Genomic DNA, 54,926 nt, shown 5'->3' on the forward strand with positions numbered 1-54,926 from the left:
TGGGCCGACTGGGCGGGCCATTCGCAGAACTTCGGCGGCCTCGCCAAGCTGGCGCGCGGGCCCTGGCGGGTGAGCGCGGGGCTGTTCTCCTCGCGCTTCACCATCGACCGCTTCGGCGCGAACTTTTTCGCGAACACCCGGCCCGATGGGACCGCCGAGCGGCAGGTGCTGCTGGGCCGCGACCAGCGCACGCAGTCGTACTCGGGAGAGCTGCTGGTCGAGCGCGAATTCACCGAGGGCCCGCGCCGCCACCGCCTGCTGGCCTCGGCGCGGTTCCGGCGGGTCGACGACGACCTCGGCGGCTTCGTGTTCCGCAGCCTCGGGCCGGGCACCATCGACGTCGCCGACCCGCTGCCCGAACCCGACGTCACCTTCGGCGCGCTCACCCGCGACGCAATCCGCCAGCACACCGGCGCGCTGGGCTACGGGATGCAATGGCAGGGGCTGGGCGAGCTCAACCTCGGGGTGCAGAAGACCCGCTACCGCAAGGAGGTGCGCGCGCCCGGGCGTGCGTCCACCGCCAATACCGACAGCCCGGTGCTGTGGAACGCCTCGGCGGCGATCACCGCGATTAACGGCATCGCGATCTACGCCGCCACCACCCGCGGGCTCGAGGAAAGCGGCACCGCGCCCTCCTTTGCCGCCAACGCCAACCTCACGCTTCCCGCGCTGCGCACCCGCCAGATCGAGGCCGGGCTGCGCTGGACGCTGGCGAAGGACGTGAAGCTGATCGCCGGCCTGTTCGACGTGCGCCGCCCCTATTTCGAACTCGACAGCGACAATGTCTTCCGCGTGCTCGGCGACGTGAAGCACCAGGGCGCGGAGATCTCGCTGACGGCGCGGCCCGTGCCGGGGCTCAACGTGGTCGCAGGCGCAGTGCTGATGCGCCCGCGCGTGACGGGCGAGGCGGTCGAGCAGGGGCGGCTCGGCGAGCGGCCGCTGGGGCGGGTGGGGACGACGCTCGACCTCAGGCTCGACTACCAGCCCCCCGCCTTCGATGCGCTGTCGGTCGATCTCGGGATCAACTACACGGGCGCGCGCGCGGCGCGGATCGACAATGCGCTGTTCATCCCCGAGCGCGCGATCGTCGATCTCGGCGGGCGCTACCGCTTCAAGCTCGGGCGCACGCCGACGGTGCTGCGCGCGCAGATCGCCAACCTCACCAACACCTTCGGCTGGAACGTCACCGGCGGCGGCGGCTTCCAGTTCATCCCCTCGCGCCGGTTCAACCTGTCGCTGTCAGCCGATTTCTAGGGCGCGATGGCGTATTCGGGCGTGCAGGGCTCGGTGGGTTTCTCGCTGAAAGCCGCATAATCGTGTCCCTGCCAAGCCCGGAAGCGGTCGATGCCAAATGTCCACACCGCCCGCTCGGCACCCCAGGGCGGCTCCGGCCCACCGTCTGCCACCTGCAGCGCCAGATTGGCTGTCCGGCCAGGGCAGCCATCGCCGAACCGCCGATCCCAAGCCAGTTGGCGGGTCGCCTCGATATCCCAGGCGTCGAGATCCTTGACCAGCACCAGCCGCGCCCGGCCCTTGTCGCAGGTCACGCGGTAGAGGCACACCTTCTGCCCGGGTGCCCGCTCGCGGACATACCACTGCGCCGCCGCGACCACCTTCGGCTTGTCCAGCCCGGCCCACGAGGCATAGCGCGAACCGTAGTCATAGGCGGTGCAGCTGCCGACCAGAAGCAGCACCAGCATCAGACAGCCCATCCCCAGCCGCCCGGGCGTGACACGCGCCGGCTGCTTGTTTCTCTCCGCGAAGGACACGCGCCAGCCCCCTCAGTCCACCGGCGGCACGCCGGGCGGGTAATAGGAAATCTCGACCCTGAGCCCGTCGGGGTCTGGGACGAACAGCGCGGTGATGCCGGGCTCGAAATGCTGGAGCCGCGCCTCGATCCCCGCCGCTTCAAGCTCCGCCGCCAGCGTCTCGACCGCCTCGGCGCTGGGGGCGGCAAAGCCGAAATGGTTGAGCCCGGGGGCATAGCGGCCATAGTCGCCCGTGCCCTCCTTCGCCTTGGCGAACTGGATGTGGAGCCCGCCCGCATTGGCCCAGATCCCGCGCTTCTTCTGCGCGAACCCGATGCGCGGCAGCAGGAAGCCGTAGAAGCTGGCTGCCGCCTCGGGATCGCGCGAGAGGATGGTGAGGTGGTCGAGCGGGTAGGTCATGGGCCGGTCCTTCGCGGCAGCTGGAGGTCAGGCCTGCGAGATATGCAATGTAGCGACCATTACAATGTCTCGCGCGCAAGGCCCCGCGTCGGCGTCACTCCTCCGCCTTGGGCGCAGGCTTCGGTCGCAGCCGCCCGGCTTCGAGGATCGGCAGGCCGCCCTCGGTCGGGACATAGATGATCTGCCCCTGCGACTGCGCGAGGTGCTCGATATAGAGGTAGCGCAGATAGCCCTCCGGCCCGCCCAGCCCGTCGGCGACGATGCGGTTGGCTTCGGCCACGCCCTTGGCGCGCTCGACCTCGGCCTGGGCGAGCAGCTTGGCGCTCTCGAGCTTGGCCTCGGCCTCCAGGGTGGCGATCTGGCGGTTCTGCCGCGCCTGCGCGAGCTCGGCCTCACCCGCGGTCTCGGCGTTCCAGACGCGCACCGAATTATAGGCCGCGCACGATCCCAGCCCCCCGCCGACCAGCACGACCAGCAGAAACAGGAGGCCCAACGCGAGCGACCAGACGGAGTTGTTGGCATTCATTGTCGAAGGGCTCCCCTCTAGGTTCTTGCGGAATTGCCGGAGGTTAGGTTCGCAAGCAGGGATTGCCAAGCCTAGGCACGCGAAGGGTTTCGCGCCGCGCTGCGTTGAGGCTTCAGGCACGGCGCAAGCGAAGGCAGGGAGCACAGGCTGGAATGACACGCATATCGACACGCGCGCTGGCCGCGGCGCTCGCCCTGACGCTGGCCGCCTGCGGGGGCGAGGACAGCGGCGCCCCGCCCACCGGCGGCACCCCGACGCCGAGCCCGACGCCCACTCCCACGCCGACCCCGCCCCCCACCGGCATCCTCCGCACGCCCAACATCACCTATGGTACCGGCGCGGTCGCCGGGGGGAGCGAGACCTTGCAGCTCGACATCTATCGCCCCGACACGCCCTGCACCGCCCCGCGCCCGACGGTGATGTTCGTCCACGGCGGGGCCTTCCTCGTCGGCAGCCGCAGCGGGGCGAATGTCGATGCGATGGCGCAGGCCGTGACCGCGCGGGGCATGAACCTCATCTCGATCTCCTACCGGTTGCAGGGCGACAATCCGGTGATCGGCAGCGAGTTCGCGCAGTTCCATGCCGACTTCCAGGCGCTCAACCAGACCGAGCCGCCCGCCCGCGTCACCGCCTTCACCGCCGCGGTCGAGGACGCCACCCGCGCACTGCGCTGGGCCGAGAGCAATGCCGCGACGTATTGCATCGATCCGCAGCGCTTTGCCGTGTGGGGCGGATCGGCGGGGGCCTATACCGTGATGCATGTCGCCTACACGCTCGACGAATATGCGATTCCCCGCCCGCCGGTGCGCGTCGCGGTCGATTACTGGGGCGGGCATTTCCGCGAGAGCGATATCGAGGCCGGAGAGGCGCCGCTGTTCGTGCTCCACGGCACCACCGATCCGACCGTGCCCTACCGCTCGGCGGTGCAGCTCACTGATCAGGCGACCCGGGTGGGGATCCCCTTCACCTTCTATTCGGTGATCGGTGGCGGCCACGGCTTCGAGGACAGCGGCTTCTTCGACGTGAAGGTCGACGGGCAATCGATCGCCGACAAGACCGCGATCTTCATCGACGCGCATATGCGCGCAGGCGGCGTGCCGGTCTACGAGCGGCGCGATATTCCGCGTTAGAGCCCGCGCCAGATCTTGGCGGGCGCGCCGTCCTTCGCGCCGCGCCGGGAGGCGGTGCAGGGGGCGGGGCGGAAGCGCTTGGAGTAGCACAGGCGGATTTCCTCGAGCCACCCGCGCGCATTGAGGTGGACGCCGACCGCGCTCTCGCTCCAGCCGGGATTGGCATCCACGAAAGCTGCGCGGATGCGGCCGGCGGTCAGCCCCTCCTCGCGCGCGATGCGGTCGTAATCGGGCAGGCGCAGGCCCTCGAACAGGATGCGCGTGACCTTCAGGTAAGCGCCCGGGTCGGGCACCATGCAGCTGCCGTGCTTGGCCCATTGGCGCGCGACGAGACGCTCCGAGGGCATCAGGCACATCGCCCCGCGCACCTGCGCCGGGGTGAGCGCCTTCCGCGCCCCGCACCACTGCGGGTAGCCCTTGGCACCCTCGGGCCAGAGGCCGTGGACGACGAGGCCGAAGCTGCCGCTCCTGCCGCCGCATTGGTGGGCCTGCGAGCGGTCGTCCTCGCGGGTGCGGCAGAACTCGGGGCTCCAGCTGAGCGCGAGGGTGTAGCCGGTGACCGGCATCGCGCGCGGCGGGCCGTCGGGGGAGACGCGGGGGACTGCGGCGACCTCGGGCACGTGGCACTGATAGGCCTGTGCGCTCGCCGCTGCGGGAAGCACGAAAGCGAGGGCAGCGAGGAGGCTATTCGAACACCGCAGGATCGACCTCCCCCTTATGCTTGAACCAGTGGTTGCTGGCGGGGGTGAACAGCATCGCCACCGCGAACAGGCCCAGCGGCAGCGCGGCCAGCCAAAGCGGCTGCATCCTCACAAGCAAGCCAAGGGCGGGCAGCATCATCAGAAACCCCGCCAGTTTGAACAGCGCCATGATGCTGACCATCCAGCGCGCAAACCGGATCGCAGATAGCCACACCATCGCCACCGGGATCAGCGCGATCGAAAGCCATGCGCTGTGCCACACGATCAGCCCGTCGCGCCCCAGCCCGAGGAAGGAACTCTCCGATTTGAGTGCCACGGGAATCCGCACCAAGGCTTCGATATAAGTGAGCAGGGCAGCAGCCAGAAAGGCGACCGCGAAGATCGTGATGCTTGTCGGACGACGCCGCGACAACGCGATCATAAAGGCTTGAAATCCAGCCCGATGTCAGCGGCGGGCGCGCTTTGCGTCAGCCGCCCGACCGAGATGAAGTCCACCCCGCTCGCCGCCTTGGCGGCGATGGTCTGGAGGTTGACGCCGCCGCTCGCCTCGGTGGGCACGCGGCCTGCGACCAGCCGCACCGCCTCGGCGAGGGTGGCGGGGTCCATGTTGTCGAGCAGCAGGTGATGCGCGCCTGCCTGCAATGCGGGTTCGATCTGGTCGAGGCGGTCGACCTCACAGATGATCTTTTCCACCCCCGCCTCGCGCGCCCGGCGCACCGCCTCGCCGACGCTGCCGGCCACGGCCACATGGTTGTCCTTGATCATCGCCGCGTCCCACAGCCCCATGCGGTGGTTCTGCGCGCCCCCTTGGCGGGTAGCGTATTTCTCGAGGAAGCGCAGGCCCGGGATGGTCTTGCGGGTGTCGAGCAGGGTGCAGGTGGCGCTGCCCTCGCGCATCGCGTCGACATAGGCGCGGGTCAGCGTGGCGATGCCGGAGAGGTGCTGGACGATGTTGAGCGCGCTGCGCTCCGCCGTCAGCAGCGCCCGCGCGCGGCCCTCGATGCGCATGAGATCGGTGCCTGCGGGGACTTGGTCGCCGTCCGCAACCAGCGCTTCGATGCGGCAATCGGGGTCGAGGTGCCGGAAGATGGCCTCGGCGACCGGCAACCCCGCGACCACGATGGCATCGCGGCTGTCCATCACCCCGGTAAAGCGCGCTTCGGCGGGGATGACGCTTTCCGAAGTCACATCCCGCCCGCCACCGGGGAGGCCTTCACCAAGGTCCTCTGCCAGCGTTTCGCGGATGAAGGTGGCGAGGTCGAAGCCGGGGAGGGTGAAGTCGGGCACCAATCAATCCTTCGTCATCGAGAGGGCCGAAGGCCCGCGGCGACCCATGGCCCGCCCTCCGATCCGGACGGTCAGGTCATGGGTTGCTTCGTCGCTACGCTCCTCGCAATGACGAGGGGCTTGGTCAATGGATGAAGAAAGCGCCGGCCCGGAGCCGCAGGCTCCGCAAGGCCAAACGGCCGCCCGCAGGTGCCCGGACCCCGGACTTGATCCGGGGGAAGGAACAGCACCGAGGACGGGGGCGCGGAGGCGCCCCCGCACACATTAATGCACGAAGCGCGCGACCACATCCCGGTAGCTGCGGCTCACCTTCACCTCCGCGCCCGAGTCCAGCACCAGGAAGCATTCGCCGTTGGTGTGGGGTTTCACCTGCCGGACGAGATCAAGGTTGACGATGGTGCTCCGGTGAACGCGCTGGAACTTCCTCGGGTCGAGGCGGCGTTCGAGGTCCTTCATCGTCTCGCGCAGCACCAGCGAATTGTCGCCGGTCGAGATGATCATGTAGTCGCCCGCGGCCTCGATGTGCTCGATGGTGTCGACCTCCACGCGGAAGATCTGGCCGCGGTCCTTGACGTTGATGAGCTTCTCGAAGCGGTCGGCGCTTTCGGTCGCCGGGGTAGTGGTCTCGACGAAATCCGCCGCACGCTCGGGCGCGATCTCGCTGAGCACCTCGAGCAACTGCCCGGCATCCTCGGACGACTTCTTCTCGGCCAGCCGCTGGCGCACGCGCTCGATGGTGTCGGCGAGCTTCTGTTCGTCCACCGGCTTCATCAGGTAGTTGACGGCGTTGGCTTCAAACGCGCGGATCGCGTGTTCTTCGTAGGCGGTGACGAAGACGAACAGCGGAGGCTCGATCTCCATCACGCCCTTGACCACGCTGAAGCCGTCGAAGCCGGGCATCTGGATGTCGAGGAAGACCAGATCGGGCTTCTCGGTCTTGATCTTGCGGATCGCCTCGCGGCCGTTGGCGCAGGTGTCGATGATCTCGACGTCCTCGAACGGCTGGAGTCGCAGCTGGAGGCCCTGGATCGCGAGTTTCTCGTCGTCGACGAGGATGGTTCTGATGGTCATGCGGTTTTTCCGATGGTTTTGGGGGGGTTGAGCGGAACGATATTGTCGCTCCCGCCCGCGGGGTTCCCGATTTCCGGCCCGACACCTTGCGGGGCGGGCGCTGCCGCTTCCCCGGCTCTGTCGGCGCGGGTGAAGGGAATCTCGATCAGCACGGTGAAGCCGCCCCCAGCTTCGGATCGCGTTTCGAACAGGTGGTTGTCGCCATAGGCCTGCGCAAGGCGATTGCGGATGTTGGCGAGGCCGACGCCGGTCGAGACCGGGCGGCCGGGCACCGGCGGCGCGGACGGGTCTCGCGGGGTGTCGTCCATCCCCGGGCCGGTGTCCTCGACCGTCAGCCGCAGCCGGTCACCGATCACGCGCGCGGTGAGCGCGATCTGCGCGCCTTCCTCCTGCGAGCTGACGGCATATTTGATCGCGTTCTCGACCAGCGGTTGCAGCAGCATGGCGGGCAGCTGTGCGGGCAGCGCGGCGTCCTCGATCTCGAACCGGGTGCGCAGGCGTTCCTCGAAGCGCATCCGCTCGATGTCGAGATAGAGCTGGAGCGTCTCGATCTCCTGCGCGAGGCTGACCTGGCTGCCCGGCTCGGCGATCAGTGTGTGCCTGAGGAAGCCCGAGAGGCGCGTCAGCATCGCATTGGCGGGCTCGGTCTGCTTGAGCAGCACCAGTGTCGAGATCGAGTTCAGCGTGTTGAACAGGAAGTGCGGATTGAGCTGGTAGCGCAGCATCGCAAGCTGCGCGGCGGTGGCCTGCGCCTCCAGCCGCTCGAGCCGGTCGGCCTGCTGTTCCACTGTCAGGAAGAAGTTGATCGCGTAATAGAGCGCGCTCCACCCGCCCAGCAGCGTCAGCGGCAGGTAGAGCAGGCCGATCAGGCGCTGCGCAAAGGTCGTGTCGCGGGTGGCGGCATAATATATGCCCTGCACCCAGGCGTCGATCGAGGCGTGCAGCAGCACGGCGAAGAACAGGACGACAGCGGTCAGCCCCCAGGTCACCAGCGGCTGCTGCTGGATCAGCTGGCGGTAGATCACCGAGAGGATCAGGCTGATCGAGAAGCCGGTTATGGTTGTCACCAGGATCAGCGCGAGGATGTCGAACGGCTGCTGGTTGGCGAGCGCCGAGACCGCGCGCAGCAGGAACGCCGCACCCCAGCCCGCCAGCTGGAGGTTCCAGAACGCCCGGTTCTTGCTCGCGAAGAACGGCGCTGCCTGGATCTGGAGCACTGCCATAGTCAGCGTGGTCTAACTCAATTCGTCGCAAACCACACGGGGTTTCGCCCGCGCCGCCTCGGGAGGGCAACGCTTCAACGCTTCGCGCGGGGGAGGAGCCCGCCCTCGGGGCTGATTTCGCGGCGGAACAGACGGGCCCAATCGGCGCGGCCCTCGGCGGCCATAGCTGCGCGGACCAGCGGGACCTCGGCGGCCATGTTCTCGGCGCGCTCGTCCCAGCCGTCGTGGGTGCGGCGCAGCTTGAGCCCGGCGTCGTGCTCCTTGCCCCAGCGGGTCATGAAGTCCGCCCCCGCCGCCGGATCATAGCCCGCGTTCGCCAGCAGCCACGGCACCAGCCGGTCGGCCTCGCGCTCGATCCGGCGCACGTTTTTGGGCTTGCGCCCGTTGCGATCGAGCCATGCGTCGTGGCCGAGCACGTTGTGCGCGAGCTCATGCGCGACCAGCGCGGCGAAGACCGGCTCGTCATAGGCATAGGCGGGCGAGCCCATGCCGAAGATCACCCGCGTGCCGTTGGCAAAGGCGCGGCTTTCGGCGGCGTAGAGATCGAAGCGGGTGGCGCAGACCTCAAGCGGGGTGACGCGCGCCTCGCCGCCATCGGCAAAGGCGATGGTGATGCCGCCGTGTTCGGCGAGCATCGCGTCGATGTGGTCGTGGGCGCGGGTGGTGCGCTCCCACGCCATGGGAGGCGTGGCGGGCCAGTCGTTGGGATCGAAACGCTCGAGCCGCACGATCTCGCGGTTGCGGGTGAATTCGCCCGAAAGCGCGGCGGGAGAGCCTGCGGCGACGGCGTTGACGGCGAAGTCGCGGGTCAGGCCCAGCGCCGCGCGGGCGACGTCGGGGCCGCCATAGCTCGCCATGTCCTGCACTTGCAGGCCGATGCTCGGGATCACCTTGGTGCAGAAGGCGGCATTGGCGCGGGCGAGGCGCCACCCGGCATCCTGTAGCCGCTGGTTGGCGTCCTGATAGCGCGCGATCGCCGCGCGCTCGGCGGCGTAGTCGATAACGGGCGGCGCATCGGCGGCGGCAGGCGGGGCCGCGAGCATCGCGGCAAGCACAATCGCGCGCATTGCCCCCCGTGCTCCCTCAGCCCGCCTTGTCGGCGGCGGCGAGCGCTTCCTTGAGCTTCTCGTAGCCCACCGCCCCGCCCATCGGCTTCTTGCCCGCGATCCATGCCGGGGTGCCAGTGAAGCCCAGCGCACGGGCCTGCTCGAGGTTCCTGGCGATCTCGTTCGTCACCGATTCCGACGCCGCATCGCGCTCCGCCTGAGCCACGTCGAGCCCCGCGGCCTTGGCCGCCGCCGCGATGTCGTTCGTCTTGAACATGGCATCGTGGAAGGCGCGATACTTGCCCTGAAGGCCCGCAGCCAGCGCCATGCGCGAGGCCGCGTCGCTGCCCTCGAAGATCGGCCATTCGCGGATCACGACCTTGAGGTTGGGGTCCTCGGCGATCAGGCGGTTCACGTCCTTGAGGCTCGCCTCGCAATAGGGGCACTGGTAATCGGTGAACTCGACCAGCACGCGGCTGCCCTTGGGGTTGCCGAGCACGACGCCGGGGAATTCCTCGAACACCTCGCCGCCCATCTTGGCGAGGCGCTTGGCCGCTTCCTGCTCCTCATAGGCCGCCGCCATCTCGGGCAGCAGCTCGGGGTGCGACAGGAGATAGTTGCGCGTGCGGTTGTCGGCGAGGCCCGCGCCCGACCATGCCGCCGCGCCCAGAAAGCCGAAGGTCAGCGCCAGCAGCGCGGTCAGCAGCGTGTTGCGCAGGGAAGAGGGTGCGTCGTCGGACATGGCGGCCTTGATAGCGAAGGGGTCGGCAGCAGCCTAGCGCCGCTTCTTGAAGCGTTCCAGTTCGGCGCGCGCTTCGAGGGCGACATCCTGCGCGCGGATCCAGTCGGGCGAGCCATAGGGCAGGTAGGCCTCGGCCGCCTGCGCATTGGCGATCGCCTGCGGATATTGGCGGTTCATCACCTGCACCTCCGCGCTCGCGAGCCGCGCGCGCGGGATATCGCCGCGCGCCTCGTAGACCACGCCGAGCTGATACCAGGCGAAGGGATTGTAGCGGTCCTTCTGCACCGAGGCGCGCAACACCGCCTCGGCCTCGGCGAAATTGGCCTTGTCCTCGGTCGCGATCAGCGCGTGGCCGAGGAGGCCTGCGATGAGCGGGTGGGCACGCGTCAGCTCGGTCGCGCGGCGCAGCGGTTCGAGCGCGTCCTTCGGCCGGCCGCTTTCGAGCAGCACCTGCCCCTTCAGCTCGAGGAACCACGGATTGTCGGGCTCGGCGGCAAGCAGCGCGTCGGTCTCGGCGATCGCCATGTCGATGCGCGCGTCCTTGTGATAGGCATAGGCGCGGGCATAGCGCGCAGGCACGCTGGTGTCGGAGGGCGGATAGGCGGCGAGCGTGCGCGGCGGCTCCGACAGGAAGCCGAACAGCTTGGCCTTGGCGCGCACGAAGCGCTCCTGCAATTCGGGATCGGGCGGGGTGTCCCACGCCGGGTCCTTGTCGAGCAGCCCGCGCAGCACCTGGATGCGGTCGCCGGTGAGCGGGTGGGTGCGCGAATAGGCGGCCTCGTCGGCCTGGCTGTAGCCGCTGCGGATTTCGTTGCCGCGCAGCTTCTCGAAAAAGGTGATCATGCCCTTGCCGCTGATCCCCGCGCCCGAAAGGTAGCGCACCCCGGCAAGGTCGGTCGCGGCTTCCTGGTCGCGGTTGAACGAGAGGAAGCTGCCCATCGCGGCCTGCTGCCCGGCGGCGAGGATGCCCATGCCCGCATCCCCCGCCCCCGCCAGCACCGCGCCCACGCCCAGCAGCAGCGAGAGGATCGAGATGCCGTTCGCCGCCTTGGTGCGCTCCTCGAAGCGGACCGCGTGGCCGGCGGTGATGTGGCCCAATTCGTGGGCGAGCACGCCCTGCACCTCGTTGGCGGTATCGGCCGCGCCGAGCAGCCCCGAATGGACATAGACTGCCTGCCCGCCCGCGACGAAGGCGTTGATCGAGGGGTCGTTGATCAGAACGACCTCGACATTGCCCGGCTCGAGCTCGCTCGCCTCCACCAGGGGCGCGAGCATGTCCTTGAGGAGCTGTTCGGTCTCGGCATCGCGCAGGATCGATTGCGCCGCAGCCGGGTGCGCGGCGAAGATCAGGCTCGCGATGAGGGCGAGGCAATAGGCCAGAAGATTGGGGCGACCGCGCATCGCCGCCACCCTACCGGAGTCCCGGCTGAACGCAATCTGAAGGTGGGTGCCGGGGCGCCCGCCTTTATCCCACCAGCTTGCGCGCCGCGCGTTCGATCAGTGCGATGTCCTCGGGGATTTCGCCGAGGATTTCCGCGCAGCCGATCTCGTCGCGGCGGATCAGCGCGAGCGCGAATTCGCTCGCACCTCCGTCGAGTTCCTCGAGGGTAATCGCCTCCAGCGCGCGCAGCGCCTGGGCGAGCGCCTCGCGCACGGCATGGGCGTCCTCGACCGGCTTGCCCTGCTCCTCGCGGCGCAAGCGGCGTTCGGCCTTGACGATCGCCTTCACCCCGCCCTCGGTCTGCGCGAGGTAGTCCGCAAGGCTCCCGCGCTCCAGCTGCAAGCGGTGGGCGTGGGTCAGGACGGCGGCATATTCGGTAAGCCGCGTCTTGTCGTAGTCATGGCCGAAGACGAGCTTGACCACCGGGGTCATCGGCGCGCGTTCCTGCACGGTGAGACCGGCGTCGGCGATCAGTTCGGCATAGTCCTCGGGCGCCTGCGCGGCGGCGAGGCTGAAGTCGTAGGCGCGGCTGACCGCGGCATAGAGCGCCGAGCGGCTGCGGTCCTCGGTGGTGTCGGCCGCACGGGCAAGTTCGCGCGCCGCGGCGAGGCAATCGTAGAGGCCGGCGTCCTCGGGGAGGTCGTCGGCGAAGGCTTCGAGGCAGTACTCGGCCTCGTCGACCACGGCGACCGCTTCGGGCTCCTCCTCCGGCTCGAACACGGGGGCGGGCTCGGGCTCGGGTTCGAAGGCAACTTCGGGTTCGGGATCGAAGCCATAGTCGGGCGCGGGCGCGTCATCGGTGTAGGGCAGCGGGTCGAGTGCGGTCAGGTCGATCGCCTTCTTGGCCGGGGCCTCGATGTAATCGGCCAGCGAAGCGAAGTTGTAGCCGGCGTCCTCGCCCTCGCCTTCGTCCTCGTCATATTCCTCGTCGGGATCGTCGAGCGCATACTGGCTGAAATCAGGGAGCGCGACATCCTCGTCCGGCACCGCGTCATGGTCGCCGAGGCCGGCGAAATCGGGCGCGAAGTCGTTGTAATCGGCGGGTTCGGCCGCGGCGCTGTCGGTCTCGTCCTCGTGCGCGGGCGAATCCGCCCAGTCGGTGACCGGCTCGGCGATGCGCGGCGCGGGTTCTTCCGCGACCTCGTCCTCGAGTTCGAGCTCGGTGTTGAGTTCGAGCGCCTGATCGATCTCGAGCAGCAGCTCATCGGCGGTCAGCTGGTCGGCCATCTCCTTCCAGTTGATCACGCCGTAGATGAAGTCGATCGTCGCATTGTCGCTCGAGTAGGGCAGCAGGATCCCGCGATAGAGGATCGCGACCCCGGCGTGGTTCACGAACTCGGCCTCGAACCCGATCGGCGCCTGATTGGCGAGGATCTGCATGTAGTGATCGGTGATGCGGCTGAGGAGCGAGCGCGGCGGCACGTCCGCAAGCCGGGTGATGACCACGCCATTGGCGTTGCATTCCGCCGCGAGCTTGTCGCCGAGGAAGCGCACCACCGGGTTGTCGATCCCGAAGGAGAAATCGAGCAGCACCGAATGCGGGCCGAAATCGGGGAGATTGGCGGGATCGAGGTCGGCGATGTTGGGGAACATGTTTTCGCCCAGCAGGCTCGCCCAGTGATTATAGGCGCGCACCTGCATGCGGCGCTCGTCCTGGCCGATGGCGTGCGGGGGAAGGTCGCGGGCGCGGGCCGGCTGGGCGCCGTCGTCCTCGCTCTCCTCCCAGCTGCGATCCGCGGACGAATCGGAACCGAAGGTGCCGCGCAGAGTGTCCATGGCTGTAAATCCGCCCCTTGGTGAACCTTTGTCGGCCCGTTCTGGCGCGGCGTGGTAAAGATCGCGTTAAGCGGGAGGGGGGATTGTTTGGGCGAAAGGGTAAAGTCCCTCCCCGTTGCGGAGCAATGGGGAGGTGGCCGCGCTTCAGCGCGGTCGGAGGGGTTTGTCCGCGCGTACCGCCTACCCCTCCGTCACCGCTTCGCGGTGCCACCTCCCCATCCCTGCGGGACGGGGAGGGACACCAGACCTCAGAGAAAATACCTCATCTTGATGGTGACGCGGCTCGTGCCCTCGCCGATCTGAAGCACCGCGTCGGTGAACTTGGGTGGGGCCATGCGCACCGGGGCATCGCGAGAGAAGCCGTAGCCTTCCTTGGGCATCATCCCCATCGCGCGGTCGGCCTTGCCGTTGTTGTTCTCGTCATGCAGCAGCGCGATCCCGTAGGCACCCGGCTTGACCCCGGTGAAGCGGATCTCCTTGGTGGTGGCGGGCACGACGGTGCGATGCGCGTTGGGATCGTTGACGCATTTGGGGAAGATGTCCTTGCGCGTCGTCATGCAGGCGCGGATCACCCCCTTGGTCGAGCGCACGTCGGTGACGGTGATCACCACCTCCCCCGCCTGCGCGGGAGCCGCCGCGGCAAGCCCGCCCGCGAAGCCCGCCAGGGCGAGCGCCCCTGCGCGCATCAGCTTCATGCCGAAACGTGCCCCGCCTCGGCGACGATCCGCTTGGAGAGCCCCCGGTCGGTTCCGCAGACCCGGTCCCAGAACCGGAAATAGAGCCCGTAATTGCATCTGTATTCCTCGTGATGGCGCTCGTGATGGCTGGCGGTTATCAGCCAGTCGCCCAACGCCGAGTGAACGAGCCAGCGCGGGAACATCTCCCACCCCATGTGATTGGTGACCCCCATAACTGTGGCGATGGTCAGCACCAGACCGAGCATGCCGACATGGATCGGCACCAGAAACACCAGCACCGGAATCACGACCGCACCCGTCACCGCCTCGATGGGGTGAAAACTCATCGCGGTCCACGCGGTCGGCGGCTTGCTGTCGTGGTGGACGGCGTGCGCGATCCGGAACCACTTGGGCCGGTGCATGAAGCGGTGGCTCCAGTAGAAGCAGGTGTCCTGCACGAAGAGATAGATCAGCACCGAGAGCGGGTGATACCACAGCGGCAGCGCGCTCCAGTCGGCCGTTATCAGCGTCCAGCCGTGGTGCTTCCAGCCCCACAGCACGATCCCCGCAGGAGTCCCGTAGATCGCCGCCGAGAGCAGCGACCAGCGCACTTCCCGCGCGATCTGCGCGCGCTTGCCGGCATAGAGCCCGGGGCGCATCTTCGCGGTGGCGAAGGCGAACAGCCCGCTCGTCAGCACGTAACGCAGCGCGACGATCAGCGTCACGGCGAGGCTGACGATCAGCAGCGCGAGCGGGACGGGGGTGTCGGCGGGGAGCATTGCGGTGCCTGCTATGCCGCAATTCCTTGGGCCGCGACAGGGCTAACTCAGCCGTGGGTGTCGAGCGCCGTCGCCAGCGGGTCGATGAGCGCCATGTGTCGCCGCATCGCTACCCGCGCGAGATGCTCGACCTGCGTCTTGCGGCGCGCGGCGGCGAGCGGCTCCAATGCGGCGGGGCGCAGGATCTCAGCGTCATAGCCGTCCGCCACGATCACCCCGCAGGTGCCGGGGCGATAGGCCTCGCTCTCCAAAGGCGCGCGGTCGAGCGCGGGGGGCAGGCCCCAGTAGAAGCGGTCGCAGAAATCGAGATAGTCGGGCCACTTGGCATCGCCGAGCAGGTCGGCGCGCGCGACCTTGATCTCGACGATCACGACCAGCCCCTTGGCGTCGATCCCCATCAGATCGGCACGGCGACCGTTCCTGAGCGGCACCTCGGACAGGCACCAGATGTCGTTGCGCGCAAACAAACGGCCGATCCCGCGCGCCACATCGCTGGCGGCAAGAACAGGCGAATCGGCAGGGGCTAGCGGGGCACCGGACATGGCCCAGCGTTGGAACGAAAGTGGAACGCCGTCAAGCGGGTTCGGTCGCCGGGGCCTGAAGGACGCTCACCATCGCGGCGCGCGCGGCGTGGAACTCGCGCCACAGCACCTGCGCGGGGGCGGAGGTGTCCTGCCCGCGGCGGGTGAGGGTGCCGAGGGCCGCAAGCCCGCTCTCCAGCATCGCCGCGCAATCTGCGGCGGACTGCGCGACGATCGCGCGCTGCCACGGCGCGGCGCGGACGATCACCGCACCCAGTTCGCCGCCGATCTCGACCGGCTCGGGCGCGAGACGGGCCAGCAACGCCAGCGTCGCCGCCTTGCCGTGCAGCGCCACCAGCGCCTCGGCCAGGGCCTCGGGCGCCGCCGGGTCGGGGGCGGGTGCGTGGGGGAGAATCGGCTCGGGCGGAAGCGTTGCCATGGGGGCGAGCCTATGGCGGCATGCTTGCCGATTGGTTAAGCCCCCTCCCGTCGCCCCTGCGGAGAGCGCCCACAATTGTGTGGCGCACCCGCCCGCCTCTTGCTAAGCGGCCGCCCGCGCGCAAGAATGCAACCGCACACTGCGATGCACCCGTAGCTCAGCTGGATAGAGCGCTGCCCTCCGAAGGCAGAGGTCACAGGTTCGAATCCTGTCGGGTGCGCCAGCCTTTGGAGGCACCGCGCCGCAGCCCCCCTGCAATCCGGCCTGATCAGCTTCCGGAAACCGGGTCCCGTATCTCGCGCGCCGTTTCTCCCCCCAGTGCACGGTAGAGAGCAACCCGATTGCTCGCTTCGACCAACCGGGTCGTCAGCAGCGTGCGGCTTGCCTGATAATAGGCGCGCTGCGCATCGAGGCTGGCGAGGAAGCTGTCCACGCCGCCGCGGTAGCGCAGGTCGGCGAGCTGATAGGTGTCCTCGGCCGCATCGAGGAAGGCGCGGTTGGCGCGGAGTTGCTCGGTGATCGTGCCGCGCCGGGCGAGCGCGTCGGCAACGTCGCGGAAGGCGGCCTGGATCGCGCGCTCGTAACCCGCCACGGCCGCATCGCGCTGCGCCTCGCTCTGGGCCACGCCGGCCTGCGCCGCGCCGCCCGCGAACAGCGAATAGCGCACATTCGCGCCTGCCGAATAGTTGAACGCCGCGCCGGTGAAGAGGGTCGAGAGCGCGTTGCTGGCGAGGCCCGCCAGCCCTGTCAGCGTGATCCGCGGGAACAATGCCGCCCGCGCCGCGCCGATCTCGGCGTTGGCGGCGCGCAGCTCGTATTCGGCCTGAAGCACATCGGGACGGCGCAGCAGGATCGACGAATCAAGGCCCGCAGGCACTGCGCGCACCGCCTCGCCCGCATCGTCGAGCGAGCGCGGCAGCAGCGCGGCATCGACCGGCGCGCCGACCAGCAATTGCAGCGCGTTCACATCCTGCGCCAGCGCAGTGGTCTGCGCGGCGATGTCGGCCTCGGCGGCGGCGAGGATCTGCTCGGCCTGGCGCAGATCGGATCGCGGGGCGATCCCGCCGTCGAGGCGCAGGCGGGTCAGCTTCACCTGCTCGCGCGCATTGGCGGCGGTGTCCTCGGCAAGCTTCAGCAGCGAGGCATCGGCGGCATAGGTCAGCCACGCGTCGGCGATGTCGCCGATCAGCGTCAACCGCGTGGCGCGGGCGGCGGCTTCCGTGCCGAAATAGCGGGCGAGGGCAGCGTCGGACAGCGAATCGAGCCGCCCGAACAGATCGAGCTCGAAGGCGGTGGTGCTGATATCGGCGGTGTAGCGCGTACCCGCCGTCGAGCGGCTGGCGGCGGGGTTGTTGCCGATGTCGACATCCTGGTTGCGGTTCTGGTTCGCCGTGCCGTTGTCGAACCGCGTAGCCCCCGCCGCGACGCCCACCTGCGGCAGCTGCGCGGCGCTCTGGATACGCGATTGCGCCCGCGCCGCGCGGATGTTCGCGGCGGCGATCCTGAGGTCGCGGTTGTTCTCGAGTGCTTGCTCGATCACCTGCACCAGTCGCGGATCGGCGAAGACCTCGCGGTAGGTCATCACCGGCAGCGCGGCCTCGCTCTCGGCGAGATAGGCGTCGCCCGCCGGCCACGATGCGGGGACGGGCAGATCGGGCTGCACATATTTGGGCGCCATCGAACAGCCCGAGAGCAGCGCGAGGGCAAGAACCGGGGCGAACCTCATGCGGTGGTGCCCCCTTCGGGTGCGCGGCGCAGCTTCTTCAGCGTGTCGCGGGTGGTGCGGCGCACGATCACGAAGAACAGCGGGATGAAGAAGATCGCCAGCACCGTCGCGGTCAGCATCCCGCCGATCACCGAGGTGCCGATGGCGATGCGGCTGTTCGCCCCCGCGCCGGTCGAGAGCGCCAAGGGCAGCACGCCGAAGATGAAGGCGAGGCTGGTCATCAGGATCGGCCTGAGGCGCAGACGCGCCGCTTCCAGTGCCGCGTCGATCACGCGGGCGCCGCGCTTCTCGGCCTGCTCGGCGAACTCGATCACGAGGATCGCGTTCTTGGCGGCGAGGCCCATCGTCGTGAGGAGGCCGATCTGGAGATAGACGTCGTTCTCCAGCCCCCGCAGCGTCACCGCGAAGACCGCGCCGACGAGGCCCAGAGGGATCACCAGCATCACCGCCACCGGGATCGTCCAGCTTTCGTAGAGCGCGGCAAGGCACAGGAACACCACCAGCAGCGACAGCCCGTAGAGCAGCGGCGCCTGCCCCGAGGACAGCCGTTCTTGGAACGACAGGCCCGACCACGCGACGCTGACGCCGGGGATCTCGGCGGCGAGCTCGGCCATCCGGTCCATCGCCGCGCCCGAGCTCTGGCCGGGGGCGGCCTGCCCGTCGAACTGGAAGCTGGGGTAGCCCTGAAAGCGCGAGAGCGTCGTCGGTGTGGTAGACCAGCGGGTGCTGGCGAAGGCGGAGAAGGGCGCCATCTGGCCATTGCTGCCGCGCACGAACCACTGGCCGATATCGTCGGGCGTCGCGCGGTAGGGCGCATCGGCCTGCACGAAGACGCGCTTCACCCGCCCGCGGTCGATGAAGTCGTTGACATACTGCCCGCCCCACGCGGCCGAGAGCGTGGTGTTGACGTCCGACTGGTTGAGGCCCAGCGCGGCAAGGCGCGGCTGGTCGATATCGACCTGGAGCGTCTGGGTGTCGGGTAGCTCGCCGAGGCGCACCCCGGTCAGCACCGGGTCCTTGCTCGCCGTCTCCAGCAGCTTGTCGCGCGCGGCGAGGAAATCCTCGCGGCTCATCCCGCTGGTGTTCTGGAGCTGGAGGGTGAAGCCGTTGCTCTGCCCCAGCCCGCGGATCGCAGGCGGCACGAGCATGTTGACCTGCGCATCGCGGAACCCCGCAAAGGCCTTGGCCGCGCGCTGCGTGATTGCATCGGCGGCGTTTGCGGCGCCCTTGCGCTCGGACCAGTCGACGAAGTTGACGAAGCCCTGTCCGGTGTTCTGCCCCGCCGCGCCGCCGCCCCCGCCCGCGACGGTCAGCATCGTGGCGACATTCGCGCTCTCGTCGGTCAGCATGTATTTCTCGATCGCGAGCTGCACCTCGCGGGTGCGACCCTGCGTCGCGCCGGCGGGCAGGCGGAACTGCACCTGCGCCGCGCCCTGATCCTCGGTCGGCAGGAAACCGGTCGGCAGGCGCAGGAACAGGATCGCGAGCAGCGCCACGACCGCAGCGTAGATCGCGAGGAACAGGAACTTGCGGTCGACCACGCGCTGAACCGCTCCGACATAGCGGGTGGTGCCGCGCGCGAAGCTGTCGTTGAACCATACCTGCGCGCGCGCAAGTCGCTCGGCACCCCACGGCCACCGGCGATGGAGCGCGCTCTCCCCCGGGGCCTCGCCGTGTCGGTTCTGGCGCAGCAGCGAGGCGGTCAGCGCCGGGCTCAGGATCAGCGCGACCAGCGCCGAAAGCGCCATCGCCGAGATGATCGTCACCGAGAACTGGCGGTAGATCACCCCGGTCGACCCGCCGAAGAAGGCCATCGGCAGGAACACCGCCGACAGCACGATCGCGATGGCGACCAGCGCGACCTGAATCTCGTTCATCGAACGGATCGTCGCCTCCTTGGGCGTCATCCCGGGGTTTTCCTCGAGCAGCCGCTCGACATTCTCGACCACCACGATCGCGTCATCGACGAGCAGGCCGATCGCGAGCACCAGCCCGAACAGGGTCAGCGTGTTGATGGTGAAGCCCGCGACATAGAAGATCGCGAAGGTGCCCAGCAGCACCACCGGCACGGCGATGGTCGGGATCAGCGTCGCGCGCCAGCTCTGGAGGAAGACGAACATCACCACGATCACCAGCAGGATCGCCTCGATCAGGGTCTGCACCACTTCCTCGATCGACAGGCGGATGAAGGCCGTGGTGTCGTTGGCATAGGCGACGTTGTAGCCGGGCGGGAAGCTGCCCCGCGCCTTCTCGACCGCCACCTTGACCAGATCGGCGGTGGCGAGCGCGTCCGCCCCCGGCGCAAGGCTGATCGCGAGGCCCGCCCCGGGGTGGCCGTTGATGCGGCTCGAGGCGGCGTAGTTCTCCGCGCCCAGTTCGACCCGCGCGATGTCGCCCAGACGCACCAGCGCGCCGCTGGCATCGGCCTTGAGGATGATCGCCTTGAACTGGTCGGCCGTGCGCAGCCGCGACTGCGCGGTGACCACAGCGTTGAGCCGGTTGCTCTCGGGCTGCGGCAGACCGCCGACCTCGCCCGCGGCGACTTCGGTGTTCTGGTTGCGGATCGCGGTAATGATGTCGCCTGGCATCAGCCCCACCGAGGCAAGCCGGTTGGGATCGAGCCAGATGCGCATCGCATATTGCGAGCCATAGACATTGGTCTCGCCCACGCCCTCGATCCGGGCCAGCTCGTCCTGAAGGTTCGAGACAAGGAAATCGGAGACGTCGATATTGGTCGCGCGGTCGGTCTCGTCATAGACGCCGACGATCATCAGGAAATCGGGGTTCGACTTGGTGACGCGCAGGCCCTGCTGCTGCACCTGCTGCGGCAGGCGGGGCAGCGCGGACTGCACCTGGTTCTGCACCTGCACCTGCGCGATGTCGGGATCGGTGCCCTTGGCGAAGGTCGCGCTGATCGTGACCTGCCCGCGCGAGGTCGAGCTGGAGCTGAAGTAGAGCAGCCCGTCGATCCCGGTCAGCTGCTGTTCGATCACCTGCGTGACCGAATTCTCGAGCGTCTCGGCGGAGGCGCCGGGGAAGGTCGCGCGGATATTGACCTGCGGCGGGGCGACGTCGGGGTATTGCGCGATCGGCAGCAGAAAGATCGCGCCGAGCCCGGCCAGCATGGTGATGATCGCCAGCACCCAGGCAAAGATCGGCCGCTCGATGAAGATGCGCGACATGGCCCGCGCCTCAGCCCTTGGTGCCGGGCTTCGGGGCGGCGATAGTCTGCGGCTTGCTGGCAGGCACCGGCCGGATCGGCGCGCCCGGCTTGAGGCGCGCGAGCCCCTGCACGATCACCTTGTCGCCCGGCTTCAACCCGCCCGTCACCACCCAGTCGGTGCCGAGCGCCCGCGTGGCCACGACCTTGCGTTCGGCCGCCTTGTTGCCGGCATCGACCACAAACACGCTCGCCTCGCCGCGCGCGTTGCGGGTCAGGGCGGGCTGCGGCACGAGGATCGCGCCCTTGTCCACCGCCTGTTCGAACCGCGCGCGCACGAACATTCCGGGCAGCAGCAGGCCCTGCGGGTTGGGGAAGCGTGCGCGCAGCGTCACCGTGCCGGTGTCGGCGTTGACCATCACCTCGGAAAACTGCACCTGCCCGCGCTGCGGATACTCGCTGCCGTCCTCGAGCAGCAGCCCGACCGACGTGCTCCCCGGAACCGCGCCGCCCTGCGCCAGTGCGCGGCGCAGGGCCAGCAGCTCGGCGCTTGATTGCTGGATGTCGACGAACACCGGATCGACGCCCTGGATCACCGCCAGCGGCTCGGCCTGGTTGCCGGTGACCAGCGCGCCGACGGTGAACAACGAGCGGCCGATGCGGCCGCTGATCGGGGCGGGGACGCGGGTGAACTGGAGGTTGACCCCGGCGGTCTGCACCTGCGCGCGCGCCTGTTTGACCGCGGCCGCGGCCTGCCGCGCGGCGGCCTGTGCGTCGGTGTAATCCTGAAGCGCCACCGCCTGCGCCTCGGCCAGCGGCTTCAGACGCTCGGCGCGCACGCGGGTCGCCTCGGCGTTGGCGAGCGCGCTCGTGAGGTTCGCCTCGGCTTCCGCCGCGGCAGCGCGGTAGAGGCGCGTGTCGATCTCGTAGAGCGTCTGCCCCGCACGCACCACCGCACCCTCGGTGAAAAAGCGGCGGCGGATCAGCCCGGTAACCTGCGGGCGCACTTCCGACATCTCGAAGGCGGCAACCCGCCCGGCCAGTTCGACCGCGACCGGCACGTCAGCCGTTTGCACGGCCACATAGCCGACTTCGGTCGGGCCGGTCTGGCGCGCATCCTTTGATGGCTCGCTTGAGCAGCCGGCAAGCCCAAGGGCTGCCATGGCGGCAAGAGCAAATCGGGTTTCGGGCATGATTTTTCGCAGGAGAGGAAACAGGATGAAGGCTTCTCGTTCTCGGGTTCGGAAACGTGCAGTTGCATGCAGGTACGCAGATAACGTGGGACGGGCCTATTGGGTTTCTCGCACGCCGTCGAGTATTTCGGTCGTCCTGCCGTGAACGGACCTCCATCGCTTTGGAACGTAGCCTGCCACGGATTGCGCGGGCGCGCACCGTCCTGCGGCCAGAAGCCCGGCAGGTCGGAGACCGTCAGGGTCGTGATTCATCTCTTGAAGGCTACCGAGCGTGCCGTATATAAGTCCCGTACTGCAGTACGGCTTCAAGAGGTCAGAATGAAAATCGGCGATCTGGCCCGTGCGGGCGGTGTCTCGGTCGAGACGGTGCGCTTCTACCAGCGCCGCGGGCTGCTGGCGGAGCCGCCGCGGGCCGAGGGTGCGCGGCGCTACACCGAAGCCGATCTCGAACGCCTGCGCTCGATCAAGGCGGCGCAGACCGCGGGCTTCACGCTCGAGGAGATCGCGACGCTGCTCGATCTCGACATGAACGACCGCGCCGCAGCGCGCGCGCTGGCCGAGGCGCGGATCAAGGCGATCGACGAGAAGATCGCGACGCTCAAGGCGATGCGCAGCGCGCTCAAGGCGCTCGCCGCCGATTGCGCGAAGGGCGGCGAGGGGCCTTGCCCGATCCTCGCATCCTTCGCTCCCGCCGCCGATCACGGCGTCCGGAGCAACCTTCGTCGCGCGCGCGGCGTATAGGGCCCGTGACCATGTCCCCGATCTCCCGCCGCGGCTTCGTCCGCGCCGCCGGTGCTGCGGCAGGCTTTGCCGCCATGCCGGCCTGGGCGCAGGGCCATTCGCTCCACGCGACGAAGGGCGGCACGCCGATCCGGGTCGGGTTCGACGAGGTGCGCGGCGCGGTGATCGATCTGGCGGTCGGGCACGGCCCGCGCATGGTGCAGGGGCGCAAGGGGCATGGGGTGGCGGTCAACGGGAGCGTGCCCGGCCCGCTGATCCGGCTGCGCGAGGGGCAGAATGTCCGCCTCAACGTCACCAATCATCTCTCAGAGGACACCTCGATCCACTGGCACGGGCTGCTGGTGCCGTTCCACATGGACGGGGTGCCGGGCATCAGCTTTCCGGGCATCGCGCCGGGACAGACTTTCGCTTACGAGTTTCCGGTCAGGCAATCGGGCACCTATTGGTATCACTCGCATTCGGGGCTTCAGGAGCAGCAGGGGCATTACGGACCGCTGGTGATCGACCCGGCGGGCGCGGAGCCTGCGGAATATGACCGCGACTATATCCTGCTGCTGAGCGAATTCACCCCGCTCCATCCGCACCGGATCATGGACCGGCTGCGCAAGGGCGAGGGCTATTTCAACTACCAGCAGACCGCCTGGGCCGACGATTACCCGCTCTCGGCCGCAGACCGGCGGATGTGGGCCGAAATGCGCATGCCCGCGACCGACATCGCCGATGTGACGGGCTCGACCTACACCTACCTCGCCAACGGGCGCGGGCCGAAGGAGGGGATGGAGTTCGCCTTCAACCCCGGCGAGCGCATCCGCCTGCGCGTCATCAACGGCGCGGCGCAGACCTTCTTCAACCTGCGCATTCCGGGCCTCCCCATGACGGTGATCGCCTCCGACGGCCAGAACGTCGCGCCGGTCGAGGTGGACGAATTCCAGATCGGCACGGCCGAGACCTACGATATCATCATCCAGCCCACCGCCGAGGCCTATACCATCGTCGCGGAGAGCATGGATCGCTCGGGGCTCGCGATCGCCACCCTCGCCAGCCGCCCCGGCGCGCGCGCGGCGATCCCGCCGCCGAGGAAGCCCCCGCTGCTCGATATGGGCGACATGGGGATGAACCATGGTGACGGCGCGCACAGCATGGACGGCATGAAAATGCGCGACACACTGCTGCTGCCGCCCGATGTGACAGTGGGGCCGGGGATCGACATGGTTTCGATGGCTCCGGTCGACAAGCTCGGCGATCCCGGTCTCGGCCTGCGCGATGTGGAGCACCGCGTGCTCAACTACCGGATGCTCGCAGCGCTGGAGCCCAATGCCGACACCCGTGAGCCTTCGCGTCTGCTCGAACTGCACCTCACCGGCAACATGGAGCGCTACATGTGGTCGTTCGACGGCGAGATGTATTCGGCCGTCCACGACAAGCCGATCCGCTTCGCCCATGATGAGCGGGTGCGGGTCAAGCTCGTCAACAACACCATGATGGCGCACCCGATCCACCTGCACGGGATGTTCTTCACGCTGGTGAACGGCGAGAGCCCGGCGCACCAGCCGCGCAAGTCGGTGGTGATCGTCCAGCCGGGCGCGAGCGCGCAGTTCGACCTCACCGCCGACGCGCCGGGCGACTGGGCGTTCCACTGCCACCTGCTCTACCATATGCACGGCGGGATGATGCAGACCGTGACGGTGATGGGGCCGTGAGGACGCTGCTTCCCCTCCTGGTGCTGACCGCCGCCACGCCGCTCGCCGCGCAGGACCCGCACGCGGGCCACGACATGGGTGAGGCCGCCGAACAGGCCGACCCCTCTCCCGGGCCGACAATGGAAACCCCGCCCCCGCCCGAGGCCGGCGAGGGTCCGCCGCGCGCCGCCGACGCCATCTGGGGCGCCGAGGCGATGACGGCCTCGCGCGAAGACCTCAGGAAGATGCACGGCGACTTCCCGGTCTTCTGGTTTCAGGGCGACCGGATCGAGACCCAGATCCGCAACCGTGCGGACACCTACCTGTGGGACATCCAGGGCTATTACGGCGGCCCGACCGATCGCCTGTGGTTCAAGACCGAGGGCGAAGGCGAATGGGGCGACGCGCCCGAGGATGCCGAGCTTCAGGCGCTCTATGCAAAAGCGATCCGCCCCTTCTGGGACATTCAGGCAGGGGTGCGCCACGACATCGCCGGGCCCGACACCACCCACGCCGTGATCGGCATCCAGGGCCTTGCGCCCTACATGTTCGAGGTGGACGCCGCGCTGTTCCTCTCGCACCGCGGCGACCTGACTGCCCGCATCGAGGCCGAGATCGATCAGCGCATCACCCAGCGCCTGATCCTCCAGCCGCGCGTGGAGGCCAACCTGTCGGCGCAGAGCATTCCCCTGCTTGGCATCGGCGCGGGTCTCGACCAGATCGAGGTCGGCGGAAGGCTGCGCTACGAATTGCGGCGCGAATTCGCTCCCTATATCGGCATCGAGCAATCATGGCGCACCGGCGCGGGCGCCGATTTCGCGCGGGCAAGGGGCGAGGGCACTTCGGCCACCAGCCTCATCGCCGGCATCCGTTTCTGGTTCTGACAACACGAAGGACGTTACCCCCCCATGCGCATCCCTGCCCTCATCGCCGCCGCCGCCCTTGGCCTTGCCGCGACCGTCCCCGCCGCGCCGCTGTTGGCGCAGGTGAAGCTCGCCGCCTCGACCCCGGCAGCGGGGGCCAAGGCCAAGGGGACGAAGGTCGTCACCCTCACCTTCTCCGAGAAGCTCAACCCCTCCGACGTCGGCGCGACCATCGTCATGACCGCGATGCCGGGGATGAAGGATCACCCCGAGATGCTGATCCGCAACTTCACCGCAAGCTGGTCGGCCGATGGCAAGACCATGACGCTGACGCTGAAGAAGCCGCTGCCCGCCGGCACCTACGACGTGCGCTGGGAGGCCACCGGGGCCGATCGCCGCGCGACGAAGGGCGTGGTGACCTTCACGGTCAGCTAGTCGCGCGCGCCGCGATCCATTCGTCGACCCGCCGCTCGAGGATCGAGAGCGGCTGCGATCCGCTGGCGATCAGGAGGTCGTGGAAGCCCTTCACATCGAACTTCGCGCCCAGCTTCGCCTCGGCGCGCTTCCTCAGCTCCATGATCTTGAGCATCCCGATCTTGTAGCCGGTCGCCTGTCCGGGGAGCGTGATGTAGCGCCGCACCTCGGAGCGCGAGCGCTCGATCGGCTGGCGGCCGGTCTCGTTCATGTATTTGACCGCCTCGTCCTCAGTCCAGCCGAGGGCATGGATGCCGGTGTCGACCACCAGCCGCGCGGCGCGGAACAGTTCGGCATCGAGGCGCATGAAGTCCGCCGCGATGTCGGGATAGGCGCCCATCTCCTTGCACACGGCCTCGGCATAGAGGCCCCAGCCCTCGCCGAAAGCGACATAACCGGTGACGCTGCGGAACTTCGGCCCGCCCTGCTGGCGCACCTGGATATCGCCCTGCGTGTTATGCCCCGGCACCGCCTCGTGGCACATCAGCGTATACATCGCCGCGGGGTCGGGCACGGTGCCGACGAGGTGCACGTAAGTGCGCGCGGGGCGCTTGCCGTCGGGGCTCGGGGCCGAGGCATGCGCCGCGCCGCCCGCGACTTCGGAGAAGGCCGGCTCGCGCACCACCTCGATCCCGTAGGCGGGCAGTTCGCCGAAATACGCGGGCAGCAGCGTGCGGGTGTGGGCGACGAAGGCGTTGGCGGTGTCGAGATATTCCTTGCGCGCGGCATCGTCATACTGGCGCGGGGGGTAGAGCCGCTTGCGCTCGGCATAGAAGGCGTGGCGGTCGGCGAACCCGGCCTGCCGCGCCAGCGCATCCTGCTCGGCCTCGATCCGCGCGACCTCGGCAAGGCCCGTCGCGTGGATCTCGGCGGCGGTCATGTCGGTGGTGGTGACGAGCTTGAGCTCGCGCTCGTAATAGTCGAGGCCCCCCGGCAGGGTCAGCGCGCCGACCTTGCCGCTGGGCGCGGTGGGCAGGCTCGCCTCGGCCCAGGCGATGATCGCGGCATAGGCGGGCTGGAGCGCGAGGATCGCGGCCTTTGCCTCCGCCAGCAGCGCATCGGCCTCGGTCTGCGGCAGCTTGCCGCCGGCGACCAGCGCTGCGGTCTTGGCCTTCACGTCGGCCCACAGCGCGGCATCGGGGCCATCCCCGAATGGCGCGCCCGAGGTCAGCTTGCGGCTGCCTTCGATGATCGTCTCGAACTGGAAGCGCGGCGGGTTGATCCCCGCCTTCTGGCTCGCCTGCGTCCGCTCGAGCGCGCGCGCCAGCACCTCGGGCATCCCCTTCAACCGGCCGATATAGTTCCTGAGATCGGTCACATCGACGACCGTGTGGGTGTTGATCAGGAAATCGGGCAGCTGGCTGTGCGCCGAATAAAGCCGCGAATAGAACGGTGGGCGATAGATGCGGTTGGCGAGCGCGATCTCGGCCCGCTCCGCCTCGAGCGCCCAGATGTCGTAATTGACCTGCGCGGCGGGCGAGAGCTTCGCGCGGTCGAACTGCGCCTTCATCCGCGCGACGCTGGCCTTGCGCCATTCGACCTCGGCGCGGGCGGCCTCGTCCGAATTGTCGTTCCAGCGATCGCCCCCCTGCTTGATCCCGAGCCGCGTCGCCAGCTGCGGCTGGGTGGCGACATAGCGGCCGAACTCGCCATCGAGGAAGATGGTGAGCCGCATGTCCTCGCTGATCGCCGGGGTCTGGGCCGGGGCAGCGGCGGTTTGGGCGAAGGCGGCGGCAGGCAGGCTCGCGGCGACAAGCGCCGTGGCGAGGCTGAAGGTCAGCGTATTGGTCATTCGGTTTGTCCCCTGAGCGCAGCATGGCTGCGTGAACCGCTTGGGTAGCGGTCAAGGGCGGGTCGATGAACCCCCTTTCGTCGAGCGCCGTGGACGGTTCAGCCGAGCGGCAGGCCGAGCGCCTGCGCCACCGCCGCGATGTGCAGCTTGCCGCCCGAGACGTTGAGCCCCGCCGCCAGATGCGGGTCGCCCGCCATCGCCGCGTCGGCGCCCTTGTTCGCGAGCTTGAGCACGAAAGGCAGCGTCGCATTGCCGAGCGCCATGGTCGAGGTGCGCGCCACCGCGCCGGGCATGTTGGCGACGCAGTAGTGGATCACGCCGTCCACCTCGAACACCGGGTCCTCGTGGGTGGTGGGGTGCGAGGTCTCGAAGCAGCCGCCCTGATCGATCGCGATGTCGACCACCACCGCGCCGGGGCGCATGCTCGCGATCATCGCGCGCGTCACCAGCTTGGGCGCTGCCGCCCCCGGCACCAGCACCGCGCCGATCACGAGGTCGGCCCCCGCCACCGCCTCGGCAATCGCGGAGGCAGAGGAGAAGGCGGTGCGGATCTGGTTGCCGAACTGCGCATCAAGCTCGGCGAGGCGGCGGTTGGAGATGTCGAAGATCGTCACATCGGCGCGCAGGCCGACCGCCATCTGCGCGGCGTTGACCCCCGCCACGCCGCCGCCGATGATCACCACCTTGCCCGGCTCGACGCCCGGCACCCCGCCCAGCAGCACCCCGCGCCCGCCTTGGTGCTTCTCGAGATAATGCGCCCCGCACTGGACGCTCATGCGCCCCGCGACTTCCGACATGGGCTTCAGGAGCGGCAGCGTGCCGTCGGGGGCGGTGACAGTCTCGTAAGCGATGCACGTCGCCCCGCTCGCCATCAGGCCTTCGGTCTGGGGCTTGTCGGCGGCGAGGTGGAGGTAGGTGAACAGCAGGTGGTCGGGGCGCAGCATGGCGATCTCGGGGGCCTGCGGCTCCTTGACCTTGACGATCATCTGCGCGGCCTCGAACACCGCGGGGGCATCCGGCAGGATACGCGCGCCAGCGGCCACGTATGCGGCGTCGGCGAAGTCGACGCCGCCTCCGGCACCCGCCTGCACCACCACCTCGTGGCCCGCCCGCACCAACTCGGCGACCGCCGCGGGGGTGAGGCCGACACGGTATTCGTTGTTCTTGATCTCGGTGGGAACGCCGACGCGCATGGGGGTCTCTCCTGCTCTTTTCTCTCGCGCGCCTTGTAGCAGGTGGGGCGAGCGGGTTCTTCGCAATGATCGGCATGGTGGCGGCAGCAGACGGGAAATTCTTGCATCGAAACACCGCTCGGCGCATGAAATTCCCGCATGGACCGCATCGACCGGAAAATTCTTGATCTGCTCAGGCAAGACTCGCGCCTGACCGGCGAGGCGCTCGGCGAGCGCGTGGGCCTCAGCCCCTCCGCCGCACACCGGCGGGTCAAAGCGCTGGAGGAGATCGGCGCGATCCTCGGCTACCGTGCGCGCCTGTCACGCGCGGCGCGGGGCAACCCCTCGACCGTCTTCGTGCAGGTCACCCTCACCGACCAGCGGCAGGCGACCATGCTCGCCTTCGAGGCCGCGCTCGCCCGGACCGAGCAGGTGGCCGAGGCCTATCTGATGAGCGGCCAGTCGGATTACCTCGTCAAGGTGCTGGTGCGCGACGACGACAGCTACGAGCGCATCCACCGCGAGATCCTCTCCGCGCTCCCCGGTGTGCAGCGGCTGGTGAGCCAGTTCACGATCCGCACCCTCGAAGGCGGCGACTGAAACCGCGCCGCCCGCATCGCGGGGAATATTCGGCGATCACGATACGTTCATGGCAAGACGATGAAAGACGCTCGTCCTGCGCGCGCTAGGTTTGGTCGCAAGCCCCTTGTTTTCTCCGGGGGAACGCCGATCTGGCGTTTCCGGTTCTGTGACAGTTCAGGGTCAGGATTGCAGTAGAAAGTTAGTTTTCCGACGGGTATAGGACCAGCATGGCGACGCCGATCTACGAATTTGCCCAGATCCCGCGGGTCGACCCGGCGGCCAAGGCGCGTGCCCGGGCGCGGCGCGTGCGCGATGCGGGGCAGGCTCCGACGGTCGGCGTGATCTACAATCCGCGCAGCCACCGCAACCTCGGCGCCGATTTCGATTGCGGCGTGTGCCCGCACGTCCACATCGCCCAGCCGCGCGAGCGCGGGCAGCTGCCGCAGGCGCTGACCGAATTCGCGGCGAAAGGCATCGATCTGCTCGTCATCAATGGCGGCGACGGCACGGTGCGCGACGTGCTGACCTGCGGCCAGGCGATCTTCGGCGACGATTGGCCCGCGATCGCGGTGCTCCCCAAGGGCAAGACGAACGCGCTCACCATCGACCTCGGCGTGCCCGAGGACTGGGGGCTGCAGGACGCGATCGAAGCGCTCGATCATGGCACCCGCGTCTATCGCCGTCCGATCACGGTCGCGCGGGCGGAGGAGCCGGGCTCGCGCGTCGCGGGCTTCATCCTCGGCGCGGGCGCCTTCACCAAGTCGATTCAGGCCGGGCAGAGCGCGCACCGCCTCGGCGCGTTCAACTCGATGGTGGTCGGCGTGACCGGCATCTGGGCGCTGCTGCAATCGCTGTTCGCCGGGCGCGGCAATGCCTGGCGCAAGGGTGCGCGCATGGCGATCGGGCTCGGCACGGCGGACGCCCCGATGGAGCACAGCGGCCACGGCGATCCCGCCATGCGCCAGCTGCTGTTCGCCTCGACGCTCGAGAAGCTCCCCGCCGGGATCAAGCCCTTCGGCGCGCTCAAGAACGGGCTGAAGCTCGTGGCGGTCGACCAGATCCCGCGCCGCACCACCGCGCTGGTGCCGCTGGTGCTGATGGGCAAGATGAAGGACGGCCTGCGCGAGCGCGGCATCCATCAGGTCGCCGCGACCCAGTTCAGCCTGTCGATCGACGACCAGTTCATCCTCGATGGCGAGGCCTTCCCGCCGGGCGACTACCGCATCGAGCAGGGGCCGGAGCTCGCCTTTGTAGCACCATGAGCGCCGCCCCATGAGCGCTAGCACGGCGGCGCTTGCCGAGCGGATCGCCGCGCGCCTTGCCACGCCTGTCCAACCCGCCGTCGCCGAATTCGCGCGCGCCCTCGCTGACGCATCGGGCGCCGTCGCGGTGCTGTTCTACGGATCGAACCTGCGCACCGGATCGCTCGAAGGCGTGCTCGATTTCTACCTGCTGCTGCCGGGCAACGAGGAGGCCGCGATCTGGCCGCGGGTGTCCTATCACGAGCGCGGCGCTGACGGCATGACCCTGCGCGCGAAGGTCGCCACGATGCGGCTTTCGACCTTCGCCAGGGCGGCGAGCGGCGAACTCACCGACACCACCATCTGGGCGCGGTTCGTCCAGCCGAGCTGCCTGATCTGGGCTGCCGACGACGCCGTCAGGGCCGAGGTCATCGCGGCTATCGCGTCCGCCGCCACCACCGCCGCGCGCCTCGCCGCCGCACTCGGCCCCGCGAGCGGCACGGCGGAGGACTATTGGCGCGCGCTGTTCCGCGCCACCTACAGCGCCGAATTCCGGGTCGAGAAGAGCGGCCGCGAGAACGATATCCTCTCGGTCAACGCCGAGCATTTCGAGGGGCTATTGCCGCTTGCGCTGGAAGCGGCGGGCATTCCTGCGGGCCACGAAGGCACGACGCTCACCCCGCGTCTCACGCCGGCGGAGCGGGCGCGCATCCTCGGCTGGTGGAAGCGCCGCCGCCGCCTGGGCAAGCCGCTCAACCTGCTGCGCCTCGTCAAGGCGAGCACCACCTTCGAGGGCGCAGCACGCTATGCCGCGTGGAAGATCGAGCGGCACACCGGGATGCCGGTCAAGGTGACCCCGTTCCGCGAGCGCTACCCGCTCTTGGCCGCGCCGCAGGTCTTGTGGGACCTCAGCCAGCACCGCCGCCAGCGGCGCTAACCCTCAGAGATACTGCATCGAGATCGTCATCCGCGTGACCCCTGGCCCCGCGGTGAAGCGGGTCTTGTCGACCGAGGGCGGGCGCGGGACGAGGCCGAGGATCTTCTTGATCCCGGGGTTGTTCGACATCCCCGCACCGTCGGTGGAAATGTCGGTCTGGCGGTTGCCATTGGCGTCATGCTGCACGGCAATGGCGAAGGCGCCGGTCGAAGGCAGCGGCACGCACACCGTCATGCTGCCCGCGCGGGGCTTGGCATCGACCCTCACGACATAGCGCTTGCTCACCAGCCAGTCGGCCTTGGTGGCGGGATAGGCTCGCACGAAGAGATTGCCGTCCGAGGACTTGAGCCCGGTCACGGTGATGTGCACCGCCGGGCCCTTGCCCGCACTGCACTGGCCGAGATCGTTGCTGGCGACGCGCCCGTAGGCATAGCCCTGCGCAGCGACCGGCGCACCGAGCGCGGCCACCAGCGCCAGCGCGGCAACAGCGCGGCGGGGAGAGCGGAGTGAAGAGGGCACAGGAACGGTCATGGCAGGCTCGCAAACTAAGGGCGGCAGAACAGGCGCGCAAGCCAAAGGGGGGAGAGGAGAGGGGCGCGCGCCATCGGGGTTGATCGCCGCTATGGCGCAATCTGCCTGAATTGCGGCTTAATTGACCGGATTTGGCACCGCGCACGCGTCCATGCGGTGGAAAAGCATACAAATCGCCTTGTCGCGCGATTCGCGGGGCCCCTATGTCCGGTAAAGCGTCCCAGAAAGGCTCACGCGCCCGCGCCATGACCACGCCCCTGATTTCCCCCTCGATCCTGTCCGCCGATTTCGCCCGTCTGGGCGAAGAAGTGCGCGCCATCGATGCGGCGGGGGCGGACTGGATTCACATCGACGTGATGGACGGGCATTTCGTGCCCAACATCACCATCGGCCCCGACGTCGTGAAGGCGCTGCGCCCGCACACTGCCAAGCCCTTCGACGTCCACCTGATGATCGCGCCGGTCGATCCCTACCTTCAGGCCTTCGCCGATGCGGGCGCGGACATCATCACCGTCCATCCCGAGGCGGGCCCGCACATCCACCGCACGCTTCAGGCGATCAAGGCGCTCGGCAAGCAGGCGGGGGTCGTCATCAACCCCGGCACGCCCGTGGAGGTGCTCGACAACCTGATGGACCTCGCCGACCTCGTCCTGGTGATGAGCGTCAACCCCGGCTTCGGCGGGCAGAGCTTCATCCCCTCGCAATTGGACAAGATCGCGCGCATCCGCTCGATGATCAACCGCTCGGGCCGCGCGATCCGGCTCGAGGTCGACGGCGGGGTCAATGCCGAGACCGCGCGGCTGTGCGTCGAGGCGGGGGCGGACGTGCTGGTGGCGGGCTCGGCCACCTTCAAGGGCGGGCCCGATCACTACGCCGCCAATATCGCCGCGCTGAAGGGCGCAAGGTAAGTGGCGAGCGTGCTGCGCTCCCCCGCCGCCACCCGCGCCGAGGCGCTGGTCGAGCGAGTGGCGGATGCGCCGGTGCTGCCGCTCGGCAGCGCGCCGGAGCCGGGTGCGGAAGCCGCCCCGCCGCCGGTCGAAGAACCCTCCCGCGCGCTGGCGCTGAGTGACGTCATTGCGGTCAAGTCCGGCCCGGGCGAGGCGCTGATCCGGCTCGCCTATCGCATGGGCATCCCCGGCCACGCCATCGCCGCCCCCTTCCGGCGCCCGCAGGCGGTGCGGGTGACGGCGACGGTCGAGAGCCCCAACCGCGGCGACCGCACCGCGGGCACGGCCCTGCGCGCAGGGCATTTCCTGATCCACGGCGTGCGCCTGCCGATCAGCAGCTTCGATTTCTCGCTGCCCGCGCATCACGCCCCCGGTGTCGAGCGGGTGGTGCATTCCTTCGCTTGGCTCGCCGATCTCGCCGCCTGTGCCTCGCGCGCCGAGGGCGCGGCTGTGGCCGAGCGGATCGCGGGGCTGTGGCTCCACGCCCATAGCGCCCCGGGCAGGGGACCCGCGTGGGAGACCGAGCTGGCAGGCCTCAGGCTGGTTGCCTGGCTGGTCCACGCGCCGCTGATGCTCGGCGGCACCGACAAGGGGCTGAAGGCGCGCCTGCTTGCCGCCATCGCCGAGACCGCGGGCTGGCTCGACAAGCGCGCGCCGAGGGAGCCCGCAGGCCTCGGGCAGGTCGCGGCCTGGGCGGGCGTCGTGGCGGCAGGCCTGCTGCTCCCACATGGCAAGCCGCGGCGGCTGTTCGGCGAGGCCGGGCTGGTCAAGGCGCTGGGCGACATGGTGGGCGAGGATGGCGGCGTGCTGTCGCGCTGCCCCGCCGCACAACTCGACGCGATCCGGCTGCTGACCGATCTCATCGCCTGTTACGAGGCCGCCGAAGTCACCCCGCCGCCTGCGCTCGCCGTGATGCGCGAGCTGCTGGTGCCGCCGCTCCTCGCGCTGCGCCATGGCGATGGGGCGCTGGGGTGCTGGCAGGGGCAGGGAGCCATCGCGGCCGACCGCGTCAACGCCGTGATCGAGGCGAGCGGCGTGCGCACCCGCCCGCTCGCGCAGGCGCAAGGCTGGGGCTACAGCCGCATCAAGGCGGGCGAGACGCTGCTGCAATTCGACACCGCCCCGCCCCCGCGAGCCAAGCACGCGCGCACCGGCTGCGCCTCGACCCTCGCCTTCGAATTGAGCGACGGCCCGCAGCGGATTATCGTCAATTGCGGCGGTTCGGCGCTCGCCGGCGGACAGGTGCCTGCGCGCATCGGGCAGGGCCTGCGCGCCACCGCCGCTTTCTCGACGCTGGTGCTCGACAACGCCAATTCGACCGCGGTGCTGCTTCACGGCAAGCTCGGCAAGGGGGTCGAGACGGTCGATCTCGAGCGCCGCCAGATCGCCCGGCCCGGCCATCGGGAAGCAACCCGGATCGAGGCCGCGCATGATGGCTATGCCGGCCGCTTCGGCCTCAGCCACCAGCGCATCCTCACCCTATCGGGGGACGGCACCGAGCTGGCGGGCGAGGACATCCTTATCCCCACCGCCAAGAACGGCAAGCGCGGCAAGATCGGCTTCGCGATCCGCTTCCACCTGGGGCGCGGGGTCGAAGTGCAGCTTTCCCCCGACAAGCGCGGCGCGAGCCTGCTGCTCCCCGACGGTCGGCTCTGGCAATTCCGTCTGGGCGGCGATAGGGGCGGGGCCGGCGAGATCACCTTGCACGCCGAGGACAGCCTGTGGGTCGACGGCGACGGCCGCCCGCACGCGACCGAGCAGCTGGTGATCGAGGGACTGGCATTGCGCAGTGGGGGACAATTCTCCTGGCGCTTCAAAAAAACGGGGTAGTTTCGAACATGGCCGATGGTGTGATCCGGCGGGCGCTGCTGTCAGTGTCCGACAAGAGCGGTTTGGCGGACCTCGGCCGCGCGCTGGCGGGGCGGGGCGTCGAGCTGGTGAGCACCGGCGGCACCGCCAAGGCCCTGCGCGAGGCGGGCCTCAGCGTGAAAGACGTCTCCGACCTCACCGGTTTCCCCGAGATGATGGACGGGCGGGTGAAGACGCTCCACCCCACGGTTCACGGCGGGCTGCTGGCGCTGCGCGACAACCCTGAGCACGTCGCCGCGATGGAGGCCCACGGGATCGGGGCGATCGATCTGGTGGTGGTCAACCTCTATCCCTTCGAAGCCACGGTGGCGAAGGGTGCGTCCCGCGAAGAGGTTATCGAGAACATCGATATCGGCGGGCCTTCGATGGTGCGCTCGGCGGCGAAGAACCACGGCTTCGTGACGATCCTCACCGATCCCGCCGACTACGCCACGCTGGTCGCCGAGATGGACGCGAATGGCGGCGCGACCACGCAGGCCTTCCGCACCCGCATGGCGGGCAAGGCCTATGCCCGCACGGCAGCCTATGATTCGGCGATCGCGAGCTGGTTCGCCTTCTCGCCCGCCGCTTCGGACGAGCCGACGCTGTTCCCCGAGACGCTCCCGATGGCGCTGAAGCGCGCCGACACGCTGCGCTATGGCGAGAACCCGCACCAGATGGCGGCGATCTATGTCCCGCAGGTGTCGGGCACCGCGAGCGTGCCGCAGGCCAAGCAGTTGCAGGGCAAGGAGCTCAGCTACAACAATCTCAACGACGCCGACGCGGCGCTAGAACTGGCAGCGGAATTCGCCGGGGAGGAGCCTGCGGTCGTCATCGTCAAGCACGCCAACCCCTGCGGCGTGGCGCAGGGCGGCTCGCTGCTTTCCGCGTGGGAAGCGGCGCTGGCCTGCGATAGCGTCTCGGCCTTCGGCGGGATCGTCGCGGTGAACACCGAGCTCGACGCCGCGACCGCTGAGGCGATCAGCGCGATCTTTACCGAGGTGGTGATCGCCCCCTCGGTCTCGGAAGAGGCCAAGGCGATCTTCGCGAAGAAGAAGAACCTGCGCCTGCTCGAATGCGGCGCGCTTCCGAACCCGCGCCGGGGCGGCCTCGCCCTCAAGACCATCGCAGGCGGCGTGCTGATCCAATCGCGCGACAACGGGGCGATCTCTGCGGACGACCTCAAGGTCGTCACCAAGCGCGCCCCGACCGAGCAGGAGCTGAAGGACTGCCTCTTCGCCTGGACGGTCGCGCGCCACGTGAAGTCCAACGCCATCGTCTACGCCAAGGACGGCGCCACCGCCGGGATCGGCGCAGGCCAGATGAACCGCCGCGATTCGGCGCGCATCGCCGCGATCAAGGCCAGGGAAGCCGCCGAAACCCACGGCTGGCCCGCCCCTCGCACTGTCGGCAGCGCGGTCGCCTCCGACGCCTTCTTCCCCTTCGCCGACGGCCTGATCTCCGCCGCCGAAGCGGGCGCGACCGCCGTGATCCAGCCGGGCGGCTCGATCCGCGACGACGAGGTGATCGCCGCCGCTGACGCGGCAGGCCTTGCGATGGTCTTCACCGGGATGCGGCATTTCAGGCATTGATGTTTGCGGGGGCGCCTCCGCGCCCCCGTCCTCGGTGCTGTTCCTCCGCTTCGCTCCGGGCACCTGCGGCTCGCGCGCGTGCGCTCGCGGGCCTGCGGCCCGATAATCCTCCTCGAGCTTGGTCGGAGAGGGGGACCATGCTCAGCATGGTGGAGGGACGAGCGAGGGCACAAAAAATGTCCCCCCTAAGCAATCCCCCGCATTCGTCGCATCCGCCGCACGGCTCGGCCCGCATGCCCCTTAAGCGCAACTATTTTTCGCCGCTTTCGTAACCAGTATAGGGCCGCGACCCTAATAAGGCCTGTCGCCAGTTCATCCCGCCGCAATCCGGCCGCGGGCAAGGAGCGGGCGGAAACTTACGCGATTCACGAGTCCCCCATGCGCCTCCTCTCCTCCGACCTGTTCCGCAATTTCGGCATCGGCTTCGTCCTCGGGGCGGTGCTGATCGTCGGCGCGAACGCGGAAGACTGGAACGCTGCCGTGGCCTCGCCTGCGCAAGCGGCCGAACTGAACGCCACCCCCGGCGTCGTCCCTGCCCCCGCAGCCGAGTTCGTGATCGCGCCCTGATAAGGCCGACCCACATGCACAAATTCGTCGCACTCCTCGCCGCCGGTTCGCTGGCGCTGAGCGCCTGCGCGGGCCCCGCGCTGGCCGAGGAACCCGTCGCCGCCCCCGCCGCCACCCGGCTCGCCAAGGAACCCGCCGGGCTCAAGACCGCAGTCTTCGCCGGCGGCTGCTTCTGGGGCGTCGAGGGCGTGTTCAGCCACGTCAAGGGCGTCAAGAGCGCGGTCTCGGGCTACCACGGCGGCACAAAGCAGAGCGCGACCTACGACCTCGTCTCGAGCGGCGTCACCGATCATGCCGAGGCTGTGCGCATCACCTACGACCCGGCGGTGGTCCGCTATGACCAGCTGCTGCGGATCTTTTTCTCGGTGGTCGCCGACCCGACATTGAAGAACCGGCAGGGCCCGGACGTCGGCACCCAGTATCGCAGCGCGATCGTGCCGATGAGTGCCGAACAGAGCGCGGTCGCCAAGGCCTACCTCGCGCAGCTTGGCAAGTCGGGGCTGTGGTCGAAGCCCATCGCCACGAAGATCGAGCCCTACAAGGCCTTCTACGCGGCAGAAGCCTATCACCAGGACTTCATGTTCGCGAACCCGACGCACGGCTACATCCGGCGCTGGGACGCCCCCAAGGTGGCGGCGCTGAAGCGCATGTACCCGACCTTCTACCGCGCCAGCTTTCTGAAGGACGCGGGGTGACGTATAAGGGGGTGGACAGCACGCTCCACCCCCACTGGCGCTCGCCCCCATCCCTCATTATATTCGCAGACATGGGACAGCACGCGCACAGCCACCACGAACTCGCCGGAGCGGATCTTGTCGCAGAAGCCGCCCGCGCGCTGGTCGCGTCCGGCGAGCAGTGGACCTCGATGCGCGAGGCAGTCTTCGCCGAACTCGCCCGGCACGAGCGGCCAGTCTCGGCCTATGACATCGCCGACAACCTCTCGGCCGCGCGCGGCAAGCGGGTCGCGCCCAACTCAGTCTACCGCATCCTCGACGTGTTCGTCGCGAACAACCTCGCGATGCGGGTCGAGAGCGCCAATGCCTATCTCGCCAACACCCACCCGGGCTGCGCGCATGACTGCATCTTCCTCGTCTGCGACGAATGCGGCGAGGCCGCGCATGTCGACGACGAAGAGGTCAGCCGCGCCGTCCGCGCGATCGCCTCGGGCCGCGGCTTCAAGGCCGAGCGGCCGGTGCTCGAGATCCGCGGGCTGTGCAAGGGCTGCGCCTGAGCCCCCTCACCATCCTTGATCTGCCTCAACCCTACATCGACAGGCCAGACTTACAGGTGTAAGGCCAGCGGTTATGACACAATCGCCTTACACGCCTCTGCTCGATCAGGTTGACACTCCCGACGATCTGCGCCGCCTCAAGCCCGAACAGCTCCGCCAACTCGCCGACGAACTGCGCACCGAGATGATCGATGCGGTCAGCACCTCGGGCGGGCACCTCGGATCGGGCCTCGGCGTGGTCGAGCTGACCGTGGCGATCCACTATGTCTTCAACACGCCCGAGGACAAGCTGGTGTGGGACGTCGGCCACCAGTGCTACCCCCACAAGATCATCACCGGGCGCCGCGACCGTATCCGCACGCTGCGCCAGGGCGGGGGCCTCAGCGGCTTCACCAAGCGGTCCGAGAGCGAATACGACCCCTTCGGCGCGGCGCATTCCTCGACCTCGATCTCGGCGGCGCTGGGCTTTGCCATCGCCAACAAGCTCCAGAACAAGCCGGGCCGCGGGATCGCGGTGATCGGTGACGGCTCGATGAGCGCCGGCATGGCCTATGAGGCGATGAACAACGCCGCGCAGGCGGGCAACCGGCTGATCGTGATCCTCAACGACAACGACATGTCGATCGCGCCCCCGGTGGGCGGGCTTTCGGCCTATCTCGCGCGGATGGTGTCCTCGAGCGAATATCTCGGCATCCGCAGCCTCGCCAGCCGCGCGGTGAAGAAGATGAGCCGCCGCCTGCACGACACCATCGGCAAGGCCGAGGAATTCACCCGCGGCATGGTGACCGGGGGGACTTTGTTCGAGGAACTGGGCTTCTACTACGTCGGCCCGATCGACGGGCATAATCTCGACCACCTGCTCCCCGTGCTGGAGAACGTGCGCGACACCAGCGAAGGCCCGGTGCTGATCCATGTCGTGACTGAGAAGGGCAAGGGCTATGCCCCGGCCGAGAACAGCGCCGACAAGTATCACGGCGTCCCCAAGTTCAACGTCGTCACCGGCGAAAAGGCCAAGAGCGCGCCCAGCGCCCCCGCCTATCAGGACGTGTTCGGTCTGACGCTGGCGAAGCTCGCCGAGACCGACGCGCGCATCTGCGCGATCACCGCCGCCATGCCTTCGGGCACGGGCGTCGACAAGTTCGCCAAGGCTCACCCGGCGCGCACCTTCGATGTCGGCATTGCCGAACAGCACGCGGTGACCTTCGCGGCGGGCTTGGCTGCCGAGGGCATGCGGCCCTTCGCGGCGATTTACTCCACCTTCCTTCAGCGCGCTTACGATCAGGTGGTGCACGATGTGTGCATCCAGAATCTGCCCGTGCGCTTCGCCATCGATCGCGCCGGGCTGGTCGGCGCCGACGGGGCGACCCATGCGGGCAGCTTCGACATCACCTATCTCGCGACCCTGCCCAACATGGTGGTGATGGCCGCCGCCGACGAGGCCGAACTGGTCCACATGACCTACACCGCCGCCGAGTATGACGAAGGCCCCATCGCCTTCCGCTACCCGCGCGGCAACGGCACGGGCGTTCCGCTGCCCGAGGTTCCGGTGAAGCTCGAGATCGGCAAGGGCCGTCTGGTGCGCGAGGGCAGCAAGGTCGCGATCCTCTCGCTGGGCGCGCGCCTGACCGAGGCGCTGAAGGCCGCCGACACGCTCGAGGCCAAGGGGCTTTCAACCACGGTGGCCGACCTGCGCTTCGCCAAGCCGCTCGACGAAGAGCTGATCGCCAAGCTGATGCGCAGTCACGAGGTGATCGTGACGGTCGAGGAAGGCGCCATCGGCGGCCTCGGCGCGCATGTCCTGACTTTCGCGAGCGATAGCGGCCTCACCGACAACGGCCTCAAGGTCCGCACCCTGCGCCTGCCCGATACCTTCATCGATCACGACGATCCGATGAAGCAGTATGACGAGGCCGGTCTCAACGCGCCGCAGATCGTGGACACGGTGCTGAAGGCGCTGAAGCACAACTCGGCGGGGATCGAGACGGGCGAGGAAGCGCGGGCCTAAGCGCCTGTGGGCGAATTGTTCGGCGTTCCCGAGTGGGCGGCGGCAACGGGTTTCGTTGTCGTCGGCCTCGCCATCTGGCTGGGCGCAGGCTTCGTCATGCGGCGTCGCGCCCACTTCCGGGTCGCCAAGCGTCGCCGCAACCCCACCGAGGTGGAATTTCTCGCGGTGATGGCGCAGGACTGCTCTCCGGAAGCCGCGCGCTTCGTGTGGGGGCAGGCGCTGCCCTATGTCGAACCTCGCCTTACGCCGCATCCGGACGATCTGCTGATCGACGATCTGTGTATCGACGGCGACGACATCGACATGGACTGGCCGCAGGTGTGGGCGGATCAGCTCGGCATACCAGAGCGCGATCTGCCCGACTGGCCCAAGGACTGGCCGCTCACCGCGCGCAATTTCGCCCGCTGGTGCGATCTGGCGCGGCCTTGAGGCCCCTTCCCTCGGGGGAAGGGGTTTGGGGATGGGGGTTCGACGCTCGGTAGTGCAGAGCCCCCACCCCCGACCCCTCCCCTAGGGGAGGGGAGAAGCAAGCTCTAGCGCGGCCGGGTGATCCCCACCGTTTCAGGATTGGCGGGCGGTTCGACCGGAACGGCCTCGGCCGGAGCCGGAGCCTCGGACGCCGCGCGGGTCTCGGCCTTCAGCTCCTCGAGCTCCTCCAGCCACATCCGGTCGCGCTCGGAGATCGGCTCGCCCTTCAGTTCGGCGATGTCGCGGCGGCGCTGGGCGAGGTAGGTCTCGCGGCGCAGGCGGTAGGGATCGTCCGAGTTGCGGATGCTGGCGATCTCCTCGTCGAACGCCACCCGCTGGTCGAGGCCGTTGATGACGAAATAGGTCGCGGCATATTCGATCCGGTTGAACGGATCGCCCACCGCCACCGGCAGCAGCAGCTGGTCCAATGTGCTGCCCGCCAGATCGCGCACGCTCGTCGCGCCGGTCACGGGGAGATAGAGGTAGGGCCCCGAGCCGACGCCATAGAAGCCCAGCGTGTTGGCAAAGCCGTTGCGGCGATAGGGCAGCCCTGCGCGCTTCTCCGCCACATCGAACAGCCCGCCCACGCCGAGGGTCGAATTGATCGCCAGCCGCCCCAAGGTCTCGAATGCCTTGCCGACCTTGCCCTGAAGCAGGAAATTGAGCGCGACGCTCGGCTCGCCGAGGTTCCTCACCACATTGCCGAGGCCGTCGCGCACCGGTTCGGGCAGGCCGTCGCGATAGGCATTGGCGACGGGCTCGACCACCGCTTCGTCGACCGCCTGGGTGACGCGGTAGCTCTCCTCGTTGATCGCCTCGGCCGGGTCGCTCTTGGGCGGGCCGACCTCGCCCTCGACGACGATTTCCGTGACCGGCGGCTCCTCACCCTCGGGCGGCTGGTCGGCGGGAGGCTCCTGCGCCGGGGCGAGGCTCCAGCCGATCGGCAGCACGGCGCGGCGTTCGGAGCGCGGACGGACGGGGAGAGCCACCGGCGCGCCGGCCTCTGCGGCGAGGCGGAACACCTCGGGGTCGGGCACGATCTGCGGGGCTTGCACAGTCGGCACAGCCGCGCCCAGCGCCGCGCTCAGCAGCGCAGGCGAGGTTGAAAGCAGCGCTAGTCCGGGCATCGCATTCCTTTCTCCTCGCGCCCTGCCCCCCGGATCGGCGCGCGTCTTCCACGATTCTTGCCCTTTGCCGCCGCGCGCCTTACGCAAGCCTGACCAGCTCACGAAGCCCCGCGAAAGGCCCCCATGTCCCTCATCCAGATAAGCCGCGAAGGCCCCGTTACAATCCTGACGCTCGACCGCGCCGAAAGCATGAACCCGCTCGGCGCGCCGGGCGACGGGGACGCGTTCGTCAGTGTCGCCAATGCGATAAACCGCGACATGGAGTGCCGGGTGGTGATCCTCACCGGCGCCGGACGCGCCTTCAGCGCGGGCGGCGACGTCAAGGCGATGCGCGACAAGACCGGCACCTTCGGTGGCACCACCCCGGCGATCTCGGACGGCTACCGCGACAATATCCACCTGATGCTGCGCGCGCTCTACGGCCTGCGCGTGCCGCTGATCGCGGCGGTCAACGGCCCGGCGATCGGCCTCGGGTGCGATGTCGCCTGCCTCGCCGACATCCGCATCGCTTCCGAGACCGCCAAGTTCGGGGTGACCTTCCTCAAGCTCGGCATCATCCCGGGCGATGGCGGCACGTGGATTCTCCCGCGCGTGATCGGCATGAGCCGCGCGGCCGAGCTGTTCTACACCGGCGACGTGATCGACGCCGCGACCGCGAAGGACTGGGGCCTCGTCAGCCGCGTGGTTCCGGCAGACTCGCTGATGGACGAGGCGCGCGCGCTCGCCGCGAAGATCGCGCTCCTCCCCCCGCACGCCCTGCGCCACACCAAGAACCTGCTGCGGCAGGGCCAGCAGACCAGCTACGACACCGCGCTGGAGCTTGCCGCCAACACCCAGGCGATGATGCACACCACCGCCGACCATGCCGAGGGCGTCGCGGCGCTGATCGAGAAGCGCGGGGCGGTGTTTACGGGGGACTGATCGGGCCATAGCCTGTCTGTGCCGGAAGGATTCGCCCCGAATCCGACCGGGCCTTGCGGAGAGAAGCCTGTGACCGTGGAACTGTGGATCGCCCTCGGCGCCAATCTCACCAGCCTGCTGGTTGCCGCCGGCGGATGGCTGTTTGCGTGGCGGCTCCAGAAGGAAAAGAAGAAGCAGGACCGGCGGGACAAGCTGATCGAGCGCACCTTGCGCGAAGTGATGGCGCGGATCGTGCTGGAGGAGAAGTCGATCGACCACTTGCTCGACGAACAGCCCCTCGGGCGGCAGGCGCTCAAGGTGACGCTGCGCGATCTGGTGGAGGCCGAACTCGGCTATCGTCCCGCGATGTCGCGCAGCGATGTGAAGCGGCTGATGGAGACCTACCCCGGCTAGGGCCGTTCGCGCCGGATCAGCCCACCCAGCGCCACACGCCCGCCGGGATCCCCGCGTGCCACAGGTGGAACCAGCTTCCCGCGAGCCACAGCGCCGTCCCCGCCAGCAGCGGCACCGCGCCGACGCTGAACAGCTGCCCGAGGCGCGGCCAGTAGGAGGTTTTCGCCGACCACTCGCCCCATGCCGCGCCCATCAGCTTGGCCTTCTTGCCGTCCTGCAAGCGCGACCCCACCAGCGCCAGCACGCCCATTGCAAAGGCGGTGATCATCGTGCGGGTGCTCCAGAACAGCACCATGTGCGAGAGCGCCCACAGGCCGATCCCCCACATCATCGGGTGGCGGGTGACTCGGAACACGCCCTTGGGCTCGGCCCTCGCCTGCGCTTCGGCTTGCGGGGTGGGCAGCGCGGGGTTGCCGATCAGCGAGCCCGCCAGCAGCACCATCGCCAGCCATGTCAGCACGCTCGCGGCGATCCAGCCCGCCTCGCCCGTGCCCGGCAAATCCGCGCCCGGCGCGACGCCGAAGGCATGGGCGACCCAGCCCAGCGTCGCGAAGCTCACCGCCGTATAGGCGAGGGTGAAGCCCCCCGCCCCCAGGGCCTTGACCATCGGCGCCCGCAGCGGGTGCGACATGGCGAAGTGCGAGCCGACGAAAGCGGCATTGGCCGCGGCGAGCGTGATCAGATCCCCATCCATGCCGGGCAGGCTAACATGGGTTGGCAGGAGCGACCAGCCGCGCCTTACGCGGGTTCCACCGCCGCGCTCGGCAGGCCGGTCGGCACGATGGTGGCCTGGGCGGCGGCGACGTGGATCGGGGACTCGCCCTCGCTCTCGGCCCAGACATCGGCGCGCACCACCACCTGCCGCTTGCCCGCCTTGATGACGGTGCCTTTCGCGCGCAACCGTGCGCCCTTGGCAGGGCGCAGGAAGTCGATGGTGTAGCCCCCCGTCACCACGTCGCCCGCGACCGATGCCCCCGCCCAGGCGCAGGCATTATCCGCCATCAGCCCGACGATGGCGCCGTGCGCATAGCCGTGGTGCTGGGTCATCTCGGGGCGCAAGGTCAGGGTGAGTTCGCTCTCGCCCTGCCACACCTTGACCGGCTCGACATCGAGCCAGTTCGAAAAGCCCGACCGCGCCACCGCAACCTGCTTCATATAGGCGATCGAGGCTTCGGGGCTGTCGAAACGGGTCACGGGCATGAGGGGGCTCCTTAAGTCTGATTCGCAGACTTTATGCGTCTTGCCAGCGGCGCGCACAAGTCTGATAATCAGACGATGAAGACCTACACCCCCTCGCGCGCGCCCTGCCCCATTGCCCGCGCCGCGCGCGTGCTCGGCGACCGCTGGGTGCTGCTGATCCTGCGCGATGCCTTTCTGGGGGCCGAGCGCTTCGAGGAGTTCGTCGAGCGGCTCGGCATCAACCGCGCCGCGCTGACCTCGCGCCTCGCGATCCTGCAGGATGCCGGGCTGCTGGTGCGCGAGCCTCCGCTTGGCAAGCGCGCGCGCTATCTGCTGACCGACAAGGCGCGGGCGCTGGTGCCGGTCTTTGCCGAAATGGCCGAGTGGAGCGCAGGCCACCTCTATGCCGAGGGCGAAACCGCGCCGGTCTGGCCGCCCGCCTAGCCGCCGATCGCGAGCAGTTCGACCTTGAACACCAGCGTCGCGTTGGGCGGGATCGGCCCGCGCCCGATCGGGCCGTAGGCGAGGTCGGCGGGGATCGCGATCTCGATGATCTCGCCCACGCCCATGTTGGGGATGGCGATCTGCCAGCCCTTCACCAGCCGCCCGAGCGGGAAGGTGGCGGGCTCTCCGCGCGCGTAGGAGCTGTCGAACACCGTCCCGTCGAGCAGCTTGCCCTCGTAATGGACGGTGACCCGGTCGGCGACCGTGGGCTTCTTCCCGGAGGCGAGATACTTCACCCAGCGCCAGCGCAGCCCGCCCTCGGCGGTGTACCACCCGTCCTCGGCCTTCAGGTTGAGCAGGTAGAGCTGCTGCTGCGCGTGCCACGCGGGGTTTTGCGCGTTGCCGACAGGGGACAGGGCTTCGCCGCTCTGCGCCTGCGCGGGTTGCAAGGCGAGCAGCACGGTTGCGGCGAGGGCCGCGAGGGGGGTGACGGGCTTCAGCTTCATTACCAGTCGTAAGCCTCGGGACGGTTGCTCTCGTCAAGGTCCTTGTAGCGATCGCGCAGACGCGACTGGTGGCTGGTGAGGTCCTGCTTGATCCCGCCGATGAAGACCTGCGTGGGCACCGCGCCGGCCTCGAGCGGGTCCTCGCTCCAGATCACCACGTCGCCGAAAGCGCCGGGCTTCAGGACCCCCGCCTTGCCGCCCATGCCGCTGATCTCGGCCGGGACCGAGCTGATCGCGGCGAAGGCCTGCCCCCAGCTCATCCCCGCCGCGCCCGGCAGCTTGTTGAGCGCCACCAGATTGCCCGCCACCTGCTGCAAGCGGCGCGGGTTCTGGAGCGAATCGGCGTTGATCGCGACCTTCACCCCCGCGCGCATCATGCGCCCGGCATTGGATTGGGTCGCGCCCAGTTGCTCGAAGGTCTCGGGCAGATCGGCGAGGCCGTGGGCAATCACCGGCACCTTGGCGGCGGCGATCTCGCTGGCCACCAGCCAGCCCTCGGCGGCACCCACCAGCACCAGATCGAGCGCGGGGAACTCCTTCTTGAGCCCCAGCACGGCGCGGATGTCGGAGGCGCGTTCGGCGGCGACGTAGAGCTTCTGCTTGCCCGTCACCACCGGCACCAGCGCCTCGGCATCGAAGCGGCTGAGCAGGACCTCGTCGTCCTTGACGATCTCGGTGGTCTGCGGCGTGCCGGTCTTGCCGGCGAGCGCCTGCGCCTCGCGCAACGCCGCGCGCAGCAGGGCGTGGGCGGCGGGGCGGCTGCCGCCCGCAAGCCGCGCGCCGTTTTCGCCGAGGTCGACGAACTGGAACGCGCGCGCCTGCACCACCGGGGTCGCATCGCCATCGAGGTCGATGATCGCGCCCTGCCCGCCGAAGATCGAGCCGGTCGGCGCGGTCGCGGTCGCGGCGCGGGTGATCCCGGCGGCGCGGTGGACGAGGATGTGCTGCGAGACCGGGTTGATCGCCGCGGCCGCATCGAGCGAAGCGCTGAAGGGCGAGGCGGCGGCGCGCGAATCCTCGGTCTCGCTCACCGCCACGACGTCCGTCAGGCCCAAGGTGGTGACGGTGGCGAAGATGCCGGGGGTGACATAGGCGCCCTTGGCATCGACCGCGCTGCCGCCTGCAGGCGCACCCGCGGCGGGGCCGGCATAGACCACCTTGCCGCCCTGCACGACCACGGTGCCGCCCTCGATCGGCTCGCTGCCGTCACCGATGACGACGCGGGCGTTGGTGATGGTGACGTCCTGCGCCATCGCGGGCGCGGCAGCGGCGATGAGCGCGAGCGCGCTGACGGAGAGGAGGTTCTTCACTTCACATCTCCTTCACCGGGCTGGCCGAGCTCGAAATCGCTGACGGGCCTTGTCTTGGGATTGAGCGCGTCGAACATCAGCGCGCCGTCGATCCACACCTTCTCGGGCCGCGAATAGACGCTGAGCGGGTCGCCGTTCCACAGCACCACGTCGGCCATCTTGCCGGTTTCGAGGCTGCCGGTCATGTCGGCGATGCCCATCGCCTTGGCGGCGTTGTAGGTGATCCAGCCGATCACGGTCGCATCGGGAATGTCGATCCCCGCCCGCTGCCCGGCGGCCTGCGCCTTGGCGGCTTCCTGGTTGAGGCGCTGGATATCGTTCTGGTCGTCCGAGTGGATCACCACGCAGGCGCCCTCGCGCTGGAGGAAGGCGGCGTTCTCGAGGATGCCGTCATAGCTTTCCATCTTGAAGCCGTACCAATCGGCCCACACGGCGCTGCACACGCCGTTCTCGCGCAGCAGATCGGCGATCTTGTAGCTTTCGACCGCGTGGTGGAAGGTGGTGACCTTGTAGCCCATCTCCTTGGCCATATCCATGACCAGCGCCATCTCGTCGGCGCGGTAGCAGTGGTTCTGAATCAGGATCTCGCCCTTCAGAACGCCCACAAGCGTCTCCTTGGCAAGGTCGCGCTTGGCCTTGGGGTCGTTGGCGTAGTCGATCGCGGCGAGCCACGTCTCGCGGTTCACCGCAAGGTTGCCCATGCGGGTCGAGGGCATCCGTCCGCGCTCGCCATAGACGCGCTTGGGGTTCTCCCCGCAGGCCATCTTCATCGAATAGGGTGCGCCGGGGAACTTCATCCCCTGCATGGTGCGCGCGGGCACGTTCTTGAGCGTCACCGAGCGCCCGCCCATCAGGTTGGCCGAGCCGGGAAGGATCTGGAGGCTCGTGATCCCGCCATTCGCCAGCGCGCGGCTGAATCCGGGGTCCTGCGGCCAGACCGAGTGCTCCGCCCAGACTTCGGGCGTGGTCGGCGCGGTCGCCTCGTTGCCGTCCGAATGGGCGTCGACACCCGGCGAGGGATAGTCGCCAAGGTGCGAGTGGATGTCGATGATGCCGGGGGTGACGAACTTGCCCGTACCGTCGAACACCGCGATGTCGGCGGGGATCGGGGTGTCGGGCCCGCCGACCGCGACGATCTTGCCGCCGCTCATGAAAACCACGCCGTTCTCGATCTTCTTGCCGCGCCCATCATAGACCGTCGCGCCGCGAATCGCGGTGGCGACGCCGGGATAGGGCTTATAGGTCGAGGGGTAGACCGGATCGCCGGGTTTGATCGCGGCGAAGGCGGGGGCCGCGGCGGCCTCTTCCTCCTTGTCCTTCTTCTTGCGTTCCTTCGCGTCGGCGACAGTGGCCCCTGCGATCAGCGCCAATGCGCTCGCGAGGGTGACCAGCGCGCCTGCCCGGGCGCGCCACTTCGAGTCTCGATACATGCAAACCTCGCGTTATTCCGCTCCAAGTGCTTTGGAACGGAAAACGCGAGGTTTGTCCATCCTGTTGGACGAAATTGGTGTCCGGCGAGGGTTACTCGGCAGGCTGCGCCTTGGCGAGCGAGGGCGCTTCGGGTTCGGGCGCGTCCTTGCCGAGGGTGTCGAGGTGCATCCACTTCTTCACCACCGGGCTCACCAGCAGCACCGCCACCGCCGTGCCGATCGCGATCCAGCCGAACAGCTCGTAGATGTCGAGCAGGCCCTGCTTGGTCAGCGCGCCGTCATGCCCGCCGGTCGCCTCGCCGATTTTGCCCGCGACGAAATTGCCGACCGCGGTCATGTAGAACCACGCGCCCATGATCAGCGAGGCAAGGTGCTTGGGCGCGAGCCGGTTCATTGCCGAGAGGCCAACCGGGCTGAGGCACAGCTCGGCGGTGGTGGCGAAGAGGTAATAGGCGAAGACCAGAATGACCGGGGTCATCGCCGCCACGCCATAGGCCTCGGCCCCCCACACCAGCACGAGGTTGGCAAACCCCATCTGCGCCAGCGCCAGACCAAACTTGGCCGGGGCCGAGGGCTCCTTGCCCTTCGCGCCGAGCCACTGCCACAGGGCCGCAAACACGGGTGCCATGAGGATGATGTAGATCGGGTTGATCGACTGGAAGATGCCCGCCGGCACGCCGCTGCGGTCGACGAACTTGTCGGTGAACTGGTTCATCGAACCACCCGCCTGTTCGAACAGGCCCCAGAACAGCGGGTTCAAGCTGATCAGGAACAGGATCGCGAACATGCGCTCGCGCGGCTCCTTGTCGAGCTTGAAGCTCTCGAACAGCACATAGCCCAGCAGCCCCACGCCCGAGATGATCAGCAGCGTCTGGATCACGTCCTGATACTGCACCAGCGCCCAGATCACCGCCACAGCGGCAAGGCCGATGCCGTAGAGCCCGTATTCCTTGCCCTTGGCGAGCGGGCCCGGGGCTTCGCCCGCGCCGTTCAGCAGGCCCTTGCCGAGCACGAAGACGACGAGCCCCGCCAGCATCCCGAGGCCCGCAAGCCCGAAGCCATAGCCCCAGCCGATGGTCTGGCCGAGATATGCAACGAGGATCGTCCCGATCGCCGCGCCCACGTTGATGCCCATGTAGAAGATCGTATAGGCGCCGTCGCGGCGGGTGTCGGTGAGGCCATAGAGCTGGCCGACCATCACCGAGATGTTCGCCTTGAGGAAGCCCGAGCCGACGATGATGAAGGCCAGCGCGCCCCAGAAGACGTTGATCGTGGGATCGTCTTGCCCGCCGGTGCCTTCCACCGCCATCAGCGAATGGCCGATCGCCAGCAGCAGCCCGCCGAACAGGACCGCCTTGCGCTGCCCGAGGTAGCGATCAGCCAGCCACCCGCCGAGGACGGGGGTGATGTAGACCAGCGAGGTATAGGCGCCGTAGATCAGGTTCGACTTGGCTTCGGAATAGAGCCAGTGCTGGGCGAGGTAGAACACCAGAATGGCGCGCATGCCGTAGTAGGAGAAACGCTCCCACATCTCGGCGAAGAACAGCATGTAGAGGCCCTTGGGGTGCCCGGCGAACTCGGGCTCCTTCTGCACCGCGACCTTGCCGCCGATCGCGAGGAACACGATCAGCACGGCCACCGCGATGGCCGCAATCCAGTCGGCCTCCGCCCACAGCGAAATATCTTTCATCGGAATTCGATCCCCATCGAATGGTTGAAGGCGGGCCTCACCACACCGCCGCTATGGGAGGGCACCCTAGCGGCTTGCGCGCCCGTGTGAAGCTTTTGTTGCGTGAGGGCGTAATGGAATGCGCGCGGCAGTATCGTGGCAGCGCAATTCATCGGCCCGCCGAAGGACGGGCCGCAAGGCCGAACGGCCGCCCGCATGTGCTCGATCCCGCAGGGATCGAAACAGCACCGAGGACGGAGGCGCGGAGGCGCCCCCGCAACCAAGAACGGCCCGCCAAAGGACGGGCCGCGAGCGCACGGCGCGAGCCGCAGGTGCCCCGGACCCCGGGCTTGACCCGGGGGGAGGGAACAGCACCGAGGACGGGGGCGCGGAGGCGCCCCCGCAACCAAACGGCCCGCCAACGGACGGGCCGCGAGCGCAAGGCGCGAGCCGCAGGTGCCCGGAACGGAGCGTAGCGAAGTGGAGGAACAGCACCGAGGACGGGCCCGCGGAGGCGGGCCCGCAAACCAGAGCACTCCTTGACCGCATGGCTGTATTATGGCACTGATGCACCCCATGAGCGCGCACCCCAACCGCCCCGTCTATTTGAAGCTGCGCGACCAGATTGCCGCGGCGATCATCGACGGGGTCTATCCGGAGGGCGCGATGCTGCCCTCGGTGCGCGCGCTCGCGGCCGAGCAGGGGGCTAACCCGCTGACGGTCGCCAAGGCCTACCAGCAGTTCCAGAACGACGGGCTGGTCGAGGTCCAGCGCGGCGTGGGAATGTATGTCGTGCGCGGCGCGGCCGAGCGGCTGCGCGCCGCCGAGCGCGAAGTCTTTCTGCGCGAGGAATGGCCCGAGATCCGCAGCCGCATGGCGCGGCTGGGGCTCGATCCGGCCGATCTTGTCATCATCTCCTGACAAGATCCTAACTTACAGCACTGTAGGTTGCGCTTTTTCCCGCAATGTGACACTTTGTATGCAATTTCAGGCGGCGGCATTGCATAAGTCGCACGCCTGGGATTAAAGGGGCAGCCTCACGGGTCGGAGGCGAGTAATATAAACGACGGGGTAACCCGCAAAGCGGCGTCAGTGTGGTCGGGCCACGCTGGCCGCCGGGAGATCGGTATGATCAGATCCGAATTGTTGCAGGAATTGCACAAGGACAACCCAGACCTGCGCGCCGACGAGATCGAGCAGGTGGTGGACATCTTCTTCGACGAAATCGCACAGCGCCTGGCCGAGGGGGGCCGGGTGGAACTGCGCGGCTTCGGCGCCTTCTCGACCCGCGAGCGCGAGGCGAGAAGCGGCCGCAACCCGCGCACCGGCGAAACGGTGGACGTGCCCGAAAAGCGCGTGCCCTACTTCAAGGCCGGCAAGGAAATCCGCGAGAGGTTGAATAAGTAAGCAGGAGGATCGCGCGGGGGTGCGCCTCCGCGGGTTCCTGTTTTCCGCAGCGCCTCCGCGCTGCGAAATCCTCGCTCACACGCCCTTCGGGCGCGTCGCTGCGGGCGCGCGTTCGCGCTTGCGGCCCGTCCGTTGGCGGGCCGAGGCACCGCGATTCTCACGGTAAAGCTCTGATTTCGGTTGCGTAGCAACCGCGAGCGCACGGCGCGAGCCGCAGGTGCCCCGTAGCGCAGCGAAGGGAGCAGCACCGAGGACGAGGGCGCGGAGGCGCCCTCGCAAACAAGCTACGCCGCGCGGGGCATGGCCTCGTCGTCGCGGGCGAGGCCCGGGACGGGCAGCGCGCGTTCGATGTCGAGTGCGGTGAACACCAGTTCGGTGAGGCGCTCGCCCCCGCCGCTCGTGCTCATGTCGACCGGCAGCAGGCCGAGCGCGGCCATGTCGTCGATCTCTTCCGGCCCGGGCACCGCGATAATCCGCGTCATCGTCGGCGCGCGGGTCTCGACCAGCGGGGTGAGCTCGCGCGAGACGTCGGTCGCGCCGGTCGCGATCACCAGCACCTGGCGGCGGTCCATCCCGATCGCGTCCCAGCTCCTCGGGTCGGCGGGGTTGGCGCGGTGGACGTGGTAGCCGTCGGCGAGCGCCATCTGGAATCGGTCGTGATCGGGCTCGAGGGCAAGGTATTCGACCTCGTTGAAGGCGAGCGCATCGGCGACCGCGCGGCCCGCGGGGGTCATGCCGATGATGAGGACCGGCGCGTCGTCCCCCGCCATCTTGGCGTCGGGCGGGCCCTGCCGCAGACGGCCTGCGAGCTTGCGGCCGAGATTGGATACAAACGGCGTCGCGGCAAGGCTGATCGCGATCGCGGTGACCATCGCCGAGACGAGGCGCGGTTCGGCCAGCCCGGCAACGGCAGGCAAGGCCAGCAGGACCAGCGTGAACTCGCTCCCCTGCCCGAGCAGGAACCCGAGCTGGATCGAGCCCGGCACCGACCAGCGGTTGAGCATCCCCGCGACCACGTTGAAGGCGCATTTCGCCGCGACCACCCCCACTGTCATCGCCACCACCAGCTGCCAGTCGGCGACCAGCTGCGCAGGGTCGATGCTGAGACCGACCGAGATGAAGAAGAAGCTCATGAACAGCCCGCGGAAGGCGTCGATCTCGGTCTGCACGAGGATGCGGTAGCGCGAATCGGCGACCGCCATGCCGCCGAGGAAGGCGCCCAGCGTCAGCGAGAGGCCCGCCATCCCCGTCGCCCACCCGGCGGCGAGCGCGATGAAGAGCGCGGTGGCGGTGTAGACTTCCGTGGTGCCCGCGCGGGCGATGAGGCCGAACAGCGGCTCGGTCAGGAACCGGGCGAAGACCACCGCGATCCCGAAGGCGGCAAGCGCCTTGGCCCCGGCGATCCCCAGCGCAGGGGCGAGCGCACCGCCGCTCGCCAATGCGCCGGCGGTGACCAGCAGCAGGATCGCGGCGATGTCCTGGAAGATCAGGATCGATTGTGCCGCGCGGCCCACCGGGCAGTCCTCCTGCCCGCGCTCGCGGATCAGGCCGATGACGACTGCGGTGGACGAAAGCCCCATCCCGAAGCCCGCGATCACCGCGAAGCCGGGCGGCAGGCCCAGCGCCCAGAACAGCGCGGCAAAGCCCCCGCCCGCGACGATCATCTGCAAGCTGCCGAAGCCGAAGATGTTGCCCGCTTCTGCGCGGATCCGGCCCAGCGAGAAGTGCAGGCCGAGGTTGAACAGCAGAAACATCACCCCCGCCTCGGCCAGCGCGGCGACCACCGGCCCGCTGAAATCCTCCGCCATCCCGAGGCTCGAGAGGCCGAGACCCATCACCAGATAGCCGACGATCGGATTGAGCCGCAGCGCCCGGCTGCCGAGCGCGGCGGCGATGCCGAGGCCCAGCAGCGTGATCGCCGGCTGGATCGTTGCGACCACCGAATGCGCGTCACTCATCTCGCCCGCCATCACGCGCCTCGCCGATACAATGCCATAGGGCGCTGAAATGGAGCCTCGCGCGCGGAAGGGCAAGCTTTGGCGCGGGCTCTGGCCAATGCGCAAGGATTTGTGGCAAGGGCAAACCCATGCGGGCGTGGCGGAATGGTAGACGCCGGGGACTTAAAATCCCCTGAGCTTTGCTCGTGCGGGTTCGAGTCCCGCCGCCCGTACATCTCCCTGCCTGCGTCATTTGCCCCACGGCACCTGCGACCAGCCGAGGGGCGCCATTATCTCCCCCTTAACGCCTTCATGCGTATTCCCTCAGGAGAAGCGTGGGGTCAGACTGCCCTGCGTATGTCTCGCCAGTGCCAGGACCAGGGGCTGTCGGGTTGGGACAACAGGCATGGAACCAGCGAGCCAACACGCACGCCTCGAACCGACGCCGGAGCAGCCGGGAGCCGAGCAGCGCACCGCGCCGCGCTTCACGTTGCTGATCCGCGCGGCCAAGCTGGTGTCGGCCCAGGGCGAGTTCGTCTGCGTCATCCGCGACGTCTCGGAGACCGGGGTGAGCGTGCGCCTGTTCCACGGCCTGCCCTCGTGCAAGGACTTCGCGCTGCACATGCCGGCGGGCGCGGTCTATGAAGTCTCGCGGGTCTGGCACAAGGGCAACGAGGCGGGCTTCACCTTTGCAGGCTCCGTCGAGGTCGAGCAGCTCGTCAACGAGGCGAGCGATTACCCCAAGCGCGGCCTGAGGCTGGCGCTGTGCTTCCCGGTGACGGTGAACATGCTTGCGGGGCAATTCGAGGCGCTGGTCGAGAACTTCTCGCAGCAGGGCGCGCGGCTGACCTGCGACAAGCTGCTGGCGATCGACCAGACCCTGCGCCTTGCCATGCCCGCAGTGGGCGGCGGCAAGCCGCGCGAGGTGCGCGCGAAAGTGCGCTGGCGGCGCGACCAGCAATATGGCGTGGTGTTCGACGACACCTTCACGCTAGGCGATTTCGCGCGGCTGGCGGCGCTGCTTCAGGCCCCGGCGCTGCTCGAAGAAAGCGCCGAGACCGCGCCTGCGGCCTAGGCAGGCACGAACTTCAGCGCCACGCCGTTGATGCAGTGGCGCTTGCCGGTGGGCTTGGGCCCGTCCCCGAAGATATGCCCCAGATGCCCGCCGCAATCGGCGCAGTGCACCTCGGTGCGCGGGTAGCCGATCAGGTAGTCGGTGCTGGTGCCGACCGCGCCCTTGTCGATCGCCTGCCAGAAGCTCGGCCAGCCGGTGCCGCTGTCGTATTTGGTCGCCGAGGCGTAGAGGTGGTTATTGCACGCGGCGCACACGAAGGTGCCCTTGCGCTTTTCCTTGTTGAGCGGCGAGGTGAAGGGACGCTCGGTTCCGGCCTCGCGCAGCACGTAATACTGGTCGCGGGTGAGCAGCTTCTTCCACTCGGCGTCCGGGCGGCCCTTGGGGTAGCTCTTGGCCTCGGCGGGCGAGGCGCCGCAGGCGCTGACGAAGGGCAGCATTCCGCCGATCGCGGCACTCGCGGCGAGCAGGCGGCGGCGGTTGAGGAAGGGCAGGCGCATCGCAATCTCCGTGAGGACGGGCACGCTGCCCGCCCCTCTTTTACGTCGAAAACGCCCGCGAGGTTTCACCCCTTTCAGAAAGTGGTGATCTCGACCTCGAGCTTGCGGAAGCCGTGGACGAAATTCGCGCGCACCCGCTCGACATCGCCCGCGACATGCACGCGCATCCGGCGCTTGTGCATTTCCTCGAGCAGTACGCGCAGCTGCAATTCCGCCAGCCGCGCGCCGACGCAGCGGTGGATGCCGTAGCCGAAGGAGAGGTGGCGGCGGGCGTTCTCGCGGGTGATGTCGAGCTTGTCGGGGTTCTCGAACACCTCGTCGTCGCGGTTGGCGCTGATGTACCACAGCACCACCTTGTCGCCCGCCTTGATGGTCTGGCCGAAGACTTCGGTATCCTCGGTGCAGGTGCGGCGCATGTGGGCGAGCGGCACCTGCATGCGCAGGATTTCCTGCACCGCATTGGGGATGAGGTCCGGGTTCTCCTCGTAGAGCTTCCTCTGGTCGGGGAACTTGTCGAGCGCGTGGATGATCCCGCTCATGGTGTTGCGGGTGGTGTCGTTGCCGCCGACGATCAGCAGCACCAGATTGCCCATGAATTCCTCGGGCCGCATCTGGTTCATCGCGGGCGAGTGGATCATCATCGAGATGAGATCATTGCCCGGCTCCTTGTCCATCGTCCGCTCGATCCAGAGCGTCTGGAAATAGGCCGCCATTTCCTGAAGGATGCCCCAGCGCAGCTCGTCGAGCTCGCGCAC

The 54,926-nt window shown here is 68.6% G+C and carries 55 protein-coding genes and 2 tRNA genes (2 of these 57 cut by a window edge); 25 read left to right on the forward strand and 32 right to left on the reverse strand.

The window, feature by feature from the left end; genetic code table 11:
* Positions 1-1,254, forward strand: the 3' portion of a protein-coding gene (locus tag PFX90_RS09895) for a TonB-dependent receptor (RefSeq protein ID WP_285712269.1). The gene continues 750 nt to the left of window position 1, outside the view; only the last 1,254 of its 2,004 coding nucleotides appear in the window; its start codon lies off the left edge, out of view; its stop codon occupies positions 1,252-1,254.
* Here PFX90_RS09895 and PFX90_RS09900 read toward each other — a convergent pair.
* The 3 genes from PFX90_RS09900 to PFX90_RS09910 all read right to left on the reverse strand — a co-directional run bounded on the left by PFX90_RS09900 (position 1,251) and on the right by PFX90_RS09910 (position 2,694).
* Entirely contained in the window at positions 1,251-1,712 is a 462-nt protein-coding gene (locus PFX90_RS09900) for a hypothetical protein (protein ID WP_285712270.1), read from the reverse strand. The genes PFX90_RS09895 and PFX90_RS09900 overlap by 4 nt on opposite strands.
* A 69-nt stretch (positions 1,713-1,781) precedes the next feature.
* A complete protein-coding gene (locus PFX90_RS09905) occupies positions 1,782-2,168 on the reverse strand; it encodes a VOC family protein (protein WP_285712271.1) in 387 nt (128 codons plus the stop codon).
* Positions 2,169-2,262: 94 nt separating this feature from the next.
* Positions 2,263-2,694, reverse strand: a complete 432-nt coding sequence (locus PFX90_RS09910) for an SPFH domain-containing protein (RefSeq protein ID WP_285712272.1) — start codon at positions 2,692-2,694, stop codon at positions 2,263-2,265.
* Positions 2,695-2,846: 152 nt separating this feature from the next.
* Here PFX90_RS09910 and PFX90_RS09915 point away from each other — a divergent pair, with 152 nt between their 5' ends.
* On the forward strand, positions 2,847-3,824 hold the full coding sequence (locus PFX90_RS09915; protein WP_285712273.1) for an alpha/beta hydrolase: 978 nt from the start codon (positions 2,847-2,849) through the stop codon (positions 3,822-3,824).
* Here PFX90_RS09915 and PFX90_RS09920 read toward each other — a convergent pair.
* From PFX90_RS09920 to PFX90_RS09980, 13 genes are all read right to left on the reverse strand, one after another.
* On the reverse strand, positions 3,821-4,444 hold the full coding sequence (locus PFX90_RS09920) for a ribonuclease T2 family protein (RefSeq protein WP_285712274.1): 624 nt from the start codon (positions 4,442-4,444) through the stop codon (positions 3,821-3,823). The two genes, PFX90_RS09915 and PFX90_RS09920, sit on opposite strands and share 4 nt — an antisense overlap.
* A gap of 64 nt (positions 4,445-4,508) precedes the next feature.
* Positions 4,509-4,946 carry a hypothetical protein gene (locus PFX90_RS09925; protein WP_285712275.1) on the reverse strand — a complete coding sequence of 146 codons (438 nt, stop codon included), beginning with the start codon at positions 4,944-4,946 and terminating at the stop codon, positions 4,509-4,511.
* Positions 4,943-5,812, reverse strand: coding sequence for a carboxylating nicotinate-nucleotide diphosphorylase (gene nadC / locus PFX90_RS09930; protein WP_285712276.1), 870 nt, complete (start codon positions 5,810-5,812; stop codon positions 4,943-4,945). Before nadC ends, PFX90_RS09925 begins: the two co-directional genes overlap by 4 nt.
* Before the next feature lie 264 nt (positions 5,813-6,076).
* Positions 6,077-6,883, reverse strand: a complete 807-nt coding sequence (locus PFX90_RS09935) for a LytR/AlgR family response regulator transcription factor (RefSeq protein ID WP_086737875.1) — start codon at positions 6,881-6,883, stop codon at positions 6,077-6,079.
* On the reverse strand, positions 6,880-8,106 hold the full coding sequence (locus PFX90_RS09940) for a sensor histidine kinase (protein WP_285712277.1): 1,227 nt from the start codon (positions 8,104-8,106) through the stop codon (positions 6,880-6,882). Before PFX90_RS09940 ends, PFX90_RS09935 begins: the two co-directional genes overlap by 4 nt.
* 74 nt (positions 8,107-8,180) lie before the next feature.
* Positions 8,181-9,173 (reverse strand): M48 family metalloprotease, encoded by a 993-nt coding sequence (locus PFX90_RS09945; protein ID WP_285712278.1) that lies wholly within the window; start codon positions 9,171-9,173, stop codon positions 8,181-8,183.
* A 16-nt stretch (positions 9,174-9,189) separates the two neighbouring features.
* Positions 9,190-9,894 carry a DsbA family protein gene (locus PFX90_RS09950; RefSeq protein WP_285712279.1) on the reverse strand — a complete coding sequence of 235 codons (705 nt, stop codon included), beginning with the start codon at positions 9,892-9,894 and terminating at the stop codon, positions 9,190-9,192.
* 33 nt (positions 9,895-9,927) lie between these two features.
* Complete coding sequence (locus PFX90_RS09955; RefSeq protein ID WP_285712280.1) at positions 9,928-11,295, reverse strand: M48 family metalloprotease; 1,368 nt, start codon at positions 11,293-11,295, stop codon at positions 9,928-9,930.
* 64 nt (positions 11,296-11,359) lie between these two features.
* Positions 11,360-13,111 (reverse strand): PAS domain-containing protein, encoded by a 1,752-nt coding sequence (locus PFX90_RS09960; RefSeq protein WP_285712281.1) that lies wholly within the window; start codon positions 13,109-13,111, stop codon positions 11,360-11,362.
* Positions 13,112-13,359: 248 nt separating this feature from the next.
* Entirely contained in the window at positions 13,360-13,806 is a 447-nt protein-coding gene (locus tag PFX90_RS09965; RefSeq protein ID WP_285712282.1) for a DUF2141 domain-containing protein, read from the reverse strand.
* Positions 13,803-14,567, reverse strand: a complete 765-nt coding sequence (locus tag PFX90_RS09970) for a sterol desaturase family protein (protein ID WP_285712283.1) — start codon at positions 14,565-14,567, stop codon at positions 13,803-13,805. The genes PFX90_RS09965 and PFX90_RS09970 overlap by 4 nt, the downstream gene beginning before the upstream one ends.
* 47 nt (positions 14,568-14,614) lie before the next feature.
* Entirely contained in the window at positions 14,615-15,109 is a 495-nt protein-coding gene (locus PFX90_RS09975; RefSeq protein ID WP_285712284.1) for an MmcB family DNA repair protein, read from the reverse strand.
* Positions 15,110-15,140: 31 nt separating this feature from the next.
* Entirely contained in the window at positions 15,141-15,527 is a 387-nt protein-coding gene (locus PFX90_RS09980) for a hypothetical protein (protein ID WP_285712285.1), read from the reverse strand.
* Positions 15,528-15,673: 146 nt separating this feature from the next.
* On the opposite strand from PFX90_RS09980, the gene PFX90_RS09985 reads away from it, so the two are divergent.
* Positions 15,674-15,750, forward strand: a tRNA-Arg gene (locus PFX90_RS09985).
* 45 nt (positions 15,751-15,795) lie between these two features.
* Here PFX90_RS09985 and PFX90_RS09990 read toward each other — a convergent pair.
* The 3 genes from PFX90_RS09990 to PFX90_RS10000 are packed head-to-tail and all read right to left on the reverse strand — an operon-like array spanning position 15,796 to position 21,576.
* Positions 15,796-17,253, reverse strand: a complete 1,458-nt coding sequence (locus PFX90_RS09990; protein ID WP_285712286.1) for an efflux transporter outer membrane subunit — start codon at positions 17,251-17,253, stop codon at positions 15,796-15,798.
* Positions 17,250-20,435, reverse strand: a complete 3,186-nt coding sequence (locus PFX90_RS09995; RefSeq protein ID WP_285712287.1) for a multidrug efflux RND transporter permease subunit — start codon at positions 20,433-20,435, stop codon at positions 17,250-17,252. Before PFX90_RS09995 ends, PFX90_RS09990 begins: the two co-directional genes overlap by 4 nt.
* A gap of 10 nt (positions 20,436-20,445) precedes the next feature.
* Positions 20,446-21,576 (reverse strand): efflux RND transporter periplasmic adaptor subunit, encoded by a 1,131-nt coding sequence (locus PFX90_RS10000; RefSeq protein ID WP_285712288.1) that lies wholly within the window; start codon positions 21,574-21,576, stop codon positions 20,446-20,448.
* A gap of 348 nt (positions 21,577-21,924) precedes the next feature.
* On the opposite strand from PFX90_RS10000, the gene PFX90_RS10005 reads away from it, so the two are divergent.
* From PFX90_RS10005 to PFX90_RS10020, 4 genes are read left to right on the forward strand one after another with little or no spacing between them, the layout of a single operon-like run.
* A complete protein-coding gene (locus PFX90_RS10005; protein ID WP_285712289.1) occupies positions 21,925-22,347 on the forward strand; it encodes a MerR family transcriptional regulator in 423 nt (140 codons plus the stop codon).
* Positions 22,348-22,358: 11 nt separating this feature from the next.
* Positions 22,359-24,047 carry a copper resistance system multicopper oxidase gene (locus PFX90_RS10010; protein ID WP_285712290.1) on the forward strand — a complete coding sequence of 563 codons (1,689 nt, stop codon included), beginning with the start codon at positions 22,359-22,361 and terminating at the stop codon, positions 24,045-24,047.
* Positions 24,044-24,910, forward strand: a complete 867-nt coding sequence (locus PFX90_RS10015) for a copper resistance protein B (protein WP_285712291.1) — start codon at positions 24,044-24,046, stop codon at positions 24,908-24,910. The genes PFX90_RS10010 and PFX90_RS10015 overlap by 4 nt, the downstream gene beginning before the upstream one ends.
* A 24-nt stretch (positions 24,911-24,934) precedes the next feature.
* The gene (locus PFX90_RS10020; RefSeq protein ID WP_285712292.1) at positions 24,935-25,324 is read left to right on the forward strand and encodes a copper resistance protein CopC; all 390 of its coding nucleotides are present in this window, start codon (positions 24,935-24,937) and stop codon (positions 25,322-25,324) included.
* Here PFX90_RS10020 and PFX90_RS10025 read toward each other — a convergent pair.
* Both PFX90_RS10025 and ald read right to left on the reverse strand, forming a co-directional pair.
* Positions 25,317-27,155, reverse strand: a complete 1,839-nt coding sequence (locus PFX90_RS10025; RefSeq protein ID WP_285712293.1) for a DUF885 domain-containing protein — start codon at positions 27,153-27,155, stop codon at positions 25,317-25,319. The genes PFX90_RS10020 and PFX90_RS10025 overlap by 8 nt on opposite strands.
* Positions 27,156-27,253: 98 nt before the next feature.
* A complete protein-coding gene (gene ald / locus PFX90_RS10030; protein WP_285712294.1) occupies positions 27,254-28,348 on the reverse strand; it encodes an alanine dehydrogenase in 1,095 nt (364 codons plus the stop codon).
* A gap of 138 nt (positions 28,349-28,486) precedes the next feature.
* Here ald and PFX90_RS10035 point away from each other — a divergent pair, with 138 nt between their 5' ends.
* The 3 genes from PFX90_RS10035 to PFX90_RS10045 all read left to right on the forward strand — a co-directional run bounded on the left by PFX90_RS10035 (position 28,487) and on the right by PFX90_RS10045 (position 31,087).
* Positions 28,487-28,927, forward strand: coding sequence for an Lrp/AsnC family transcriptional regulator (locus PFX90_RS10035; RefSeq protein ID WP_285712295.1), 441 nt, complete (start codon positions 28,487-28,489; stop codon positions 28,925-28,927).
* Positions 28,928-29,136: 209 nt separating this feature from the next.
* Positions 29,137-30,171, forward strand: coding sequence for a diacylglycerol/lipid kinase family protein (locus PFX90_RS10040; RefSeq protein WP_285712297.1), 1,035 nt, complete (start codon positions 29,137-29,139; stop codon positions 30,169-30,171).
* A gap of 10 nt (positions 30,172-30,181) precedes the next feature.
* On the forward strand, positions 30,182-31,087 hold the full coding sequence (locus PFX90_RS10045; RefSeq protein ID WP_285712298.1) for a hypothetical protein: 906 nt from the start codon (positions 30,182-30,184) through the stop codon (positions 31,085-31,087).
* Positions 31,088-31,090: 3 nt separating this feature from the next.
* Here the strand turns inward: PFX90_RS10045 and PFX90_RS10050 are convergent, their stop codons facing one another.
* Positions 31,091-31,606 carry a DUF2141 domain-containing protein gene (locus tag PFX90_RS10050; protein ID WP_285712299.1) on the reverse strand — a complete coding sequence of 172 codons (516 nt, stop codon included), beginning with the start codon at positions 31,604-31,606 and terminating at the stop codon, positions 31,091-31,093.
* Between the two features lie 257 nt (positions 31,607-31,863).
* Here PFX90_RS10050 and rpe point away from each other — a divergent pair, with 257 nt between their 5' ends.
* From rpe to PFX90_RS10090, 8 genes are all read left to right on the forward strand, one after another.
* The gene (rpe, locus tag PFX90_RS10055) at positions 31,864-32,526 is read left to right on the forward strand and encodes a ribulose-phosphate 3-epimerase (protein ID WP_285712300.1); all 663 of its coding nucleotides are present in this window, start codon (positions 31,864-31,866) and stop codon (positions 32,524-32,526) included.
* Positions 32,527-34,395 (forward strand): heparinase II/III family protein, encoded by a 1,869-nt coding sequence (locus PFX90_RS10060; RefSeq protein WP_285712301.1) that lies wholly within the window; start codon positions 32,527-32,529, stop codon positions 34,393-34,395.
* 8 nt (positions 34,396-34,403) lie between these two features.
* Positions 34,404-36,005 (forward strand): bifunctional phosphoribosylaminoimidazolecarboxamide formyltransferase/IMP cyclohydrolase, encoded by a 1,602-nt coding sequence (gene purH / locus PFX90_RS10065; protein WP_285712302.1) that lies wholly within the window; start codon positions 34,404-34,406, stop codon positions 36,003-36,005.
* A gap of 378 nt (positions 36,006-36,383) precedes the next feature.
* Positions 36,384-36,572 (forward strand): hypothetical protein, encoded by a 189-nt coding sequence (locus PFX90_RS10070; RefSeq protein WP_285712303.1) that lies wholly within the window; start codon positions 36,384-36,386, stop codon positions 36,570-36,572.
* A gap of 14 nt (positions 36,573-36,586) precedes the next feature.
* On the forward strand, positions 36,587-37,267 hold the full coding sequence (msrA, locus tag PFX90_RS10075; protein ID WP_285712304.1) for a peptide-methionine (S)-S-oxide reductase MsrA: 681 nt from the start codon (positions 36,587-36,589) through the stop codon (positions 37,265-37,267).
* A gap of 71 nt (positions 37,268-37,338) precedes the next feature.
* Entirely contained in the window at positions 37,339-37,803 is a 465-nt protein-coding gene (locus PFX90_RS10080) for a Fur family transcriptional regulator (protein ID WP_285712305.1), read from the forward strand.
* Positions 37,804-37,876: 73 nt separating this feature from the next.
* Positions 37,877-39,808: a 1-deoxy-D-xylulose-5-phosphate synthase gene (gene dxs, locus PFX90_RS10085; protein ID WP_285712306.1), complete on the forward strand. Its 1,932-nt coding sequence runs from the start codon at positions 37,877-37,879 to the stop codon at positions 39,806-39,808.
* Between the two features lie 6 nt (positions 39,809-39,814).
* Complete coding sequence (locus tag PFX90_RS10090) at positions 39,815-40,237, forward strand: hypothetical protein (RefSeq protein WP_285712307.1); 423 nt, start codon at positions 39,815-39,817, stop codon at positions 40,235-40,237.
* A 104-nt stretch (positions 40,238-40,341) separates the two neighbouring features.
* Here PFX90_RS10090 and PFX90_RS10095 read toward each other — a convergent pair whose 3' ends face one another.
* The gene (locus PFX90_RS10095) at positions 40,342-41,403 is read right to left on the reverse strand and encodes an MlaA family lipoprotein (RefSeq protein WP_285712308.1); all 1,062 of its coding nucleotides are present in this window, start codon (positions 41,401-41,403) and stop codon (positions 40,342-40,344) included.
* A 123-nt stretch (positions 41,404-41,526) separates the two neighbouring features.
* Between PFX90_RS10095 and PFX90_RS10100 the strand changes: the two genes are divergently transcribed.
* Positions 41,527-42,324: a crotonase/enoyl-CoA hydratase family protein gene (locus tag PFX90_RS10100; protein ID WP_285712309.1), complete on the forward strand. Its 798-nt coding sequence runs from the start codon at positions 41,527-41,529 to the stop codon at positions 42,322-42,324.
* 69 nt (positions 42,325-42,393) lie between these two features.
* Complete coding sequence (locus PFX90_RS10105) at positions 42,394-42,717, forward strand: hypothetical protein (protein ID WP_285712310.1); 324 nt, start codon at positions 42,394-42,396, stop codon at positions 42,715-42,717.
* Positions 42,718-42,733: 16 nt separating this feature from the next.
* Here the strand turns inward: PFX90_RS10105 and PFX90_RS10110 are convergent, their stop codons facing one another.
* Together PFX90_RS10110 and PFX90_RS10115 are read right to left on the reverse strand one after the other, a co-directional pair.
* Entirely contained in the window at positions 42,734-43,411 is a 678-nt protein-coding gene (locus tag PFX90_RS10110) for an NnrU family protein (RefSeq protein ID WP_285712311.1), read from the reverse strand.
* Between the two features lie 44 nt (positions 43,412-43,455).
* A complete protein-coding gene (locus PFX90_RS10115; protein WP_285712312.1) occupies positions 43,456-43,917 on the reverse strand; it encodes a PaaI family thioesterase in 462 nt (153 codons plus the stop codon).
* A gap of 75 nt (positions 43,918-43,992) precedes the next feature.
* Here PFX90_RS10115 and PFX90_RS10120 point away from each other — a divergent pair, with 75 nt between their 5' ends.
* Complete coding sequence (locus PFX90_RS10120; protein WP_285712313.1) at positions 43,993-44,340, forward strand: winged helix-turn-helix transcriptional regulator; 348 nt, start codon at positions 43,993-43,995, stop codon at positions 44,338-44,340.
* Here PFX90_RS10120 and PFX90_RS10125 read toward each other — a convergent pair.
* The 4 genes from PFX90_RS10125 to PFX90_RS10140 all read right to left on the reverse strand — a co-directional run bounded on the left by PFX90_RS10125 (position 44,337) and on the right by PFX90_RS10140 (position 49,276).
* Entirely contained in the window at positions 44,337-44,846 is a 510-nt protein-coding gene (locus PFX90_RS10125; protein ID WP_285712314.1) for an FKBP-type peptidyl-prolyl cis-trans isomerase, read from the reverse strand. The genes PFX90_RS10120 and PFX90_RS10125 overlap by 4 nt on opposite strands.
* The gene (locus tag PFX90_RS10130; RefSeq protein WP_285712315.1) at positions 44,846-46,156 is read right to left on the reverse strand and encodes an amidohydrolase family protein; all 1,311 of its coding nucleotides are present in this window, start codon (positions 46,154-46,156) and stop codon (positions 44,846-44,848) included. Before PFX90_RS10130 ends, PFX90_RS10125 begins: the two co-directional genes overlap by 1 nt.
* On the reverse strand, positions 46,153-47,586 hold the full coding sequence (locus PFX90_RS10135) for an amidohydrolase (RefSeq protein WP_285712316.1): 1,434 nt from the start codon (positions 47,584-47,586) through the stop codon (positions 46,153-46,155). The genes PFX90_RS10130 and PFX90_RS10135 overlap by 4 nt, the downstream gene beginning before the upstream one ends.
* Positions 47,587-47,677: 91 nt before the next feature.
* Positions 47,678-49,276 (reverse strand): peptide MFS transporter, encoded by a 1,599-nt coding sequence (locus tag PFX90_RS10140; protein WP_285712317.1) that lies wholly within the window; start codon positions 49,274-49,276, stop codon positions 47,678-47,680.
* A 555-nt stretch (positions 49,277-49,831) separates the two neighbouring features.
* Here PFX90_RS10140 and PFX90_RS10145 point away from each other — a divergent pair.
* Positions 49,832-50,176, forward strand: a complete 345-nt coding sequence (locus PFX90_RS10145; protein ID WP_419180096.1) for a GntR family transcriptional regulator — start codon at positions 49,832-49,834, stop codon at positions 50,174-50,176.
* Between the two features lie 207 nt (positions 50,177-50,383).
* Positions 50,384-50,662, forward strand: coding sequence for an integration host factor subunit beta (locus PFX90_RS10150; protein ID WP_017664490.1), 279 nt, complete (start codon positions 50,384-50,386; stop codon positions 50,660-50,662).
* A gap of 284 nt (positions 50,663-50,946) precedes the next feature.
* Here PFX90_RS10150 and PFX90_RS10155 read toward each other — a convergent pair whose 3' ends face one another.
* Positions 50,947-52,620 (reverse strand): cation:proton antiporter domain-containing protein, encoded by a 1,674-nt coding sequence (locus PFX90_RS10155; RefSeq protein ID WP_285712319.1) that lies wholly within the window; start codon positions 52,618-52,620, stop codon positions 50,947-50,949.
* A 130-nt stretch (positions 52,621-52,750) separates the two neighbouring features.
* On the opposite strand from PFX90_RS10155, the gene PFX90_RS10160 reads away from it, so the two are divergent.
* Positions 52,751-52,832 (forward strand) — tRNA-Leu (locus tag PFX90_RS10160).
* A gap of 173 nt (positions 52,833-53,005) precedes the next feature.
* Positions 53,006-53,674, forward strand: a complete 669-nt coding sequence (locus PFX90_RS10165; RefSeq protein ID WP_285712320.1) for a PilZ domain-containing protein — start codon at positions 53,006-53,008, stop codon at positions 53,672-53,674.
* Here PFX90_RS10165 and msrB read toward each other — a convergent pair.
* Entirely contained in the window at positions 53,671-54,171 is a 501-nt protein-coding gene (msrB, locus tag PFX90_RS10170) for a peptide-methionine (R)-S-oxide reductase MsrB (RefSeq protein ID WP_419180099.1), read from the reverse strand. The two genes, PFX90_RS10165 and msrB, sit on opposite strands and share 4 nt — an antisense overlap.
* 74 nt (positions 54,172-54,245) lie before the next feature.
* Positions 54,246-54,926 carry the 3' portion of a cytochrome P450 gene (locus PFX90_RS10175; RefSeq protein ID WP_285712321.1) on the reverse strand. Its footprint extends 672 nt past the window's final position, so 681 of the gene's 1,353 nt are visible here — the last part of the coding sequence; its start codon lies beyond the right edge, outside the window; its stop codon occupies positions 54,246-54,248.

Source organism: Erythrobacter oryzae (assembly GCF_030271515.1).
Taxonomy (GTDB): Bacteria; Pseudomonadota; Alphaproteobacteria; order Sphingomonadales; family Sphingomonadaceae; genus Erythrobacter; species Erythrobacter oryzae.

What these genes read in the sequence shown, in the direction of transcription:
- PFX90_RS09900 (WP_285712270.1), bottom strand. Translation starts at nt 1,712, where the DNA reads ATGGGCTGTCTGATGCTGGTGCTGCTTCTGGTCGGCAGCTGCACCGCC.
- PFX90_RS09905 (WP_285712271.1), bottom strand. Translation starts at nt 2,168, where the DNA reads ATGACCTACCCGCTCGACCACCTCACCATCCTCTCGCGCGATCCCGAG.
- PFX90_RS09910 (WP_285712272.1), bottom strand. Translation starts at nt 2,694, where the DNA reads ATGAATGCCAACAACTCCGTCTGGTCGCTCGCGTTGGGCCTCCTGTTT.
- PFX90_RS09915 (WP_285712273.1), top strand. Translation starts at nt 2,847, where the DNA reads ATGACACGCATATCGACACGCGCGCTGGCCGCGGCGCTCGCCCTGACG.
- PFX90_RS09925 (WP_285712275.1), bottom strand. Translation starts at nt 4,946, where the DNA reads ATGATCGCGTTGTCGCGGCGTCGTCCGACAAGCATCACGATCTTCGCG.
- PFX90_RS09935 (WP_086737875.1), bottom strand. Translation starts at nt 6,883, where the DNA reads ATGACCATCAGAACCATCCTCGTCGACGACGAGAAACTCGCGATCCAG.
- PFX90_RS09940 (WP_285712277.1), bottom strand. Translation starts at nt 8,106, where the DNA reads ATGGCAGTGCTCCAGATCCAGGCAGCGCCGTTCTTCGCGAGCAAGAAC.
- PFX90_RS09945 (WP_285712278.1), bottom strand. Translation starts at nt 9,173, where the DNA reads ATGCGCGCGATTGTGCTTGCCGCGATGCTCGCGGCCCCGCCTGCCGCC.
- PFX90_RS09950 (WP_285712279.1), bottom strand. Translation starts at nt 9,894, where the DNA reads ATGTCCGACGACGCACCCTCTTCCCTGCGCAACACGCTGCTGACCGCG.
- PFX90_RS09955 (WP_285712280.1), bottom strand. Translation starts at nt 11,295, where the DNA reads ATGCGCGGTCGCCCCAATCTTCTGGCCTATTGCCTCGCCCTCATCGCG.
- PFX90_RS09960 (WP_285712281.1), bottom strand. Translation starts at nt 13,111, where the DNA reads ATGGACACTCTGCGCGGCACCTTCGGTTCCGATTCGTCCGCGGATCGC.
- PFX90_RS09965 (WP_285712282.1), bottom strand. Translation starts at nt 13,806, where the DNA reads ATGAAGCTGATGCGCGCAGGGGCGCTCGCCCTGGCGGGCTTCGCGGGC.
- PFX90_RS09970 (WP_285712283.1), bottom strand. Translation starts at nt 14,567, where the DNA reads ATGCTCCCCGCCGACACCCCCGTCCCGCTCGCGCTGCTGATCGTCAGC.
- PFX90_RS09975 (WP_285712284.1), bottom strand. Translation starts at nt 15,109, where the DNA reads ATGTCCGGTGCCCCGCTAGCCCCTGCCGATTCGCCTGTTCTTGCCGCC.
- PFX90_RS09980 (WP_285712285.1), bottom strand. Translation starts at nt 15,527, where the DNA reads ATGGCAACGCTTCCGCCCGAGCCGATTCTCCCCCACGCACCCGCCCCC.
- PFX90_RS09990 (WP_285712286.1), bottom strand. Translation starts at nt 17,253, where the DNA reads ATGAGGTTCGCCCCGGTTCTTGCCCTCGCGCTGCTCTCGGGCTGTTCG.
- PFX90_RS09995 (WP_285712287.1), bottom strand. Translation starts at nt 20,435, where the DNA reads ATGTCGCGCATCTTCATCGAGCGGCCGATCTTTGCCTGGGTGCTGGCG.
- PFX90_RS10000 (WP_285712288.1), bottom strand. Translation starts at nt 21,576, where the DNA reads ATGGCAGCCCTTGGGCTTGCCGGCTGCTCAAGCGAGCCATCAAAGGAT.
- PFX90_RS10005 (WP_285712289.1), top strand. Translation starts at nt 21,925, where the DNA reads ATGAAAATCGGCGATCTGGCCCGTGCGGGCGGTGTCTCGGTCGAGACG.
- PFX90_RS10010 (WP_285712290.1), top strand. Translation starts at nt 22,359, where the DNA reads ATGTCCCCGATCTCCCGCCGCGGCTTCGTCCGCGCCGCCGGTGCTGCG.
- PFX90_RS10020 (WP_285712292.1), top strand. Translation starts at nt 24,935, where the DNA reads ATGCGCATCCCTGCCCTCATCGCCGCCGCCGCCCTTGGCCTTGCCGCG.
- PFX90_RS10025 (WP_285712293.1), bottom strand. Translation starts at nt 27,155, where the DNA reads ATGACCAATACGCTGACCTTCAGCCTCGCCACGGCGCTTGTCGCCGCG.
- ald (WP_285712294.1), bottom strand. Translation starts at nt 28,348, where the DNA reads ATGCGCGTCGGCGTTCCCACCGAGATCAAGAACAACGAATACCGTGTC.
- PFX90_RS10035 (WP_285712295.1), top strand. Translation starts at nt 28,487, where the DNA reads ATGGACCGCATCGACCGGAAAATTCTTGATCTGCTCAGGCAAGACTCG.
- PFX90_RS10040 (WP_285712297.1), top strand. Translation starts at nt 29,137, where the DNA reads ATGGCGACGCCGATCTACGAATTTGCCCAGATCCCGCGGGTCGACCCG.
- PFX90_RS10045 (WP_285712298.1), top strand. Translation starts at nt 30,182, where the DNA reads ATGAGCGCTAGCACGGCGGCGCTTGCCGAGCGGATCGCCGCGCGCCTT.
- rpe (WP_285712300.1), top strand. Translation starts at nt 31,864, where the DNA reads ATGACCACGCCCCTGATTTCCCCCTCGATCCTGTCCGCCGATTTCGCC.
- purH (WP_285712302.1), top strand. Translation starts at nt 34,404, where the DNA reads ATGGCCGATGGTGTGATCCGGCGGGCGCTGCTGTCAGTGTCCGACAAG.
- PFX90_RS10070 (WP_285712303.1), top strand. Translation starts at nt 36,384, where the DNA reads ATGCGCCTCCTCTCCTCCGACCTGTTCCGCAATTTCGGCATCGGCTTC.
- msrA (WP_285712304.1), top strand. Translation starts at nt 36,587, where the DNA reads ATGCACAAATTCGTCGCACTCCTCGCCGCCGGTTCGCTGGCGCTGAGC.
- PFX90_RS10080 (WP_285712305.1), top strand. Translation starts at nt 37,339, where the DNA reads ATGGGACAGCACGCGCACAGCCACCACGAACTCGCCGGAGCGGATCTT.
- dxs (WP_285712306.1), top strand. Translation starts at nt 37,877, where the DNA reads ATGACACAATCGCCTTACACGCCTCTGCTCGATCAGGTTGACACTCCC.
- PFX90_RS10095 (WP_285712308.1), bottom strand. Translation starts at nt 41,403, where the DNA reads ATGCCCGGACTAGCGCTGCTTTCAACCTCGCCTGCGCTGCTGAGCGCG.
- PFX90_RS10100 (WP_285712309.1), top strand. Translation starts at nt 41,527, where the DNA reads ATGTCCCTCATCCAGATAAGCCGCGAAGGCCCCGTTACAATCCTGACG.
- PFX90_RS10110 (WP_285712311.1), bottom strand. Translation starts at nt 43,411, where the DNA reads ATGGATGGGGATCTGATCACGCTCGCCGCGGCCAATGCCGCTTTCGTC.
- PFX90_RS10115 (WP_285712312.1), bottom strand. Translation starts at nt 43,917, where the DNA reads ATGCCCGTGACCCGTTTCGACAGCCCCGAAGCCTCGATCGCCTATATG.
- PFX90_RS10120 (WP_285712313.1), top strand. Translation starts at nt 43,993, where the DNA reads ATGAAGACCTACACCCCCTCGCGCGCGCCCTGCCCCATTGCCCGCGCC.
- PFX90_RS10125 (WP_285712314.1), bottom strand. Translation starts at nt 44,846, where the DNA reads ATGAAGCTGAAGCCCGTCACCCCCCTCGCGGCCCTCGCCGCAACCGTG.
- PFX90_RS10135 (WP_285712316.1), bottom strand. Translation starts at nt 47,586, where the DNA reads ATGTATCGAGACTCGAAGTGGCGCGCCCGGGCAGGCGCGCTGGTCACC.
- PFX90_RS10140 (WP_285712317.1), bottom strand. Translation starts at nt 49,276, where the DNA reads ATGAAAGATATTTCGCTGTGGGCGGAGGCCGACTGGATTGCGGCCATC.
- PFX90_RS10145 (WP_419180096.1), top strand. Translation starts at nt 49,832, where the DNA reads ATGAGCGCGCACCCCAACCGCCCCGTCTATTTGAAGCTGCGCGACCAG.
- PFX90_RS10150 (WP_017664490.1), top strand. Translation starts at nt 50,384, where the DNA reads ATGATCAGATCCGAATTGTTGCAGGAATTGCACAAGGACAACCCAGAC.
- PFX90_RS10155 (WP_285712319.1), bottom strand. Translation starts at nt 52,620, where the DNA reads ATGAGTGACGCGCATTCGGTGGTCGCAACGATCCAGCCGGCGATCACG.
- PFX90_RS10165 (WP_285712320.1), top strand. Translation starts at nt 53,006, where the DNA reads ATGGAACCAGCGAGCCAACACGCACGCCTCGAACCGACGCCGGAGCAG.
- msrB (WP_419180099.1), bottom strand. Translation starts at nt 54,171, where the DNA reads ATGCGCCTGCCCTTCCTCAACCGCCGCCGCCTGCTCGCCGCGAGTGCC.